The sequence below is a fragment of the Streptomyces sp. NPDC037242 genome, assembly GCF_055604165.1.
This window is the reverse complement of sequence record NZ_JBVJUY010000003.1, coordinates 113,424-169,114: the sequence shown is the minus strand read 5'-3', so window position 1 is coordinate 169,114 and position 55,691 is coordinate 113,424. Positions and strand designations below refer to the sequence as shown.

Here is a 55,691-nt window from a genome sequence, read left to right as displayed (position 1 = left end):
ACCGCAAGCTCGACCTGGACGCCGTGAGCGGCATCCTGGCCCGCGGCGGCACGATCCTGGGCTCCTCCCGGGTCCAGCCCGCGCACCTGCGCGACGGGGTCGAGCGGGCCCGCGGCCACGTCGCCGACCTCGGTCTGGACGCCATCATCCCGATCGGCGGCGAAGGCACCCTGAAGGCCGCCCACCTGCTCTCGCAGGCCGGTCTGCCCATCGTCGGCGTCCCCAAGACCATCGACAACGACATCGCCTCCACCGATGTCACCTTCGGCTTCGACACCGCCGTCGGCGTGGCCACCGAGGCCCTGGACCGGCTGAAGACCACCGCCGAGTCCCACCAGCGCGTGATGGTCGTGGAGGTCATGGGCCGCCACACCGGCTGGATCGCCCTGCACTCGGGTATGGCGGCCGGCGCGCACGCGATCGTCGTCCCGGAGCGCCCCTTCGACATCGAGGAGCTGACGGCGATCGTCGGCGAGCGCTTCTCGGCGGGCAAGCGGTTCGCGATCGTCGTCGTCGCCGAGGGTGCCAAGCCCGCCGAGGGCTCGATGGAGTTGGAGCAGGGCGGCACCGACATGTACGGCCACGAGCGGTTCGCCGGTATCGGCAACCGACTCGCCGTGGAGCTGGAGCAGCGGCTCGGCAAGGAGGCCCGGCCGGTGATCCTGGGCCACGTCCAGCGCGGCGGCACCCCCACCGCGTACGACCGGGTCCTCGCCACGCGCTTCGGCTGGCACGCGGTGGAGGCCGCCCACCGCGGCGAGTTCGGGATGCTGACCGCGCTGCGCGGCACCGACATCGTGATGGTGCCGCTCGCCGAAGCGACCTCGACCCTCAAGACGGTGCCGGCCGAGCGGTACTCCGAGGCGCAGAACGTCCTGTGAAATGACCGCCGCGTGATATTTCCCCCCTTCTGACACCGCCCCCGGACGAATCGCCGTCCCGGGGCGGCATTACTGTGGTGGGGCACCACAGGTCAAGGGAGTGGAAGAGATGAATCACCTCGCGCACGCGGGCATGGACATGGATATGGACCTGCCGCCGTTCACGCTCGGGCGCGGGCTGGAGTTCTCCTTCGACGCCTTCTTCCTGATCGGCTCCCTGGTGGGCCTCGGCCTCTACGCGTGGGGCGTGGTGCGGCTGCGCCGGCGGGGGGACTCCTGGTCACCGGGCCGGACCGTCGCCTTCACGGCCGGTGTGCTGAGCGTGGCCCTGGTGATGTGCACCAAGCTGAACGACTACGGCATGGTCATGTTCAGCGTGCACATGGTCCAGCACATGGTCATCAGCATGCTCTCCCCGATCCTGCTGCTGCTCGGCGCGCCCGTGACGCTGGCGCTGCGCGCGATCCCGCCCGCCGCGCGAGGGGTCAAGGGGCCGCGCGAGCTGCTGCTGATGCTGCTGCACAGCCGCTACATGAAGGTGATCACCCACCCGGTGTTCACCATCCCGCTGTTCATCGCGAGCCTCTACGGCCTGTACTTCACGCCGATCTTCGACTTCCTGATGGAGTCCAAGACCGGGCACATCGCGATGATGGTCCACTTCCTCGCCGTCGGCCTGGTCTTCTTCTGGCCGATCATGGGCGTCGACCCGGGCCCGCACCGCCCCGGCTACGTGATGCGGATGCTGGAGCTGTTCGCGGGGATGCCCTTCCACGCCTTCTTCGGCATCGCGCTGATGATGGCGAGCGAGCCGATGGTCAAGACGTACGCGACTCCCCCGGCCTCCCTCGGCATCGACCCGCTGCTCGACCAGCAGTGGGGCGGCGGCATCGCCTGGGCCTTCAGCGAGGTCCCCTCGGTGCTGGTGCTGATCGCGCTGGTCTACCAGTGGTACCACTCGGAGCAGCGGGCGGCGAAGCGCTCCGACCGGGCCGCGGACCGCGACGGCGACCAGGAGCTGGAGGCGTACAACGCCTATCTCGCCACACTCCAAGCGCGTGGCCAGTAGCGCGGGACCGCCTCCGCGCGCCACCATGGGGCATGACCGGATCCGTTAAGGCGATGGCCGTGATGACCTTCGCCGCCCTGGTGGCCGTGGCCGCCTACTCCGTGGCCCTCGGCAGCAACGGCTGGCTGTGGTTCGGCTGGGTGGTGCTGGGGCTGCTGACCGCGGGAATGGCCGCGTCGCGCAGCAGCTGAGCCCGGAGGCCACCGCCCCCTGCTTCCCCCGCCTGACCGTCCGTAAGATGACGGTGACGGTGACAACGGGGACATCGACAGGAGCGGCCTGGTGTTCTACCACTTGCTCAAGCACGTGTTGCTCGGTCCGCTGCTGCGGCTGCTGTTCCGGCCCCGGATCGAGGGTCTGGAGCACATCCCGCAGGAGGGGGCCGCGATCGTCGCGGGCAATCACCTGTCGTTCTCCGACCACTTCCTGATGCCCGCGATCCTCAAGCGGCGGATCACCTTCCTCGCCAAGGCCGAGTACTTCACCGGCCCCGGGCTCAAGGGCCGGCTCACCGCGGCCTTCTTCCGCAGCGCCGGGCAGATCCCGGTGGACCGCTCCGGCAAGGACGCCGGCCAGGCAGCGCTGCGCGAGGGGCTGGGCGTACTGTCCGGGGGCGATCTGCTGGGGATCTACCCCGAGGGCACGCGCTCGCACGACGGGCGGCTCTACAAGGGCAAGGTGGGCGTCGCCGCGATGGCGCTCGGCGCCGGGGTGCCGGTCGTACCGTGCGCGATGGTCGGCACCTTCGAGATCCAGCCGCCCGGACAGAAGATCCCGAACATCCGGCGCGTGACGATCCGCTTCGGCCGGCCGCTGGACTTCTCCCGGTACGCGGGAATGGAGGGTGAGCGGGCCGTACTGCGGGCCGTCACCGACGAGATCATGTACGAGATCCTGGAGCTCTCCGGCCAGGAGTACGTCGACCGGTACGCCGCCGAGGTCAAGGCCGAGGAGGAGCAGGCGCGGAAGAAGGCCCGGCGCAGGACGCGCTGAGCCTTCTCCCGCGCAGGTACCGCGGGTGGTGCCGGTACTACGGGGTACCGCCCTTTGCTAGCGGACCGCGGGAAGGTCCGCGAGCGCCGGCAGGTCGGAGGCCGGAGCCTCGGCGAGCGACTTCGCGGCGGCCGGGGCCGGCGCGACCGGGGTGGCGTGCGGGGCGCACTTCACGTCCTTGGCGTCCACCTTGCCGGTGAGCAGGTAGGTGTCCACCCGGGTGTTGATGCAGGGGTTCACCAGGCTGGTGACACCGTGCGAGCCGGCGTTCTGCTCGGTGATCAGACGCGAGCCGCCGAGCTTGCGGTGCAGCGAGACCCCGCCGACGTACGGCGTGGCCGCGTCGCGCTCGGACTGGACGATCAGGACCGGCGGCAGACCCTGACGGGCGCCGGCGCCGACCTCGATCGGGGTGCTCTGCTTGGACTTCCAGGTCGCGCAGGGCAGGTTCATCCAGGCGTTGGACCAGGTCAGGAACGGGTACTTCTCGTGCAGCTTGGAGTTGTCCCGGTTCCACTTGGACCAGCTGGTGGGCCACTTGGCGTCGGCGCACTCGACCGCGGTGTAGACGGCGTTGCCGTTCTCCGCCGAGATGTTGCCCTTGGTGTCGGACATGTCCGGGGCGATGGCGTCGATCAGGGCCTGCTCGTCACCGGCCAGGTACGCGCTCCAGGTCTGGGCGACGGGCACCCAGGAGGAGTCGTAGTACGGGGCGCCCTGGAAGAAGCCGATCAGCTCGGCCGGGCCGACCACGCCGCCGAGCGGGTTGGCCTTGGCCTTGGCGCGCAGCTCCTGCCACTTGGCCTCGACCTTGGCGCGGGTGTCGCCGATGTGGAAGACGGAGTCGTTCTTGGCGACCCAGTCCTGCCAGTCGTTCCAGCGCATCTGGAAGGCCACGTCCTGGCCGAGGTTGGCCTCGTACCAGATGTTGTCCTGGTCCGGGTCGACCACGCTGTCGACGATCATGCGGCGCACATGGGTCGGGAACAGGGTCGCGTAGACCCCGCCGATGTAGGTGCCGTAGGAGACGCCGAGGAAGTTCAGCTTCTGCTCGCCGAGGGCGGCACGGATGACGTCCAGGTCACGCGCGGTGTTCGGCGTGGTCATGAACGGCAGCATCTCGCCGCTGCGCTCCTGGCAGCCGTCCGCGTACTCGGCGGCGAGCTTGCGCTGGGCGTTCTTGTCGGCCTCGCTGTCGGGGACCGGGTCGGCCTTGGGGGCCTTGACGAACTCCTGCGGGTCGATGCAGGAGATCGGCGCGGAGTGGCCGACGCCGCGGGGGTCGAAGCCCACGAAGTCGTACGCCTTGGAGGCGTTCACCCACAGCGGGGCCTTGGTGGTGACGCGGCGCGGGAAGCGCATGCCGGAGCCGCCGGGGCCGCCGGGGTTGTAGACGAGCGCGCCCTGACGCTCCTCCTTGGTACCGGTGCTGGCGATCCGGTCGACCGCGAGCTCGATCGTCTTGCCGAACGGCTTCTTGTAGTCGAGCGGGACCTTCACCCAGCCGCACTGGATGGGCTTCTCGAAGCCCCAGTCGGCGGGACAGTCCTTCCAGTCGATCCCGGCGCGGGCCGCGCGGGCGGCGGCGATCTGCGTGCCGATCGCCTCGGCGGCCCCGTTGTCACGGCCGGCCGAGGCCGCCGTCGCGGACGGAGCGAGCAGCAGGCTCGCCGCCAGCGTGCCGGTGATCAAAGTGGCGGCGCTCCCCAGCGCCGCGTTGCGTATCACGTGGTTGTTCCCCCTGCGTCATGTGCCGCCGTGGGCGGCCTGGTTCGTACGGGTCGGTCGTCGGCGTTGCAGGGGGATCCTTTCGCCTGACGTGTCTCCGGCAACAGAGCACGGTCGTGTTCTTTGCCAACCCGATAACCGGAAAGGTGTGTACCGCTGAGCGGTGTCCGGTACGTCCGGGGTTCCCCTGCGCGTCACCAACCGTAGGTACGGCAGGCGGCGTCGAGCAGTTCGCGCAGCCGCAGGGCGTCCGGCGCCATGGCCGTCACCAGGACGGCAGGACCGGCCAGCGGGGTGGCCGCGGCGAACTCGCCGAGCACCGCGGCGGTGGGCGGCGCCTGCTCGAAGTCCGGGTCGACGACCAGGAGTTGGCCGAGCGCGCGGTGCCCCGCGAGCCCCGCCGGGCCGTCCCAGCCGCCGGGCGCGCCGGGGCCGCAGGCCAGCTCCTGGTCCAGGAGCGGGCGACCGCCGCGGGTCACGGTGAGGCGGCTGCGCAGCAGGCCCGGGGCCTCGCGGGTGCGGCCCAGCACCTGCTCCTCCCGCAGCAGCAGCCGGGCGGTGGGGGCGAGTTCCGCCCGGGTGCGCACCCGCAGCCGACTGCCACGGACCGAGACGAGCGGCTCCGGCAGCCACCGCACCCGCGCGTCCTCGGCCAGGGTCAGCCGTACGTCGTACCGCGCGGGCTGGCCGCCCCGGCCGGGCAGGGCGAGGGTGGCCGCGGCCGAGCGCAGGAGCAGCCGGGCGCCCGGGCCCGCCTCGGCCTCGACCGCGAGGTGGTCACCGCCGAGGGGGGCGCTCATGGCGCCGACCAGCATGACGCCCGCTTCCGCCGCGGTCGCCCCGCCCCGGGTGCGGCGCAGGGCGAGCGGCCCCTCCCCCGCCAGCACCGTCAGCGCGGTGCCGCCGCGCCCGTCGGCGGCCGCGCGGATGCGGGCGGTGGCCCGCAGTCCCGCCGCCGGGGCGGGTGCCGTGAGGTCGGCGGCCGGCGCGCCGGTCACCGTACGACCCAGGCGGCCATCCGCTCGCGCACCCAGTCGGCCACCCCGGTCACGCCCTCGGGGCCGCGCAGGGACTGGAAGGCGACCGGCAGTGCACCGCGCTGTTCGGCGGCGTCGCGGGCCATCCGGTCCAGGTCGGAGCCGACGTGGGGGGCCAGGTCGGTCTTGTTGACGACGAGCAGGTCGGCGGTGGTGACGCCGGGGCCGCCCTTGCGCGGGATGTCGTCGCCGCCGGCCACGTCGATGACGAAGATCTGGGCGTCGACCAGGCCCCGGGAGAAGGTGGCGGTGAGGTTGTCGCCACCGGACTCGACGAGGATCAGGTCGAGCGGTCCGCTCTCCAGGAAGGCCTCCTCCAGTTCCTCCACGGCCTCCAGGTTGGCGGAGATGTCGTCGCGGATCGCGGTGTGCGGGCAGGCCCCGGTCTCCACGGCGGCGATCCGCTCGGGCGGCAGGACGGCCTCGCGGAGCAGGAACTCGGCGTCCTCCCGCGTGTAGATGTCGTTGGTGACGACGGCCATGGACAGTTCGGTGCGCAGGGCCCGGCACAGGGCGGCGACGGTGGCCGTCTTGCCGGAGCCGACCGGCCCGCCGAGTCCGATGCGCAGGGCGCGGCGCGTGCCGTCGGGGCGCATCGGCTCGGCGCTGTGGGTGTGCCGGTGGGGGTGGACCACGGCGTGGTCGAGGTGCATGTGAACTCCTTGGGTGGTGGTTCAGGAGGCGAAGAGGCGTACCGGCCAGTCGGCATGGATCTGCGCCGCCACGTCGAGCAGCGGCGACGAGGCCGCGGGCAGCGCCTCCAGACCCTCCGCGCGGGCCCGCAGGGCGGCGGCCGCCGCCTGCTCGGCCACGGCGTCGAGGTCGGGGGTGAGCCGGGCCAGGACCCCGCTCGCCTCGAAGGGGTCCAGGCCCAGGAGCCGTACGGTGGCCGTCGCCGGCCCGCTGACGCTCTCGTACGCCGCCACGTGCGCGGCGGCCTGCGGCCCGAGCCCGGCCGCCCGGGCGGTGACCCCGAGCACGACGGGCTGGTGCGCGCCGCGCGGGAACGCGGCGGCCAGCGCGTCGAGTTCGGCGGCGGGCCAGGTGGCCCGGGCCGCGCGGAGCAGTTGGCGGCCCAGGCGCCGTGCGGCGGTGCGCAGCGCGGGCGCGGGGGTGCGGGCCTCGGCGACGGCGTCGAGATCGGCCGGATCGAGCCCCAGGGCGGCGGCCGCGGCGATCCCGGCGGCGACGAGGCCTGTGGTGTGCAGGCGGCCCCGGCAGAACTCCTCCAGGGTGGCCGCGTCGTGGATCCGGCCCGCCTTGCAGGCGGCCTCGGCCCCGCCGGAGTGGGCGTGGCCCCCGGCGGGGAAGCGTCCGTCGGCGAGGACGAGGAGTGCGGCGAGGCTCATCAGAAGAGGAAGTATCTCTGTGCCATGGGCAGTTCGGCGGCGGGCGCCGGTTCCACGACGTCGCCGTCGATGGTGACGGTGAAGGTGTCGGCGTCGACCTCGACCCTCGGCATGGCGTCGTTGTTGCGCATGTCGGTCTTGCTCACCTTGCGGGTGCTCTCGATGGCTACGAACGGCTTGCCGAGGCCGAGCCGTTCGGGCAGTCCGTCGTCGAGTGCGGCCTGCGCGGTGAAGTTGAGCGAGTTGAGCGCGGGGGCCCGGCCGTGGGCCCCGAACATCGGGCGGGGCAGCACGGGCTGCGGGGTGGGGATGGAGGCGTTGGCGTCGCCCATCTGCGCGTAGGCGATCTGTCCGCCCTTGATGACGACCGCGGGCTTGACCCCGAAGAAGGCGGGGGCCCACAGCACCAGGTCGGCGAGTTTGCCGGTCTCCACGGAGCCGATCTCGCGGGCGAGTCCCTGGGCCACGGCGGGGTTGATCGTGTACTTGGCGACGTAGCGGCGGGCCCGGTGGTTGTCGGCGGGTCCGTCGCCCGGGAGGAAGCCGCGCCGCTTCTTCATCACGTGGGCGGTCTGCCAGGTGCGCAGCACTACCTCGCCGACGCGCCCCATGGCCTGGGAGTCGGAGGAGATGATGGAGATGGCCCCCAGGTCGTGCAGGACGTCCTCGGCGGCGATGGTGGAGGGCCTGATCCGGGACTCGGCGAAGGCGAGGTCCTCGGGGACGGCCGGGTTGAGGTGGTGGCACACCATCAGCATGTCGAGGTGTTCCTCGACGGTGTTGACGGTGTGCGGCCGGGTCGGGTTGGTGGAGCTGGGCAGGATGTTCGGCTCGGAGACCACCGTGATGATGTCGGGTGCGTGGCCGCCGCCCGCTCCCTCGGTGTGGTACGAGTGGATCGTCCGGCCGCCGATGGCGGCGAGGGTGTCGGCGACGAATCCCGCCTCGTTGAGGGTGTCGGTGTGGATGGCGGCCTGGGCGCCGGTCTCGTCGCAGACGGTCAGGCAGGCGTCGATGACGGCGGGGGTCGAGCCCCAGTCCTCGTGGAGCTTGAAGCCGAGGGCGCCGCCGCGCAGTTGGGAGTACATACCCTCGCGGGACATGGTGTTGCCCTTGCCGAGCAGACCGATGTTGACGGGGTACGCCTCCAGCGCGGCGAACATCCGGGCCAGGTGCCAGGGCCCCGGGGTGACGGTGGTGGCCTTGGTGCCCTCGGCGGGGCCGGTCCCGCCGCCGACGAGGGTGGTGATCCCGGAGGCCAGGGCCTCGTCGATGATCGTCGGGGAGATGAAGTGCACGTGGGCGTCGATGGCGCCGGCGGTGAGGATCTTCCCGTTGCCCGCGATGATCTCCGTCTCGGGGCCGATGACGAGCGCGGGGTCCACGCCGTCCATCGTGTCGGGGTTGCCGGCCTTGCCGATGCCGCTGATCCGCCCGTCGCGGATGCCCAGGTCGGCCTTGACGATGCCCCAGTGGTCGAGGATCACGACCCCGGTGATCACGGTGTCGGGGGCGCCCTCGGCGCGGGTGGTGCGGGCCTGCCCCATCGACTCGCGGATGACCTTGCCGCCGCCGAAGACGGCCTCGTCGCCGGCCCGGCCGGGGCCGCCGCTGAGGTCCCGTTCGATCTCCACGAAGAGGTCGGTGTCGGCGAGCCGGATCCGGTCGCCCGCCGTCGGGCCGAAGAGGTCGGCGTAGACCTGGCGCGAGACCTCAGCCATCGAGCGGCCCTCCGGTCTCGCCGCGCAGTCCCGGTACGGTGCGCAGGCCGCCCAGCGGTACGAGTTCCACGGCGACCGGGATGCCCGGCTCGAAGCGGACCGCAGTGCCGGCCGCGACGTTGAGCCGCAGTCCGCGGGCGGCGGGCCGGTCGAATTCGAGGCCGGGGTTGGCCTCGGCGAAGTGGTAGTGGGAGCCGACCTGGACGGGCCGGTCGGCGGCGTTGAGCACGGTGAGGCGGGTGACGGGACGGCCCTCGTTGAGGCGCACCGGGCCGTCCCCGTAGGCGATTTCGCCGGGGATCATGCGGGGACTCCCTCTCAGACGATCGGGTCGTGGACGGTGACGAGCTTGGTGCCGTCCGGGAAGGTCGCCTCGACCTGCACGTCGTGGATCATCTCGGGGATCCCCTCCATGACCTCGCGGCGGGCGAGAACGGCGCGGCCGGAGGCCATGAGCTCGGCCACGGTCCGCCCGTCGCGGGCCCCTTCGAGGATGTGCGAGGTGATCAGGGCGATGGCCTCGGGGTGGTTGAGCAGGACACCGCGGGCCCTTCGCTTCTCGGCCACGTCGGCGGCCACGTGGATGAGCAGTCTCTCCTGCTCGTGTGGTGTCAGTTGCACAAGAATCACCAAGTTTCCGGGACAAGATCAACCGTCGCGCCGGGCCGACCCTAGAGGCCGTCAACACTCTGTTGACCTGTGCTTATCCGAGCCAAGCGTGTCTTGTCCCAACGCGGGGAAAGGCTTTTCATTCCGACCACCGCCGCTTTGCCGGCTCATGGGTGATCATGAAGGTGATCAATGGCGGGGACCGTGGCGCCACGCTAGGGCCCGCTCTTTTCCACTGAGTTAACCCACGTTTCGGGGAAGTACCCGGTTCAACTCCCGGGCCCCGCGTACCCCGTTCCGTATACGGATCCGCCCGCGAGGAGAGACATGTTTCTCAATCCCGTCCACCACATCACTTTCGACGCCCTGGACCCCTACGCGATCGCCGAGTTCTGGTCCGCCGTGACCGGGTTCCCGATCCACCCCGACGACGTGGAGGGCGACGACGAGATCCTGCTGGAGCCGGGGCAGCCCGGCGTGCCCGGACTGCTGTTCATCCGGGTGCCCGACGCGAAGTCCGTCAAGAACCGCGTGCACCTGGACATCCAGCCGCCGACGGGCACCCGCGACGAGACGGTGCAGCGCCTCATCGGGATCGGCGCCAAGCTCGTGGACGACCAGCGCCGCGAGGACGGCACCGGCTGGGTCGTGCTCGCCGACCCGGAGGGCAACGAACTGTGCATCGAGCGCAGCACCCCGGAGCGGGCCGGGGCCTGAACCGGCCCGGGGTTCAGCGGCCGGTGGGCGCCTTCGCCGGGGCCCCGGCGCGCCAGGGCAGGGCGATCCACACGGTCTTGCCGCCGTCCTCGGTGGGACTGACCGAGAGCCGGCCGCCGGCCTCCGCGGTGAGCCAGCGGATGATGACCATCCCCCGGCCGTTGTCCTGCTGGACTGCGGCCGGGAGCCGCTTGGGCCAGCGCGGGTGGCTGTCGGTCACACCGATGCGGAGCCACTCCTCGCGTTCGAGCCGGACGTCGACGGTGAAGGTGGGCGACTGGCCGAAAGTGTGCTGCACGGCATTGGTGGCGAGTTCCGAGACGATCAGCCGGACGCTCTCGGCCGTGTCGGTGCCGGGGCCGTCCTGGGGGAGCCCCCATTCACTCAGCACCTGTGCGACGTAGCGGCGGGCGGTGGCGACCGAAGCGGGATCGCTCGGCAGAGTGACGGATGCTTCCTGGTGATCTGCCATGGCGACGGTCCCTTTCCCACCGGGACGGAACCGCCCCGGATCTGTGCTGGACGCCAGAGTGCCACTCATCGTGCCGCCGTTTCGCCCGTTCTCCCAAGTTATGCATATATCTGTCGCTCGATGCGGTGAACTCTGCTACGGAAGAGCGTATTTGGACGGCAGACTGGTGCGAGCTGTGCCGGTGGAAGGAGGCGGGTGTGCAGCACGGTCCCGCGGTACGCCGGCGCAAGCTCGGCGAGGAGCTGCGTGCACTGCGCGACCGGTCCGGACTCACCAGCGGTGAGGCGGCCCGGCTCGTAGGATGGCACCAGTCGAAAATCAGCCGCATCGAGACAGGGCGCAGTGGCGTCAAAGTGGAGGACATCCGCCTCCTCCTCGATGCCTACGGGCAGCTGGTGAGCCCCGAGCAGCGGGCGCTGCTGGAGGCCCTCTCGGTCTCGGCGGCCGGCCCCGCCCCCGGCGGTGACACCGGGCGCGGCCGCCAGTGGTGGCACGACTACCGGGGCCTGCTGCCGCAGGAGTACCGGGACTTCATCAGCCTGGAGGCCGGTGCCCGGTCGGCCCGCACGGTGGAACTGTCCGTGGTGCCGGGGCTGTTGCAGACCCCCGAGTACGCGCGCGCCGTGACCCGGGCCGCGCTGGGCGGGCTGCCGGAGCCGAAGGTGGACGCGCTGGTCGAGGTACGGCTGGCCCGGCAGTCGGTGCTGCGGGCGAGTCCGCCGCTGGAGCTGAGCGCCGTACTGGACGAGGCGGTGCTCCGGCGGAAGATCGGCGGGCCGGGGGTGATGGCGGAGCAGCTGCGCTACCTGGTGGAGGTGGCGCGGCTGCCGCAAGTGCGGCTGCAGGTGCTGCCGTTCAGCGTGGGGGGACATCTCGGCCTGACCGGACCGTTCGTAATTTTCTCATTTCCGAACATCGCCGATCTGGATGTGGTGGTACTCGACCACTTGACGAGTAGCCTCTATCTGGAGCGGAAGGAAGACCTAGAGGCGTACAGCGCAGCGTTCCGCACCATCCAGGCGCACGCCCTCCCGCCCCGTGACTCGTCGGATCTCATCAGCTCACTCGCTGACGACGCGTAAGGAGGCACCCCCCGTGTCCGCAACCCCCTTATCCACCAGCGGACTTCTGATCAGCGCGCGGTGGCGGCGGAGCAGCCGCAGCACCGGTATGAACAACTGCGTGGAAACCGCCGTCCTCGGTGACGGCCTGCTGGCCGTCCGCGACTCCAAGCGGACGGACGGCCCGGCCGTGCTCTTCACCGGGCCGGCCTGGGACGGCTTCATCGTCTCCGTACGGGCGGACGCGACGCTCGCGTAGCTCCGCTCAGTGGTCCGTGGCTCCGGCCGGAGCGGTCCGCAGGATCGTTTCGACGGCCCGGGTGATCTCGTCCCCCGTGAGATCGGCCCGGGCTGTCAGCCGCAGCCGGGAAATGCCGTCCGGTACCGACGGCGGCCGGAAGCACCCCACGGACAGACCTGCCTCGCGGCAGTCGGCGGCCCAGCGCAGTGCCGCCGAAGCCGAAGGGGCCCGTACCGACACCACGGCCGCGTCCGGCCGGGCCGCGGTCAGGCCGGACGCGGTGAGCCGCCCGTACAGCTCGGCGGACACCTCACGGGCCCGGCCGGCCCGTTCCGGTTCCCGCCGGAGCAGGCGCAGGCTCGCCAGCGCGGCGCCCGCGGCGGCCGGCGCCAGCCCGGTGTCGAAGATGAAGGTCCGGGCGGTGTTGATCAGGTGCCTGATCACCTTGGCCGGGCCGAGCACGGCCCCGCCCTGGCTGCCCAGCGACTTCGAGAGGGTCAGCGTGGCGACCACTCCGGGCGCGCCCGCGAGCCCGGCGGCGTGCAGCGCGCCGCGGCCGCCCTCACCCAGTACGCCCAGCCCGTGCGCGTCGTCCACGACCAGGGCCGCGCCCTCGGCACGGCAGGCGGCGGCGTAGTCGGCGAGCGGTGCGGCGTCCCCGTCCACGGAGAACACCGAGTCGCTGACGAGCAGCGCCCGGCCCCCGTGCGCGGCGAGCGTCTTGCGCGCGGTCTCCGGGTCGGAGTGCGGGACGACGGCGGTCTCCGCGCGCGAGAGCCGGCAGCCGTCCACGATCGAGGCGTGGTTCCCGGCGTCCGAGACGACCAGCGTGCCGCGGTCGCTGAGCGCGGTGACGGCGGCGAGGTTGGCGGCGTACCCGGACGAGAGGACGAGCGCGGCCTCGAAACCGCAGAAGTCCGCGAGCTCGCGCTCGAGCTCGGCATGAAGCTCGGTCGTACCCGTCACGAGGCGGGATCCAGTCGCTCCGGCCCCCCAGCGCTCGGCCGCCTCGCGGGCGCCCCGTACCGTCTCGGGGTGCCTGGACAGCCCGAGATAGTCGTTGCTCGCGAGATCGAGGAGCGGCGAGGAGGCCTCGCGCGGGCGCAGGGTACGGACGAGTCCGGCCTGCTCGCGGGCCTGCTCCGCGTCGTCGATCCAGGCGAAGACGTCCACGGGTTCGGGGTTGTGCTGGGGCATCGGCGGTCCTCGCGTTTTGTCGGCAGTCCACAGACCTGCCCGACCCTAGCCGCCGTCACTAGAGCGCCAGGTGTGGCGATACACACACTCCGTTCCGGCCATGTTGTTGGATCTCTCCTTGGCCGGGAGTGGTCGTGTGGTCCAGGATCGGCGTCATGGACCTGCTGAACACCCTGGTGGACAAGGGGCTGCGGCGCGAGCTGCCGACCCGCGAAGAGGCACTCGCCGTGCTGGCGACCTCTGACGACGAACTGCTCGACGTGGTGGCCGCGGCCGGCAAGGTGCGCCGCCAGTGGTTCGGGCGTCGGGTCAAGCTGAACTACCTGGTCAACCTGAAATCGGGCCTCTGCCCCGAGGACTGCTCCTACTGCTCGCAGCGGCTGGGCTCGAAGGCCGAGATCCTCAAGTACACCTGGCTGAAGCCCGATGAGGCCTCCCAGGCCGCGGCCGCCGGTGTCGCGGGCGGGGCCAAGCGGGTGTGCCTGGTGGCGAGCGGCCGCGGCCCCACGGACCGCGACGTGGACCGGGTCGGCAAGACCATCGAGGCCATCAAGGAGCAGAACGAGGGCATCGAGGTCTGTGCCTGCCTCGGCCTCCTCTCGGAGGGCCAGGCGGAGCGTCTGAAGGACGCGGGTGCCGATGCCTACAACCACAACCTCAACACCTCCGAGGCGACGTACGGCCAGATCACCAAGACCCACACGTACGCGGACCGCGTCGACACCGTGCAGAAGGCGCACGCGGCGGGCCTGTCGGCCTGCTCGGGCCTGATCGCGGGCATGGGCGAGAGCGACGAGGACCTGGTCGACGTCGTCTACTCGCTGCGCGAGCTGGACTCGGACTCGGTGCCGGTCAACTTCCTCATCCCGTTCGAGGGCACCCCGCTCGCCAAGGAGTGGAACCTCACCCCGCAGCGCTGCCTGCGGATCCTGGCGATGGTCCGGTTCGTCTGCCCCGACGTGGAGGTCCGGATCGCCGGCGGCCGCGAGGTGCACCTGCGCTCGATGCAGCCGCTCGCGCTGAACATCGCCAACTCGATCTTCCTCGGCGACTACCTCACCAGTGAGGGCCAGGCCGGCCAGGCCGACCTCGACATGATCGCCGACGCCGGCTTCGAGGTGGAGGGCGCCGGTACGACCACCCTCCCCGCGCACCGCTCCGACGCCGCGGCCGCCGCGGCCACGGCCGGGGGCTGCGGCTCGCACGGCGGCGGCGCCTCGGTGTGCGGCTCCGGTTCCGCCCCGGGTGCCGCGGGCTCCGCCGACGGGGCCGGCTGCGGCTCGGCCTGCGGCGGCTGCTCCGGGCACGCGCAGCCCGCGGCCGCACCGGCGCAGGCCGACGCCGGCGAGGTGCGCTCGGACCTGGTTGCGGTCCGCCGCCGCGGCGCGGGAACGGATCTCGCGCCCAATGCCTGACCAGCACCCCGTGCACGACCCGCTCGACGCGCTGCCGGACGCCGCCGAACTGCTCGGCCTGGACCGGCAGCACGTCTGGCACCCGTACGGTCCGATGCCCGGGCGGGAGGGGCCGCTGCTGGTCTCCTCCGCCTCGGGCGTCCGGCTGCGCCTCGGCGCACCGGCCCAGGGTCGGGACGAGCTGGTGGACGGCATGTCCTCCTGGTGGTCGGCGATCCACGGCTACAACCACCCGGCGCTGAACGAGGCCGCGACCGACCAGCTCGGCCGTATGTCGCACGTCATGTTCGGCGGGCTCACCCACGAGCCCGCCGTCCGGCTGGCCGCGCGGCTGGTCGAGATCACCCCGGCCGGGCTGGACCACGTCTTCCTCTCCGACTCGGGTTCGGTGGCCGTCGAGGTCGCCGTGAAGATGTGCCTCCAGTACTGGCGCTCGGTGGGGCGGACCGGCAAGACCCGGCTCATGACCTGGCGCGGCGGCTACCACGGCGACACCTGGCAGCCGATGGCCGTGTGCGACCCCGAGGGCGGGATGCACGAGCTGTGGTCGGGCCACCTGCCCAAGCAGGTGTTCGCGGACGCGCCGCCCGGCGACTTCGACACCCCGGTCGACCCCGCGTACGCCGACCACCTGCGCTCCCTGATCGCCGCGCACGCCGACGAGCTGGCCGCCGTGATCGTGGAGCCGGTGGTGCAGGGCGCCGGGGGCATGCGCTTCCACAACCCGGGCTACCTGCGGGTGCTGCGCGAGCTGTGCGACGAGTACGGGGTCCTCCTGGTCCTGGACGAGATCGCGACCGGGTTCGGCCGCACGGGCGCGCTGTTCGCGGCCGACCACGCCGGGATCACCCCGGACGTGATCTGCGTGGGCAAGGCGCTGACCGGCGGCTACCTCTCGCTCGCGGCGACGCTCTGCACGGAGCGGGTGGCCGTCGGCATCTCGCAGGGCGAGGTGCCGGTGCTGGCGCACGGGCCCACCTTCATGGGCAACCCGCTCGCGACGGCGGTGGCGCTGGCCTCGATCGACCTGCTCCTGAACCAGGACTGGGCGCGCGAGGTCAAGCGCATCGAGGCGGGCCTGCGCGAAGGCCTCGCCCCGGCCGCCGCGCTTCCCGGGGTGAAGGAGGTCCGTGTCCTCGGTGCCATCGGCGTGGTCCAGCTCGACCGCCCCGTCGACATGGCGCGCGCGACCCGGGCGGCCGTCGCCGAAGGCGTCTGGCTGCGCCCGTTCCGGGACCTGATCTACACCATGCCCCCGTTCGTCACGGGCGACGCCGACGTGGCGCGCATCTGCCGCGCGGTCACCGCCGCGGCACGGGAGGGCTGACATGACCGTGTTGATGGTCTCCGGGACCGGTACGGAAATCGGCAAGACGGTGGTCACCTCGGCCGTCGCGGCGGCCGCGTTGGCCGCCGGCCGCTCGGTGGCGGTCCTCAAGCCCGCCCAGACGGGCGTGGCCCCGGACGAGCCGGGTGACGCGGCGGAAGCCGTCCGGCTGGCCGGACCGGCCGTGACGGCAGTGGAACTGGCCCGCTACCCCGAGCCGTTGGCCCCGGACACGGCGGCCCGCCGCGCGGGTCTGGCCACGGTGTCCCCGGCCGAGATCGCGCATGCGGTCGAGCGGCTGTCCGCCGACCACGACCTGGTGCTGGTGGAGGGCGCGGGCGGGCTCCTCGTGCGCTTCGACGCCGCCGGGAACACCCTGGCCGACGCGGCCCGGCTGCTCGGCGCGCCGACGCTGGTCGTCGCGCCGGCCGGCCTGGGCACGCTCAACTCGACGGCACTCACCGCCGAGGCCCTGCGCGCGCGGGGCCTGAACGGCCTCGGCGTGGTCATCGGCAGTTGGCCGGAGCAGCCCGACCTGGCCGCCCGCTGCAACCTGGCCGACCTCCCCGCGGTCTCGGGACTCCCCCTCCTGGGCGCGGTCCCGCAGGGCTCGGGCGGCCTGGACCCGCAGGACTTCCGCCGCGCCTGCCCCGGCTGGCTGGCCCCGGCGCTCTCGGGCACCTGGTCGCCGGAGTCGTTCCTGGCGGACTGGCCGGCGTAGCGACGGGGGATGGGGTCCGCGATCCGGGGGAGACTGACGTTACGCGTCCGTCCGCCCCGGAGGTACGTCATGCCGAAGCAGAGCAAACCCGCATCCGGCCCGCCGTCCGCTGACCCCGTCCACCATCCGCTCTTCGCCCGCTTCTACGCCCGTGCCAGCGTCCAGGCCGACACCCGGGGCGGCATCGCCGTGCTGCGCCGGGAGCTCCTCCAGGGAGTGAGCGGCCGCGTCATCGAGATCGGCGCCGGCAACGGCCTCAACTTCGCGCACTACCCGCGCGCCGTCTCCGAGGTCGTCGCCGTGGAGCCCGAGCGCACCCTGCGCCGGCTCGCGGTCGATGCGGCCCTGCGCGCGGAGGTCCCCGTGGACGTCGTGCCCGGCGCCGCCGAGGCCCTGCCGGTCAAGAGCGAGGCCTTCGACGCCGCCGTCGCCTGCCTCGTGCTGTGCACCGTACGGGACCTGCGGCGCTCCCTCGCGGAGCTGCACCGCGTGCTCCGTCCCGACGCCGAGCTGCGGTTCTTCGAGCACGGGGCGGCGCCCGGCCGCGGTATGGCCGCCGTCCAGCGGGGGTTGGACCGTACCGTCTGGCCCCACCTCTTCGGCGGGTGCCACACGTCCCGCGACGCGGTCGCCGCGATCGAGGCCGCCGGATTCCGCATCGTCTCCCTGCGCCGGTTCCGGCTGCCGGCGCGCGGGCCGGCGCTGCCGACCTCGTACTGCGTCATCGGATCGGCCCGCCGCTCCGACGCGTAGCCCATTCCGAAGCCGTGGTTCCAGGCCTACTCTCGCCCCCGACAAGGCAATTGCCCGACCCGGGGGAGAGCAAGTGGCCCGTACCCAGCCCAAGGAGACCGAGGCGCCGGAGCCGGCTCCGACCGCGGCCCGCGCCCGGGCCCTGACCAAGGCGTACGGCAGCGGTGAGACCTGCGTACTGGCCCTGGACGCGGTCGACGTGGACATCGCCCGCGGCCGGTTCACGGCGGTGATGGGACCCTCCGGTTCCGGCAAGTCCACGCTGATGCACTGTCTGGCCGGGCTGGACACCGTGTCCGCCGGACAGGTCTGGCTCGGGGACACCGAGATCACCGGCCTGCCCGACCGCCGGCTGACCCGGCTGCGGCGCGACCGGGTCGGCTTCGTGTTCCAGTCGTTCAACCTCCTGCCGACCCTGACCGCCGCCGAGAACATCACGCTGCCGATGGACATAGCCGGGCGGCGCCCCGACCAGGCGTGGCTGGACCGCGTCATCGACACCCTGGGCCTGCGCGACCGCCTCCACCACCGCCCGAGCCAGCTCTCGGGCGGCCAGCAGCAGCGCGTGGCCTGCGCCCGGGCCCTCGCCTCCCGGCCCGAGCTGATCTTCGCGGACGAGCCCACCGGCAACCTGGACTCCCGTTCCGGGGCCGAAGTGCTCGCCTTCCTGCGCACGGCGGTGGACTCGCTCGGCCAGACCGTCGTGATGGTGACCCACGACCCCGGCGCCGCCGGCCATGCGGACCTGGCGCTCTTCCTCGCCGACGGCCGGATCGTCGACCGGATGCCGGACCCCACGGCGGAGGCGGTGCTGGAACGGATGCGCCGCTTCTCCTCCCCCGGCGCCGGTCTCCCCGCGACCGGTCTGCCCGCAGCCCACACGCCCGCCGCCGACACCGCCGAGGGCTGAGGCCGTGCTCCGTGCCAGCCTGCGCAGCTTCCTCGCCCACAAGGGCCGCCTGCTGCTGTCCGCGCTCGCGGTCCTGCTGTCGGTGGCGTTCGTGTCCGGCAGCCTGATCTTCTCGGACACGGTCACCCGGACCTTCGACCGCCTCTTCGCCTCCACCTCCGCCGATGTGACGGTCGGTCCGGCGGAGGACTTCGCCGAGACCCTCCCCTCGGGCGTCGTGCCCACCGTCCCCGCCGACCTCGCGGACCGGGTCGGGGCCGTCCCCGGCGTCGCGGGGGTCCACGTCGACGCCACCGTCGAGAACGTCACGGTCGTGGACTCCGCGAACGAGCCGGTGGGCCCGACCACCGGCGGGCCGACGATCGCCGCCAACTGGTACGTCACCCCGCGCACCCCCGTGAAGCTGACCAGCGGCCGCGAGCCGGCCGGTCCGGGCGAGGCCCTGCTCGACCGGGACACGGCCGACAAGCGCAAGGTGCGTATCGGGGACACCCTCACCGTCCTCGCCCCGCCCGGTTCCTTCAGGGTCAAGGTCACCGGTATCGCGACCTTCACCACCACCAACCCGGGCGCGGCCCTCGTCTTCCTCGAGACCTCCGCCGCCCAGCGGCAGCTGCTCGGCGGGGCCGACCGCGCCTCGGCCATCGCGGTGGACGCGGCCCCCGGGGTCTCGGACGCGGAGCTGAAGGCACGGATCGCGGCCGCCCTCGGCCCCGGCTACGAGCTGCGGACGGCGGCCGAGCAGGCGAAGAGCTCCGCCGCGCAGCTCGGCGGGTTCCTGTCCGTCGTCAAGTACGTGATGCTCGGCTTCGCCGGTGTGGCGGTGCTGGTCGGGATCTTCCTCATCGTCAACACCTTCTCGATGCTGATCGCCCAGCGCACCCGGGAGCTCGGGCTGCTGCGCGCGCTCGGCGCCGACCGCAGGCAGGTCCGCCGTTCGGTGCTGACGGAGGCGCTGCTGCTGGGGCTGACCGGCTCCACGCTGGGTCTGGGCGCCGGGATCGGGCTGGCGGCGGCCCTGATGGAACTGATGGGCCTGGCCGGGATGAACCTGAGCGCGGCCGAGATGGCCGTCGGCTGGGGAACTCCGGTGGCGGCCTACGCGGTCGGTCTGGGCGTCACCCTCGTCGCCGCGTACCTCCCGGCCCGGCGCGCGGCCGCGGTGTCCCCGATGGCGGCGCTGGCGGACGCCGAGGTGTCGGGCCAGGGGAAGCCGCTGACCGTACGGGGCACCGTGGGCGGCCTGCTGGGCGCAGCGGGGATCGCCGCCCTGGCGGGGTGCGCGGCCGGCACCCGTACGGCGAGCGCTTCGGCGCTGCTCGGGCTGGGCGTCGTACTGACGCTGGTGGCGATGGTGGTGGCGGGGCCGCTGCTCGTACGGCCCGTGGTCCGGGTGCTGGGGGGTGCCTTCCCACGGGTGTTCGGCGCGGTCGGGCGGCTCAGCCGGCGCAACGCGCTGCGCAACCCGCGCCGGACGGGGGCCACCGCGTCGGCGCTGATGGTGGGGCTTGCGCTGGTGAGCGGGCTGTCGGTGGCGAGTTCCTCGATGGCGGCCTCCTTCGACGCGCAGATCGACAGGACGCTGGGCGCGGACTACGTCGTCCAGAACGCGAACTTCATGCCGTTCCCCGCCGAGGTGACGCAGGCCGTACGCCGCTCCGCGCAGGGCGGCCTGGTGGTGCGCCAGCGGTTCGCCCCGCTACGGGTCTCGCTGCCGGACGGGGCCCGGATCGAGACCTCGGCGGCCGGCTACGACCCGGAGCTCGACGAGGTGGCGCACGTGACGTACGCCGAGGGCGCGACCCCGGCCGCGCTCGGCGCGGACCGGATCGGGATGGACCGGGACTTCGCGGTGTCACACGGCATCCGGGTCGGGACGGTGCTTCCGGTGCTGTTCGCTGGCGGCCGACAGGCTTCGCTGACGGTGGGGGCGCTGACCGACATGGACGCGCCGCAAGCACCCGGGGCCAAGGGCGGGCTGTTCATGGGCCTGGGCACACTGGAGTCGTACCTGCCGGGCGGCCAGGACGCGGCCGCGTACGTGAACGGCGCGCGGGGCGGTGACGTGGCGGCGCTGCGCGGGCGGCTGGAGACGGCCCTGGCGGGCTATCCCCAGGTGCAGGTGCGCAACCAGGCCGATTACAAGGAGCTGATCCGGGGCCAGATCTCGGTGATGCTGATGCTGGTGTACGGACTGCTGGCCCTGGCGATCATCATCGCGGTGCTGGGGGTGGTGAACACCCTGGCCCTGTCGGTGGTGGAGCGGACCCGCGAGATCGGGTTGCTGCGGGCGGTCGGCCTGTCGCGGGCGCAGCTGCGCCGGATGATCCACTTGGAGTCGGTGGTGATCGCGGTGTTCGGCGCCGTGCTCGGGCTCGGGCTCGGGCTGGTCTGGGGGCTGGCGATGCAGCAGGTGCTGGAGTTGCAGGGGATGGCCGCGCTGGAGATCCCGTGGCCGGTGATGGGCGCCGTGGTGGCCGGCTCGGTGGTGGTCGGGCTGGCGGCGGCCGTGCTGCCGGCGCTGCGGGCCGCGCGGATGAACGTACTGGCGGCCATCGCGCACGAGTGACCGCCCGGCGACGCCCGACCCGGCCGCCGCCGGGCGGGATCACCCGTTCAGCGGCTTCACCCAGCGCGTCCACTGGTCCTCGGGGTGGTAGCCGGCCGCGCTCCATGCCCCGTGCGCGTTTTCGTTGCGGACGAGCACCATGGCGTCCGCGCGCCGCCCGCCGAGCGCCACGAACCGCTCCTCGGCGGCAGCCAGCAGCGCCGATCCGATGCCCTGCCTGCGGTGCTGCGGGTGCACGGCGAGCCGGTACAGGTGGCAGCGCCAGCCGTCGAAGCCGGCGATGACCGTGCCGACGAGTTCGCCGTCGCGGCGCGCGAGCAGCAGGGCCTGCGGGTCGCGGGCGTACAGGCGCCCTACGCCGTCGAGGTCGTCACTGATGCTCGTGCCCTCGGCCGCGGCCTTCCAGAAGTCCAACACGGCGGCGAGGTCGGATTCCCCTGCGGGTCCGATGTGAAGATCGGTCATGCCGGGGATCCCATCACGGCCCGGGATGTTGGGCCAAAAGAATTATCCGATCCCTTTGCCCTTCCTTTACCATGTGGGCAATGGTTCCCACGAACACCACTCGAACGAAAGGTGTGAGCGTCCGCCCATGGGCGAGCCTCCCAGTCCACGACATCGCGCGACACCTCTCCTCCTGGCCGATCATGGGACGGAGGTGATCGACCGATGACCGAAGTGCTCCTCCTGGTCGTGGCACTGCTGCTCTGCCTTGCCTGCGGGGCTTTCGTCGCGGCCGAGTTCTCGCTGACCACCATCGAGCGCAGCGAGCTGGAGCGGGCCGTCGAGCGCGGCGAGCGCGGGGCCGACAGTGCCCTGGCCGCCGTCCGGAGCCTGACCTTCCAGCTCTCCGGCGCCCAGCTCGGCATCACCGTGACCGGCCTGGTCATCGGCATGATCTCCAAGCCCTCGATCGCCGCCCTGCTCTCGGGCCCCTTCGAGGACATGGGCCTGTCCTCCGGCGCCGCCTCCTCCACCGCCCTTGTCCTGGGCACCGGCCTGTCGACCGTCGTCCTGATGGTCGTCGGCGAGCTGGTGCCCAAGAACTGGGCGATCTCCTCGCCGCTGGCCGTCGCCAAGCGCGTCGCCACCATGCAGCGGGTCTTCAGCCGGGCCTTCCGCCCGCTGATCGGCCACCTGAACACCACCGCCAACCACATGGTGCGGCGGTTCGGCATGGAGCCCGCCGAGGAGCTGGCCTCCGCGCGCACCCCGCAGGAGCTGGTGGCACTGGCCCGGCACTCCGCGAAGGCCGGTGCGCTGGAGAAGGACACCGCCGAGCTGTTCGTGCGGACCCTGAACCTCGCCGACCTCACCGCCGAGAACGTCATGACCCCGCGCGTCCAGGTCACCGCCCTCGAAGTGCAGACCACCGCCGAGGACGTGGCGAACGCGACGCTGGCCACCGGCCTGTCGCGCTTCCCCGTCTACCGGGGCAACCTCGACACCGTCGTCGGCACCGTGCACATCAAGGACGTCCTGGCGCTGCCCGCCGAGGAGCGGCACCAGCGCCCGGTGTCCTCGCTGCTGCGCGAGCCGCTCCTCGTACCGGAGTCGCTGACCGTGGACCGGCTGCTGGACCGGCTGTCCGGCAAGCAGACGATGGCCGTGGTCATCGACGAGTACGGCGGCACGGCCGGCGTGGCCACGCTGGAGGACATCGTCGAGGAGGTCGTCGGCGAGGTCCGCGACGAGCACGACCCGCACGAGACCTCCGACCTGGCCCCGGCCGGCCAGGACGAGGCGGGGCGCATGCTCTACTCCGCCGACGGCGCGGCGCGCACCGACCAGCTCCAGCGGATCGGGCTGCGCGCGCCGGAAGGCCCGTACGAGACGCTGGCCGGTCTGATAGCGACCGAGCTGGGCCGGATCCCGGTCGTCGGCGACAGCCTGGAGCTGGACGGCTGGCGTCTGGACGTGGTGGACGCGAGCGGCCGGCGGGCCGCGCGGGTGCTGTTGCACGTGCCCGTGGCCGACGAGGGTACGGAGGGGGTCCGATGACCGCGATCCAGTTGCTGATCGGCCTGGCGACCCTGGTCGTCAACGCCTTCTTCGTCGGCGCGGAGTTCGCGCTGATCTCGGTCCGGCGCAGCCAGATCGAGCCGTACGCCGAGCAGGGCGACCGGCGCGCCCGCGCCGTCCTGTGGGCGCTGGAGCACGTGTCCGCGCTGATGGCCGCGGCGCAGTTGGGCATCACGCTGTGCACCCTGGTGCTCGGTGTGGTGGCGGAGCCCGCCATCGCGCACCTGCTGACCCCGCTGTTCGACCTGGTCGGGGTGCCGGCCGGCGTGACCCACGCGATCTCCTTCGTGGTGGCGCTGGCGCTGGCGACGTACCTGCACATGCTCTTCGGCGAGATGCTGCCGAAGAACGTGGCGCTGGCCGAGCCGGTGCGCACCGCGCTGCTGCTCGGGCCGCCGCTGGTGACCCTCACCCGGGCGCTGCGGCCGGTGATCTTCGCGATCAACGCCTTCGCCAACGCGCTGCTGCGCTTGCTGCGGGTGGATGTGAAGGACGAGGTCGCGGCGACCTTCACGGACGACGAGCTGGCGCGGATCGTGAAGGACTCCAGTGACGCGGGGCTCATCGACGACAGGGCGAGCGAGCGGCTGCACGACGCCCTGGAGCTGGGGCGCAGGCCGGTCACCGATGTGGTGCTGCCCGCGAACCGGGTGGTCTCGGCCCGGCAGGGGATCACGCCCGCCGGTCTGGAGCTGCTGTCGGCCGAGTCCGGGTACTCCCGCTTCCCCGTCATCGACGCGCAGCACGGGATCCTCGGCTACCTGCACGTCAAGGACGTCCTGGACGTGACGGAGCGGGACCAGCCCTTCCCGGTCTCGGCGCTGCGGCCCATCGCCCAGGTGCGGGCCGAGACCCCGCTGGACGACGTGCTGACCGCGATGCGGCGCAGCCGTACGCATCTGGCCGCGGTCCTCGGGGCCGACGGGGCCATGACCGGCCTGGTCACGATGGAGGACGTGCTGCGCGAGCTGTTCGGCAAGCCGGCCTCCGCGCAGTGATCTGCCGCGACGTGTGGTCCCCGGCCCTGCGGGGCCGGGGTACCGCGCGGTAGCATCGCTCCGCCATGGAGATGAATGCGTCCTACACCAGTTTCGTCGCGGTCGGCGACTCCTTCACCGAGGGCATGTCCGACCTGCTCCCGGACGGCTCCTACCGGGGCTGGGCCGATCTGCTGGCCGCCCGCCTCGCGGCGCGCGAGCCGGCCTTCCGCTACGCGAACCTCGCCGTGCGCGGAAAGCTGATCGGCCAGATCGCCGCGGACCAGGCCCCTGTGGCCGCCGCGATGGGCGCCGACGTGGTGACCCTGGTCGGCGGGCTGAACGACGCGCTGCGCCCCAAGGTCGACATGGGCCGGGTGCGCGGGCACCTGGAGGAGGCGGTGGGACTGCTCGCCCCCTCGTGCAAGACGCTGGTCCTGATGCGCTCCCCGGGGCGCAACGGGCCGGTGATGGAACGCTTCCGCCCGCGCATGGAGGAGCTCTTCGCCGTCATCGAGGAGCTCGCCGCCCGGCACGGCGCCCTCGTGGTGGACCTGTACGGGCCCGCCGTCCTCGGGGACCCCCGGATGTGGGACGTGGACCGGCTACACCTGACCGCCGAGGGCCACCGCCGGGTCGCGGAGGCCGTCTGGCAGACGCTGGGCCTGCCGCCGGAGGAGGACTGGCGCGTGGAACTCCCGCCCGCGGTCCCCCCGGGCTGGGCCGCCCGCCGCGGCCAGGACCTCAGCTTCGCGCGACAGCACCTGCTCCCCTGGGTCGGCCGCCGCCTCACGGGCCGCTCCTCCGGGGACGGCCGCCCGGCCAAGCGCCCGGAGCTGCTGCCGTACGAGGCTCCGGCGGGCGACCGGCTCTCGTAGCAAGGCACAATCCGGGGCGGGGTCCCTACCTGCGTAAACACACAGCGGGAGCCCAAGTAGAATCCCTACACGTGACAGCCAAGCCCCGCATCCCCAATGTCCTGGCCGGCCGCTACGCCTCTGCGGAGCTCGCCGTCCTGTGGTCCCCCGAGTACAAGGTGACGCTGGAGCGGCGGCTGTGGCTCGCCGTCCTGCGCGCCCAGAAGGACCTCGGTATCGAGGTCCCCGACGAGGCTCTCGCCGACTACGAGCGCGTCCTCGAGACCGTCGACCTCGCCTCCATCGCCGAGCGCGAGAAGGTCACCCGGCACGACGTGAAGGCCCGTATCGAGGAGTTCAACGACCTCGCCGGGCACGAGCACGTCCACAAGGGCATGACCTCCCGCGACCTGACCGAGAACGTCGAGCAGCTCCAGATCCGGCTGTCGCTGGAACTGGTCCGGGACCGTACGGTCGCCGTCCTCGCCCGCCTCGGCAAGCTGGCCGGCGAGCACGCCGAGCTGGTCATGGCCGGCCGCTCCCACAACGTCGCCGCGCAGGCGACCACCCTGGGCAAGCGCTTCGCCACTGCGGCCGATGAGCTGCTGGTCGCGTACGGCCGCCTGGAGGACCTGCTGGGCCGCTACCCGCTGCGCGGGATCAAGGGCCCGGTCGGCACCGCCCAGGACATGCTCGACCTGCTCGGCGGCGACTCCGCCAAGCTCGCCGACCTGGAGCAGCGCATCGCCGCCCACCTCGGCTTCGCCGAGGCCTTCACCTCGGTCGGCCAGGTCTACCCGCGCTCGCTCGACTACGACGTGGTCACCGCCCTGGTGCAGCTGGCCGCCGCGCCGTCCTCGATCGCCAAGACGATCCGCCTGATGGCCGGCCACGAGCTGGTCACCGAGGGCTTCAAGCCCGGCCAGGTCGGCTCCTCCGCGATGCCGCACAAGATGAACACCCGCTCCTGCGAGCGCGTGAACGGCCTCATGGTCATCCTGCGCGGCTACGCCTCGATGACCGGCGAGCTGGCCGGCGACCAGTGGAACGAGGGCGACGTCTCCTGCTCCGTGGTCCGCCGGGTGGCCCTGCCCGACGCGTTCTTCGCCCTCGACGGCCTGCTGGAGACCTTCCTGACGGTCCTCGACGAGTTCGGCGCCTTCCCGGCCGTCGTGGCCCGCGAGCTGGACCGCTACCTCCCCTTCCTGGCCACCACCAAGGTCCTGATGGGCGCGGTGCGCGCCGGAGTGGGCCGCGAGACCGCCCACGAGGTCATCAAGGAGCACGCGGTGGCCTCCGCGCTCGCCATGCGCGAGCAGGGCGCCGAGCGCAACGAGCTGCTGGACAAGCTGGCCGCCGACGAGCGGATGCCGCTGGACCGGGCCCAGCTCGACGCGCTGATGGCCGACAAGCTGTCCTTCACCGGCGCCGCGAGCGACCAGGTGGCGGCGGTGGTCTCCCGCATCGAGGCGATCGCCAAGCAGCACCCGGAGGCTGCCGGGTACACGCCGGGGTCGATCCTCTGACCCCCGACGAGCTGAACGCCGCCCGTGACCGCGTCCTCCCGGACGTGGTCGCGGGCGGTCTGCGTGTGCTCTTCTGCGGAATCAACCCCGGGCTCCTCTCCGCCGCGACGGGCCACCATTTCGCCCGCCCCGGCAATCGCTTCTGGCCCGTCCTGCACCTGTCCGGCTTCACGCCGCGCCGGCTGGCCCCCTCCGAGCAGGACGAGCTGCTGACCTACCGCCTCGGCATCACCAACGTCGTCGCCCGCGCCACGGCCCGCGCCGACGAGCTCAGTGCCGAGGAGTTCCGCGAGGGCGGCCGCATCCTGACGGCCAAGGTGGAGCAGTTGGAGCCCCAGTGGCTGGCCGTGGTCGGAGTGACCGCCTACCGGACCGCGTTCGGCGAGCGCAAGGCCCGGATCGGCCCCCAGGACCGGACCATCGGCTCCACCCGCATCTGGGCCCTGCCCAACCCCAGCGGACTCAACGCCCATTGGACCGCCGAGTCCATGGCCCAGGAGTACGCCCGCCTGCGCGCGGCCGCGGACCCCGCGGCCGAACAGCCCTCTCCCAGAACTCCCTAGGGCGGGTCGATCACGGTGACCGCGGCCATCAGCTGCGGCGAGTGGTCGGCCCCCCAGCGGGACTCGTAGAGCGCGACCCACCGGTCCCCGGCCCGCCAGAGGCTCAGGTATTCGGTGGTGTCGCCGATCTCCCGCCACGGCTGCGCCACCTCCTCCCCGTCCCCCCGCAGCCTCAAGCTCGCCAGGGTGAACACATCGGGCTCGCCCCAGCGCTCCGCCAGCCGCTGTGCCACGGCCTCGAACTCGGCGGCGACCTGCTCCTCCTGAGCCACTCGGCCGGCCGCGTCCTCGTCCCCGTACCAGCGGCTCCCGCCCAGTTCCGCGAGGTGGTATCCCGGGCCGCTGGTACCCACTTCTGACCTGCCCGGGACGTCGGGGAAAGCTCGTGTCCGCAGCCGGTCGATCGTGTCGAGATGCTCTGCCGTGGTCATACCGTCAGTATCACGGGGCCCACTGACAACTGGCTCGGCGTCACGCGTCCCGCCGGCGCATCGAAAGCCAGCCGCCGACCAGCGCGACCGCCGCCCACAGCGCCAGCACGCCCAAGCCGCTCCAGGGACCGAGGACGCCCTCGGACTCCGCCCGCATCGCCATCTGCCCGGCACGGTCCGGCAGGTACTCGGCCACACCCTCGACGGCCGCACCGATGACGAACGGGACCACCAGCACCAAGGGTATGAGCATGCACAGGACGGCCGACGTATTGCGCACAACCGCCGTCAGACCCGCTGCGAGCAGAGCCATCAGCATCATGTAGACCCCGCTGCCGAAGATCGCGCGGAGGCTGCCCGGGTCGCCGAGTCCGAGGGCGTACTGGCCCATGAACGCCTGGCCCGCCACGAAGGTGACGAACCCGGTGGCCTGGCCGACCAGGAAGGCAAGTCCGCCCACCATCGCGATCTTCGACAGGTAGAGGCGGGTGCGGTTCGGCACCGCGACCAGCGAGGTGCGCAGGCCGCCGTCGTGGAACTCGGAGGCGAGAGCACTCGCTCCGAAGGCGAAGGCAGCGATCTGCCCGAAGACGGCTCCGTAGAAGGCCGCGAGGAGCGGATCGTCACCCATGCTGCCGGCCTCGGCCGTGCCTATCGCCGCGGCTGTCAGCACCTGGATCCCGACGGTGGCGGCGAAGAGGGCTATCAGCGCCCCGTAGGTTCCGCGGAGGGACCGTATCTTGATCCATTCCGAGTGCAGGACGGGGACGGTGGGCAGAGCGGCGCTCATGGTGAAGCCTCCTTGCAGGTGGGACTGAGGTCAGTGGGTGCCGGCGAACTGGGCGTGGTCGGCGGTGAGGTCGAGGTAGGCCTGCTCCAGCGAGGCGCGCTCGTCGGCCAGTTCCATCATCGGAACGCCTTCCCGGGCGGCGATGGCACCGAGCTGCTCGGCCTGCATGCCGTCCACGGTCCAGCGCCCGTCGCCGGTGTCGGCCAGGTCGAAGCCGTCCCGGGCCAGTGCCGCCCGCAGCCGGACCGGATCCGAGGTGCGCAGCCGCACCCGCGGGGTGCTGCGGGCGTCGATGAACTCCTCCATCGAGGTGTCGGCCAACAGCCGGCCCCGCCCGAGTACGACGAGGTGGTCGGCGAGCGTGGCGGTCTCCGACATGAGGTGGCTGGAGACGAGGACCGTGCGTCCTTCGGCGGCGAGGTCGCGCATCAGCTCGCGGATCCAGATGATGCCCTCGGGGTCGAGGCCGTTGGTCGGCTCGTCCAGCAGCAGCACCCCGGGGTCGCCCAGCAGGGCGGCCGCTATGCCCAGGCGCTGGCGCATGCCGAGTGAGAAGGTCTTGACCCGTCGCTTGGCGGCCGACGCGAGCCCGGCCTGCTCCAGTACTTCCTCCACCCGGCTCATCGGAATGCGATTGCCGGCGGCGAGGAAGCGGAGGTGGTCCCGGGCGGTTCGCCCGCCGTGGGCCGCCTGGGCGTCCAGCAGTGCGCCGACGCGGCGCAGCGGGTCCGGGAAGTCGGTGAACCGCCGGCCCCCGATGGTGGCCGTCCCGGAGGTGATCCGGTCCAGCCCCAGCAGGAGGCGCATCGTGGTGGACTTCCCTGCTCCGTTGGGCCCCAGGAAACCTGTGACCCGCCCGGGCAGAACGTCGAAGGTGAGGTGGTCCACGGCCCGGGTGCTGCCGTATTCCTTGGTCAGTTCTCGGATCTCGATGCTGTTCATGTCTCAAGATTCGCCTCCGACCCCACCCCCCTTCCTCCCCCATGCGAGGGTCTCGTCTCCCCCACGTGGGGGAGACGCCCGTGAGCTGCGGACTGTCACGATGGGTACATGTACCGACTGCTCCGCGCTCCGCTTCAACCAGTCACCTACTCACGCTGGTTGCACCTGTGCGTGCCCATCCTTCTGCTGGCCATATGGATGTTCATAGAGCCCGAAGCCCCTTGGATGCCGTTGCTGATCGTCGTACCGTTCGGGCTGCTGCCCTGGGTACGGCAGGCGGAGGGGCTCCAGGCCCAGTTCCTCCTCACTCCGTACGAACGCGGCTCGGCCGCCGGCAGCATCAGCACGGTCCCGTCCTCGGGTTGGCGCGACCGCTGGCGGACGCTGCTGTGGCTGGAGATACGGATGGTCATCGCGATGGTCGCCATGCTCGCGACCGTGTGGCCGCCGGTGCTGACCGTCGAGCTGGTCCAGAGCGCCATGGGGCAGCCGCTGGGCGCGGACGCACTGCTGCCCTTCACTCCGCCGTTCTGGGCCGCGGTGGTGCTCACACCGGTGCCGTTGATCCTGCTCGTGGTCAGCGTGGTCCTGCTCGGCGAGCTCATCACCGCGATCGCCTGCAAGCTGCTCGGGCCTTCCGCGGCCGAGCGGCTCAGCGCCCTGGAAGTGCGCACCGAGCAGTTGTTGGAACGGACCCGGATCGCGCGGGAACTGCACGACTCCATCGGGCACGCGCTGACCGTGGCGGTCGTCCAGGCGGGGGCGGCCCGGGCGACGGGCGATCCCGAGTTCACGGACCGGGCGCTGAGCGCGATCGAGGAGACGGGCCGCGCCGCGCTGGAGGATCTGGAGCGGGTGCTTCTGGTGTTGCGGGAGTCGACGACGTCGCCGTCGCAGCGGCCGACGCTCGTAGAAGCGGACCGGCTGTTCGAGTCGGCCCGCGCCTCGGGGGCGACGGTGGACGCGGAACTGACCGGTCCGCTGGAGACGTTGCCGGGGCCCGTCACCCGGGAGGGGTACCGGATCCTGCAGGAGGCGCTCACCAATGTGCTGCGGCACTGCGGTCCCGTATCGGTCCGGGTTCGGATCGGGGTGGCCTCCGACCGCCTCGACCTGGAGGTGACGAATCCGCTACCGGAGCGGCCGACCGTCATGGCCGGCAGTGGAAGCGGACTGCGCGGAATGCGGGAGCGGGCCGCGCTGCTGGGCGGCCAGGCCGAGACCGGCCCGCACAAGGGCAGTTGGAGGGTGCGCGCGCGGCTCCCGCTGGAGCACATACGCTGACCGGATGCCGGTTACCGTACTGCTCGTCGACGACGAACCCCTGGTGCGCGCGGGTCTGCGCGCCGTCTTGGACTCCCAGCCCGATATCGAGGTGGTGGGGGAAGCCGCCGACGGCGCCGCCGTGGTTCCGCTCGTGCGGCAACTACGGCCGGACGTCGTGGCCATGGACGTACGGATGCCGCTGCTCGACGGGATCGAGGCGACCCGGGCCGTCCTGCGGTCCGTGGACTCCCCACCGAAGATCCTCGTGGTCACCACCTTCGAGAACGACGAGTACGTCTATCAGGCGTTGCGGGCCGGGGCCGACGGGTTCCTGCTGAAGCGGGCCCGGCCGTCGGAGATCGTGCACGCGGTACGGCTGGTGGCGGAGGGGGAGACCCTGCTGTTCCCCGCCGCGGTGCGGTCCCTGGCGGCGGAGTACGGGAACCGGCAGGCGCGGACGGTGCTGGAGCGGGCGGCGCTGACCGAGCGGGAGGAAGCGGTGCTGCGGCTGATGTCGCGGGGGCTGACCAATGTGGAGATCGCCCGTGAGCTGATCGTCGGCACGGAGACCGTGAAGTCGCATGTGAGCGCGATCCTGGGGAAGCTGGGGGCGCGGGACCGGACCCAGGCGGTGATCACCGCGTACGAGTCGGGTTTCGTGGCCCCGGCCTGAGCGGGCACAGCTTCGGCCCTTGTCGGCCGTCCGCCGCACCGAGGCCGGTCGCCCAGTTGCGGAGGACCGAGCGGAAGGGCCCGTTCCGGCCAATGGGGGGCTAGTTCTCGCCGCCGGACCAGGTCCGCAGTACGATCCGGCTGACAGGCTCGCTAGCTGGGAGGACACACGTTGGGGCAGCTGACCGGCGGGGACCCCTCCCTGCTCCGGCGGATCAATTCGGCCGTGGTGCTCCGGGCACTGCGCGGAGCCCGATCGCCGACCCTCACCGACCTCACCCGGCTCACCGGGCTCTCCCGCCCGACCGTCGAGGGAGTCGTGGAGGGGCTGATGGGGACCGGTCTCGTCGTCGAGGCCGAAGCCGAGGAGGGTGCACGGCGGCAAGGGCGTCCGGCGCGACGGTTCCGGTTCCGCACCGAGGCGGGGCACCTGCTCGGCGTGGAGATCGGCTCCCACCGCATCGCCGTACTGCTGTCCGGGCTGGACGGACGGGTGATCGGCGCCGGCACCAAGGAAGTGGCCGAGACGGCCTCCGCCGACGAGCGGCTGGAGCGCGTCCGGACGGCCGTCGCCGACCTGCTGCGCCGGGCGGGGGTGCCGCGGGACTCGCTGCGTGCCGTCGGCGTGGGCAGCCCCGGGATCGTCGAGGCGGACGGAACGGTACGGCTCGGCACGGCCCTGCCCGGCTGGACCGGGCTGCCCCTCGGGGAACGGCTTCGGCGCTCCTTCCGCTGCCCGGTGCAGGTGGAGAACGACGCCAACGCGGCAGCGGTCGCCGAGCACTGGAAGGGGGCCGCGCAGGACTCCGACGACATGGTGTTCGTCATGGCCGGGCTGAGCCCCGGCGCGGGCTCCCTGATCGGCGGCCGGCTGCACCGCGGCTTCGGCGGAGCGGCCGGTGAGATCGGCGCGCTTCACCTGCTGGGGCGCGAAGTGACGCCCGAGAAGTTGCTGTCGACCACCGGCGAGCCGTTGCACCCGCTGGACGAGCAGGCCGTCGCCGAGGTTTTCGCGATGGCGAAGCGGGGCGACGAGCGCGCGGTGGCCGCGATGCAGCGGTTCGTCCAGCGGCTGGTGCACGACGTGGCGGCGCTGGTACTGGCCATGGATCCGGAACTCGTGGTGGTCGGCGGCTGGGCGGCCGGCCTGGACGGCGTACTGGAGCCCCTCCGGCGGGAGCTGGAGCGCTACTGCCTGCGCCCGCCGCGGGTGGCCCTGTCCCTGCTCGGCGAGGCCGCGGTGGCGACGGGAGCGCTACGGCTCGCGCTGGACCACGTGGAGGAAGAACTGTTCGCGGTGGAAAAAACGGTCACGACCCGCCGCCGCTAGTCCGCCTCGATCTTGTCGGCCCCAGCCCGCACCACCGCGCGTGCCCGGGCGACCCGACAACGCGGGCGGAAAGGCGGAAAGGGAGCAGCCGCCCGGGAAAGTGCGGGCGGCTGCGGTCCGACGCGGGGGTCGGGGCGCGGGGGCAACGGCCCCCGCGGTGCGGCTGGGTCAAGAGGCCACGCGGTCGTCGTGGGTTATCTGGACGTCGCCGGAGTCTCCGAAGGTCAGGCGGCAGGTGTCCGCGCGGTACGTGGCCACCGAGACGGCGGCGGTACCCGCGGCCGTGAAGTAGCGGGTGGTGACGAGGAGGACCGGGGCGCCGGGCAGCCGGTCCAGCTCCTTCGCGTCATCGGCGCGGGCCGAGCCGAGCTCCACCGAGCGGTCCTGCCCGTCGAGGGCGAGCCGCTGGAGCTCCCGCAGGACGGCGCGGGCGCGCGCGGGTCCCGCCGGGGCGTCGATGGCGGAGAGCCCCGGCACGGAGGCGGCCGGCACGTACAGCAGCTCGGCGGCGACGGGCTGGCCCTGCGTCACGCGGGTCCGGCGGACGATGTGCACGGGCTGGTCGGCAGCGGTGCCGAGGAGCCCCCGGGCGGCGGCGGCCGGCACGGCCTCGGACGCGTCCACGGGCTCCCAGCCGTCGGTGCCCTCGCCGGGCCAGCTGTGCTGCGCGCTGCCGACGTCCACGCCCACCCGCGGCGGGGCGACGGTGGTACCCACGCCGCGCCGGCGCTGCAGTCGGCCTTCGAGCTCCAGCTGCTCCAGCGCCTGGCGCAGGGTCGCGCGGGCGACACCGAAGCGCGCGGCGAGCTCACGCTCGTTCGGCAGCACCTCGCCCACGGCGAAATCCTGGTCGAGCGCCTCGCTGAGGACGGTCTTCAGGTGCCAGTACTTCGGTTCCGGCACCGTTTCGAGCTGCGTGGTCCCCACCCTGACTCCTCCTGCAATCGCTGCAATCGCCGTGTTCCAGCGGCAGTTCCGCGCCTTTGTTTATTAAAGGTTCCTGCACTATCCCTGGTGACGATAGGACTACGCACCCCCTTGGTCAAGACCAATGCTCATCCCTTTGCCGGGCAGATCGGGCATATGTATCAAGCCGTTCACGGGATGTTCGCGATCTCCCGGCAGTCGGCCCCGAAAGGCCGACAGCCGTCCACCACAAACCTTCCCGAAGGGTTGTAGTGGACGGCTACCGAGCGGTAGGCATGGCGTCAGAGCTACTGACACCCTGTCTCGCAAGCGCCACCGACGAGGAGCAGCATGACCGCCACGGTCTCCTTCACGATCGATTCGCCGCTCGGCCCCCGCACCGCCACCGCCGCCTACGAGCGCAAGGGCGCGGGCGAACCGCTCCTGCTGCTGCACGGCATAGGCCACCACCTCCAGGCCTGGCACCCGGTGGCCGACATCCTGGCCGCCGAGCACGACGTGATCGCCGTCGACCTGCCCGGCTTCGGCCTCTCGGAGCCGCTGCCGCACGGTGTCCCGTACGGTCTCGACACCGTCGCCCCCGCCCTCGGCGCGCTCTGCACGGCCCTCGGCATCGAGCGCCCGCACGTCGCGGGCAACTCCCTCGGCGGGCTCCTGGCGCTGGAAATGGGCCGGAGCAACCTCGTCCGCTCGGTCACCGCACTCTCCCCCGCCGGGTTCTGGACCGAGGGCGAGCGCCGCTACGCCTTCACCGCCCTGCGCGCGATGCGCGCCGGGTCCCGGGCGCTGCCCCGGCCCGCCCTGGAACGGCTCTCGCGCAGCGCCGCCGGCCGGGCCGCGCTCACCGGCACCATCTACGCCCGCCCGGCCCGCCGCTCCCCCGAGGCCGTGGTCGCCGAGACGCTCGCCCTGCGCGACGCCACCGGCTTCGAGGACACCCTGGCCGCGGGCGGCTCCGTACGGTTCACCGCCGACCTGCCCGGGCTGCCGGTGACCATCGCCTGGGGCTCCCGCGACCGGCTGCTCCTGCGCCGCCAGGGCGTCCGGGCCAAGCACGTGATTCCCGGCGCGCGGCTGGTGCGGCTCCCGGGGTGCGGCCACGTGCCGATGAACGACGACCCGGCCCTGGTCTCCCGAGTGATCCTGGACACGGCCCGTCGGGACGACTCCCCGGGGGCGAACACGCTCTGACACCGGCTCAGGCCCCGTCCTCGTCCGCGTCCGCTCGCGTTCATCCGAGGTTCGCGTGGCCGACGCGGGCGGGCCGGGGTGCGGCGGCACACTGGTCCGGCCCACCCCCGCCGGCCCCTGGAGACGCACCGATGGCACCGACGCCGCACACCCGACGCTCCATGCTCGGCGGTTCCCTCGCCGTTCCGCTTGGCCTCGCCCTGACCAGCGCCTTCACCGTACCGGCACGGGCCGCCACCGGCCCGGCCGGCGCCGCCCCGGCCTTCACCCGCTCCGGCCGCCCCGGCGCGCCGTGGGGCGTCCAGTCCGGTGAGATCACCGCCCACTCCGCCACCATCTGGACCCGCTCGGACCGGCCCGCGCGGATGTACGTGGAGACCTCCCCCAGCGAATCGTTTCGCTACGGCGTCCGCCACCACCGCGGCCCGTTGCTCGGCCCCGGCACCGACTTCACGGGCACCACCACGCTGCGCGAGCTCCCGCCCGGCCGCCAGATCCACTACCGGGTCGTCCTCGCCGACCCCGGCGACCCGCGGCGCACGGGCGAGCCGGTGTGCGGAACCTTCCGCACCACCCCCGTCTCCCGCAACCGTGACGTGCGCTTCCTGTGGTCCGGGGACCTGGCAGGCCAGGGGTGGGGCATCAACCCCGGCCTCGGCGGCTACCGCGTCTTCGACGAAATGCGGCTGCGCGACCCCGACTTCTTCCTCTTCAGCGGGGACACCATCTACGCCGACGGGCCGATCCAGGCCTCCGTGCCCCTGCGCGACGGCAGCACCTGGCACAACGTCACCACCGAGGAGAAGTCGAAGGTCGCCGAGACCCTCGCCGAGTTCCGCGGGAACTTCCGCTACAACCTGCTCGATCACAACCTGCGCGGTTTCAACGCCCAGGTGCCCGTCCTCGCCCAGTGGGACGACCACGAGGTCCGCAACAACTGGTATCCGGGGCAGGTGATCGACGACCCCCGCTACACCGTCAAGGACGTGGACACCCTGGCCGCCCGGGCCCGCCAGGCCTTCGGCGAGTACTTCCCCGTCACCGACCTGCGCGGCGGCCGCGCCGAGGGCCGTATGCACCGGGTGATGCGGTACGGGCCGCTGCTCGACGTGTTCGTGCTCGACATGCGCACCTACCGCGACGCCAACTCCCCCGGCCGCCAGACCGAGGACCCCATCGGCATCCTCGGCCCCGAGCAGCTGGCCTGGATCAAGCGCGAGCTGTCGCGCTCCCGCGCCACCTGGAAGGTCATCGCCGCCGACATGCCGCTGGGCATCGTCGTCGCCGACGGCGCCACGAACTTCGAGGCCGTCGCCCAGGGCGACCCGGGCGCCCCGCTGGGCCGCGAGCTCCAGATCGCCGAACTGCTGCGCCACATCAAGCACCAGCGCATCACCGGCACCCTGTGGCTCACCGCCGACGTCCACTACACGGCCGCCAACCACTACGCCCCCGAGCGGGCCGCGTTCAGCGACTTCGCACCCTTCTGGGAGTTCGTCTCGGGCCCCATCGGCGCGGGCGGCTTCCCGGCCGGGAAGCTCGACGCCACCTTCGGCCCGCAGACCGCGTACGTCCAGTCCGCCCCGCTCACCAACATGTCGCCCTCGGAGAACCCTCCGTACTACGGCGAGGTCGAGATCGACGGCGGCAGCGGCGAACTCACCGTCCGGTTGCGGCGCCAGGGCGGCGGCGTACTGTTCTCCCAGGCACTCCAGCCGGGCCGGGTGGGCCAGTAGACGACGGGCGTCGGTGCGACTGTCCCACTGCACCGGAGGCCCCCCACCATCTGCATTTCGGAAATCAGCCCGAAAACAGGGTGAAATCGGCCAGATGGATACTTAACCCATCGGTCACAGATCGTTCGTGATCACGCAACACCCCTGCGTCACTGTGGTCTGCATGACTGACCGCATGCATGCCTCCGCCCAGCGTCCCCACCGCCACCACTGGCGCCGCGACGTCGTCGAACTGGCCGCCCTGTTCTGCGCCGTCGCGGTCGCCGACGCCATCGCCAATCTCGTCGTACACGGTCCCAAGGGCCCGGTGCTGCTCGTCGCCTCGGCCGTCGCGCTGCTCGTCACGGCGGCGTTCCACACCTGGTGGGCGCGCCGCCACAGCCATGCGCCGCCGCCGCTGAGCACAGCCCCCTCCGATACGGGCACGGGGGGGGGGGGGGGGGCGGGGGGGGGGGGGGGCGGGGGGGGGGGGGCGCCCCCCCACAGCCCGGGTCCACTGGCGCGCCCCTGCCTTGCGCCCGAAGGAGATCCACCATGTCCGCACNNTGCCGACGGTGCGCGTGCGGCGGCGGGCCGACCTGTGGGCGGCGCCCCTCCCCCCCCCCCCCCCCCCCCACCCCCACCCCCCCCCCCCCCCCCCCCCCCCCCGAGTCCCCGTCAGCGGCCGCGGCCACCAGCACCCTGTGGCGGATGCGCACGACCGTACGGGACGAGCCCGGCAGCCTCGCCGCGATCTGCACGGCCCTCGCCCGCAGCGGCGTCGACATCCTGACCCTCCAGACGCACCCGCTCCCCGAGGGCGGCACGGTGGACGAGTTCTTGCTGCGCGCCCCGCAGCAGCTGCCCTCCGCCGACCTCACCCGAGCCATCGCCGGGGCCGGCGGCAGCAGCACCTGGATCGAGCGGGCCGACGCCCACGACCTGGTGGACACCCCGACCCGCGTCCTCGGTCTGGCCACCCGCACCGCGCTCGACGCCGCCGAGCTCCCCCTCGCGCTGCGCCAGCTCCTCGGTCGCTGCACCATCCACTCGATCCCCGCGACCACCCTCTCCGGCCGCCCCAACTCCGGCGCCGACGCCCCCGTCGAGGGCGTCCTGGAGGCCACCGTGATGCGGCTGCGCGACCCCTCGGGCGGCGCCATCACCGTCGAGCGGCCCTACCTGCCCTTCACCCCGACCGAGTTCGCCCGCGCCCGCGCGCTCGTGGAGCTCGACGCCCGCCTCGGTCCCCGTGTGCCGCGCAGCCAGGACGTGCTGCTCCTGCCCGAGGGCAACGAGATCACCGTCCGCCGCGCCGACGGCTCCGACCTGGCGGCGGCCCGCGCGATGCACGACCGCTGCTCCGACCGGACGCTGTCGCTGCGCTACCACGGCCCGGTCTCCGACGCCGACCGCTACCTCGGCCACCTGCTGAGCCCCCGCTTCGGCCGCACGCTGGCCGCCACCACGGCTTCCGGCAAGCTCGTCGCCCTCGGACACCTGCTGTGGGACGGCGACGAGACCGAGGTCGCGCTGCTGATCGAGGACGACTGGCAGCGCCGGGGCATCGGCACCGAGTTGCTCGGCCGCCTGGTCTCCATGGCCGTCGAGGCCGGGTGCGACAGCGTGTACGCCGTCACCCAGGCCTCCAACACGGGCATGGTCGCCGCCATGCGCGGCCTCGGGCTCCCCCTCGACTACCAGGTCGAGGAGGGCACCCTGGTGATCACGGCCCGGCTGGACGCGACCCCGGTCAGCTCCCGGCTGCCGTACGAACTTCCGCGTGAGCAGCCGCGCAACCACCAGCGCTGAGCGCCCGGTCCAGATCGGCCCACAGGTCGTCCACGTCCTCCAGCCCGACCGACATCCGCAGCAGCCGGTCGCTCACGCCCGAGGCGTGGCGGTCTCCCTCGGCCACGATCCGGTGGCTGATGGAGGCCGGGTGCTGGATGAGGGTGTCCACGCTGCCCAGGCTGACCGCCGGGGTGATCAGCCGGACCGCGGCGATCACCTCGTGCGGGTCCCCGGAGGTCTCGAAGGCGACCATCGCCCCGCCGATGCTCGGGTAGTGCACCCGAAGCACCCGCGGGTCGGCCGCGAGGCGCCGGGCCAGTTCGGCGGCGCTCGCGGAGGCCGCCCGTACCCGGACCGGGAGCGTCGAGAGGCCTCGTAGCAGCAGGTACGCGGCGAGCGGGTGCAGCACACCGCCGGTGGCGAACCGGATCTGGCGCAGCTTGCGCGCGAAGTCCTCGTCGCAGGCCACGATCCCGCCGAGCACGTCGCCGTGGCCGCCCAGGTACTTGGTGGCGCTGTGCAGCACCAGCCGGGCACCGCTCTCGGCCGGCCGCTGCAGGACGGGCGTCGCGAAGGTGTTGTCGACCAGGAGCGGCACCTCCCCGCAGGCGTGCGCGGCGGCTCTGAGGTCGATCTCCGCGAGGGTCGGGTTGGCGGGCGACTCGATCATGACCAGGCCGGTGTCCGGCCGGATGGCGTCCGCGATGCCCGCGGGGTCCACCCAGGTCACCTCGGTGCCCAGCAGCCCGCTGCCCAGCAGGTGGTCGCTGCACCCGTAGAGGGGACGTACGGCGACCACGTGCCGCAGCCCCATCGAGCCCCGCACCAGCAGGGTGGCGGTCAGTGCGGCCATCCCGCTCGCGAAGGCGACGGCGCTCTCGGTGCCCTCCAGGCGGGCCAGGGCCGTCTCGAACCGGGCGGTGGTGGGATTGTCCAGCCGGGAGTAGACCGGCGGGCCCTGCGGACGGGCTCCCGTGGTGGCGAACTCGTCGATACGAGCGGCCTCCGCCCGGCTGTCGTACGACGGGTACGTCGTCGACAGGTCGAGCGGAGGCGCGTGCAGCCCGAGCCGTGCGAGATCCTCGCGTCCGGCGTGCACTGCTTCGGTGGCCAGCGACCGTCGTGCGGTCTGGGCGTTCGTCTCCATGGCCGGAACTTTGCGGTCTCGTCCGGTTGTGGCGACAAACCTCCGTGCTACGTTCGGCCAATGCCCGAATCCGCCCATCTGGATCCGGTCGATCTGCAGATTCTGCGGCTTCTGCAGAACGACGCACGGAGCACGTACCGCGATCTGGCCGCCGAGGTCGGGATCGCCGCGTCCACCTGCCTGGACCGTGTCGCGCGGATGCGCCGCTGCGGGATCATCCTGGGCAACCGCCTCCGGCTGGATCCGGCCAAACTCGGCCGGGGCCTGGAGGCGCTGCTCCTCATACAGGTCCGCCCGCATCGCCGGGAGCTGATCGGCCCCTTCGTGGACCGGGTCCGCTCGCTCTCCGCCTCCCGGGCCGTCTTCCACCTCACCGGGCCCGACGACTACCTCGTGCACGTCGCCGTCGCCGATCCCGCCGAACTCCAGCGGCTGGTTCTCGACGAGTTCACCTCGCGGCGCGAAGTCGCCCGTGTGGAGACCAGATTGATCTTCCAGGAGTGGGACTGCGGGCCCCTGCTCCCGCCCCGTAAGCCGGATGAAGCCAAACGCTGATGACGCGGACCCGTCCCACATAAGAAGATGTCCGCATGTCAGAGACCCACAGCAGCAGCAACAGCGCCGGCGCCACGCGCCTGCCCCGCCAGGTGGCCGACGCCTATGTCGACGACCTCATCGCCCTCGACCCGATCACGGGCACCTACCTCGGTGTCGCCGCGAGCTCGGGCAAGCTCCCGGACTACTCCCCGGCCGGCCGCGCCGCGATCGCCGAGCTGAACCGGGCCACCCTCGCCCGCCTCGACGCCGCCGAGCAGTTGCCGGGCGCCGACAGCGACGCCGAGCGCCGCTGCGGCCGCCTGCTCCGTGAGCGCCTGAACGCCGAACTCGCGGTCATCGAGGCCGACGAGGACCTGCGCGCGGTCAGCAACATCCACTCCCCCGTGCACTCGGTCCGCGAGGTCTTCACCCTGACCCCGGCCGACACGGACGAGGACTGGGCCGCCATCGCCGAGCGGCTGCGCGCCGTGCCGGACGCGATCGCCGGGTACCGCGAGAGCCTGGAGCTGGGTCTGGAGCGCGGCCTGCACGGCGGCCCGCGCCCCACCGCCACCATGATCGACCAGCTCACCGCCTGGACCGCCCAGGACGGCGACGAGCCCGCCTTCTTCGAGGACTTCGCCTCCCGCGGCCCCGACTCACTGCGCGCCGAGCTGGACACCGCCGCCGCGGGCGCCACCGCAGCCGTGGCCGCGCTGCGCGACTGGATGACCGAGGTCTACGCGCCGGCCGTCCAGAGCGGGCCCGACACGGTGGGCCGCGAGCGCTACGCCCGCTGGTCCCGCTACTTCAACGGCACGGACCTGGACCTGGACGAGGCGTACGCCTACGGCTGGTCGGAATACCACCGGCTGCTCGCCGAGATGAAGACCGAGGCGGCCAAGATCCTGCCGGGCGCCGGTCCCTGGGAGGCACTCAAGCACCTGGACGAGCACGGCACCCACATCGAGGGCGTCGACGAGGTCCAGGCCTGGCTGCAGGGCATCATGGACGAGGCCATCGAGAACCTCGACGGCACGCACTTCGAACTCGCCGAGCGGGTGAAGAAGGTGGAGTCTCGCATCGCCCCGCCGGGCGGCGCAGCGGCCCCGTACTACACCAACCCCTCCGAGGACTTCTCCCGGCCGGGTCGCACCTGGCTGCCGACCATGGGCCAGACCCGCTTCCCGGTCTACGACCTGGTCTCCACCTGGTACCACGAGGGCGTTCCGGGCCACCACCTCCAGCTCGCGCAGTGGACGCACGTCGCGGACCAGCTCTCCCGCTACCAGGCCAGCGTCGGTCTCGTCAGCGCCAACGCCGAGGGCTGGGCCCTGTACGCGGAGCGGCTGATGGACGAGCTGGGCTACCTCAAGGACGCCGAGCAGCGCCTGGGCTACCTGGACTGCCAGATGATGCGCGCCGCGCGCGTCATCGTGGACATCGGCATGCACCTGGAGCTGGAGATCCCGGCGGACTCGCCCTTCCACCCGGGCGAGACCTGGACGGTGGAGCTGGCGCAGGAGTTCTTCGGCCTGCACAGCGGCCGGCCCGCGGACTTCGTCGAGAGCGAGCTGACCCGCTACCTGTCGATGCCGGGGCAGGCGATCGGTTACAAGCTGGGCGAGCGCGCCTGGCTGCTGGGCCGTGACAACGCGCGTGCGGCGCACGGCGATTCCTTCGACCTGAAGGCGTGGCACATGGCGGCGCTGTCGCAGGGCTCGCTGGGTCTGGACGACCTGGTGGACGAGCTGTCGAAGCTCTGACCCGTAGCTCCGACCCGTATGCGCGGCGACGGGCCGCCCGTTCCCCGGGGGGAGCGGGCGGCCCGTTCGTCGTCCGCGTACGGGCCGCGGCGTCAGCAGCCGCAGTCGTCGGAGTCCGTCGGCGCGGTCAGCGGGTCGGCCTCGGTGCGCTGCTGGCTGCCCTGCCAGGTCTCGACCTCGAAGCCCTCGCGGATCCAGTACTCGATGCCGCCGAGCATCTCCTTGACCTGGAAGCCGAGCTGGGCCAGGGCGAGGGCGGAGCGGGTGCCGCCGTTGCAGCCGGGGCCCCAGCAGTACGTCACCACGGGGACGTTCTTGTCGAGGAGCCGCTCGGCCTGCTCGGCGATGAGGGCGGTGGGCAGGTGGATCGCGCCGGGCACGTGCGCCTGGTCCCAGGACGGGGTGGAGCGGGAGTCGATGAGCTGGAAGCCGAGCTCGGCGCCCTGCTCGCGGTGGGCCTTGAAGGCGGCGGCGACATCCGACACGTCCGCGTGGAAGGCGAGGCTGGCCGCGAAGTAGGCGGCTGCCGCGGCCGGGGCCGCCGGCGGGACCCGGAGCACGGGGTTGGTGGTGGCGGGTGCGGCGGAGGTGTTCTGCGTCGTCGTCATGGCTGAAAATCTACAAACTGTTGACGATCTCCGGAAGCGGTTTTCCTCGGCCTTTCCCTTGATCCTCCGGGGAATCCCCTGCTACACCTGCCCCATGACCGGTTATTCCCCTGACGCCACCGACTGGCGGATCCTGGCCGTCCTCCAAGAGGACGGCCGCGCCAGTTTCACCGAGCTCGCGCGCGCCGTGTCCATGTCCGCGAGCGCCGTCACCGAGCGGGTCCGTCGGCTGGAGGAGCTCGGCATCATCACCGGCTACACGGCCGTGGTCGACGGGGAGAAGCTGGGCAAGACCATCCTCGCGCTGGTGCGGCTGCGCTATCCGCACGGCAACTACAAGCCGTTCCACGACTTCCTGGACGTCACCCCCGAGATCCTGGAAGCCCATCACGTGACGGGCGACGACTGCTTCGTCCTGAAGGTCACCGCCCGCTCGATGGCGCACCTGGAGGAGATCACGGGCCGGATCGCCGGCCTCGGACCCGTGACCACCAGCATCGTGTACTCGTCCCCGCTGCCGCGGCGGCCCCTCAGTCCGTGACCCCCGCCGTGCGGTGGCGCACCACCGAGCCGCCGCGCTGCTTGACGATCTCCAACTGGGCCTGGACACGGGTCCGCAGGTCCGCGACGTGGCTGACGATGCCGACGCTGCGGTCGCGTTCGCGCAGCGAGTCCAGTACGTCGAGCACCTCGTCGAGCGCCTGGTCGTCGAGGCTGCCGAAGCCCTCGTCGATGAACAGGGTGTCCAGCCGCATGCCGCCCGCCTCATCGGTGACGACGTCGGCCAGGCCGAGGGCGAGCGCGAGGGAGGCGAAGAAGGTCTCGCCGCCCGACAGGGTCGCGGTGTCCCGCTCGCTGCCGGTCCAGGCGTCCACCACGTGCAGGCCCAGGCCGGAGCGGCCGCGCCCGCTGGCCTTGGCGTCGGAGTGGACGAGGGTGTAGCGGCCGCCGGACATGCGCAGCAGCCTGACGGTCGCGGCGGCCGCGACCTGCTCCAGCCGGGCCGCCAGGACGTACGCCTCCAGCCGCATCTTGCGTTCGTTGTCCGCGGAGGTTCCCGCGGTGAGTCCGGCCAGCCGGGCCACCCGCTCGTACGCCTCGCGCAGCGGGCCCAGGGCGCGCAGCTCCTGCTCGGCCTGGCGGGAGAGCCGGTCCAGCTCCGAGCAGCGCACCCGGGCGGCGTCGACAGCGGATCCCGCGGTACGGAGCTTCGCCGCGGCCCGTTGCGCGTACGCCTCGGCGGCGTCCGGCGCGGCCGGCGCCAGGGCGGCCGCGGCGGCGGTATCGCTCTCGGCGAGACGCTCGGCCAGCATGGCCTCCTCGGCCTGCCAGGCGTCCAGCCGGTGCTGGAGCGCGGTGCGTTCGTACTCCGGGAGCACCGCGTCGGCCGCGGCGTCGGTGGTGTCGAAACCGGCCCGGAACGCGGCGTCGGCCAACTGGTCGTCGGCCTCCTTGAGCCGCGCGGCGGTCGTCTCGGCCCGGCGCAGCGCGGCGGCTGCCGAGGTGACCATCCGGACCCGGTCCTCCAGGGTCCGGGCACGGGCCGCGACGCTGGGCTCGTCCCCGCGCACGAGGACCAGCTCCGCCTCCAGCGAGGCCTGTTCCCGGTCCAGGGCCTCGCGCTGGGAGACCCTGGCGGCGGCCCGGAGCTCGGCGCCCTGCCAGTCGGAGCTGCGCGCCGCGTGCTCCCGCTCGGCGTGGGCCAACTGCTCGCGGGCGGCGTGCAGTCCGGCGGCCGCGGCGTGTGCGGCGGCGTGCCGGGAGCTCAGGTCCGAGGTCAGGGTGAGCAGTTCCCCGGTGGTGGCGTCCCCCGCGGCGGCCGCGGCATCCGTGCGGGCCTGGCGCACGGCGGCCAGCTCTCGTTCGACCGCGGCCCGTCGCTCCTCGGCCTGCTCGTAGCGTGCGTGCGCCGCGTCCTCGGCGGCCCGGTCCACGTGGCCGGGGGCCGGCCGGGCCGGAGCCGGATGTTCCGCGGCTCCGCAGACCGTGCAGGGCTCCCCCGCCACCAGCGCTTCGGCCAGTTCGGCGGCGATCCCGCGCAGCCGGGCCTCTTTCAGCTCCAGCCAGCGCTCCCGGGCGGCGGTCGACTCCTCGCGTACGGAGAGCAGTTCGCCCGAAGCCCGTTCCGCGGCGGCGTCCAGCTCGTCGCGCCGTCGGGCGGAGTTCAGGCGCAGCCGGGCGGGCTCCAGCTTGCCGGCGAGCTGCTCGGCCAGGGTCGCGGCCTGCTGGGCGGCGTCCGCGCGCTCCGCGAGTGCGGCCCGGGTGGACTCCCATCGCCCGAGCCACTCGGCGGACTCCTGGTGCTGCTCCTCGGCGGCGCGGCTCTCCCGCTCCAGCGTGGCGCGCTCGCGGCCGATCTCGGCGCTGCGCTGCTCGGCCCGGTGGGCGGCGCCGAGGGCTCCGAGGTCCTCCCGCAGCCGCTGTTCCACGGCGGCCAGGTGCTCGGTGCCCGCTTCGGCGAGCGGCGGCGGGAGTTCCGCCCGGGCGAGCATCTCCGCGTGCGCGGCGGCCATGTGCCCGGCGGCCGCGGCTCCGCGCAGCTCCAGGGCGGGGGCCACCAGGGCGCCGCGCCGGGCCCGGTCGAGCAGGCCGCGCACCCGTTCCCGCTCGGGGCCCGCCTCGGCGAGCAGCGCCGAGCGGCGGGCCGTCTCCGCGTGCCGGTGCTGCAACCGGTCCAGCTCCCGCTCCTCCTCGGCAGCGCGCCGGGCGGCGGCGTACCGTCCCTCGACGGCGGCCAGCGCGTACTCCGCGACGGCCAGCCGCTCCCGGGCGGCGCACCGGGCGACGGCCGCCCAGGCCCGGACAGCTTCGGCCAGCCCGGGGTCGCCCGGCTGGTGGCCGGGCAGCGGCCAGGCCCGCAGATCGGGGCTGTCCCCGGCGGCCTGGGCGAGCCGCTGGGCGGTGGAGAGGACCTTCTCGTCGCCGGCGCGCACCTTGGCCTCGGCGGCGCGGCGGCGCTCGCCGAGCAGGGTCTCGACGGCGGCGAAGCGCCGGGTGTCGAACAGCCGGCCCAGCAGTCGGCCGCGCGCCACCTCATCGGCCCGCAGGAAACGCGCGAACTCCCCCTGGGGCAACAGCACGACCTGGCAGAACTGCTCGCGGCTCATGCCGAGCAGCTGCTCGATCTCCTCACCGATCTCCTGGTGGGAACGGCTGAGGGCGAGCCAGCGTTCCCCGTCGTACTCCCGCAGCCAGCTCTGCGCCTTGTCCTTGGTCGTCCCGGTGCCGCGCTTCTTGGGCCGGTCCTGCTCGGGCCGCCGGGAGATCTCCAGGCGCCGCCCGCCCGCGGTGAGTTCGAGGGTGACCTCGGTCGGGGTGTCGGCGGCGGCGTGGTCGCTGCGCAGGCTGGTGCCGGGGGCCTGGCGGGAGCCGGGCACCGATCCGTAGAGGGCGTAGCAGACCGCGTCGAGGATCGAGGTCTTGCCCGCTCCGGTGGGCCCGTGCAGCAGGAAGATCCCGGCGCCGGACAGCGCGTCGAAGTCGACCTCCTGGGGCTCGGCGAAGGGCCCGAAGGCGGTGACGGCCAGCCGGTGCAGCCTCATCGGTGGGTCTCCTGCCGGCTGTCGTCGGCCCGTACCTCTTCGAAGGCGCCCTGCAGTACGGCCCGTTCGGCCTCGTCGGCGAAGCTCCCGCCGCGCACGTGGGTGACGAAGTCCTCGGCGATCTCCTGGTCGCTGCGCCCCTTGAGGCGCTGGGCGTAGCTGACTCCGCCGTCCTCCTCGCGGCCCTCGGGGTCGAAGGAGAGCGCCAGGGTGTGCGGGAAGCGGGCGGCGAGCCGCGCCATCGGGTCCTCGGGCCGGACGGGGTCGGTGAGGGTGGCCTCGACCCAGCACTCCTCGTACGGGGTGTGGGCCGGGTCCTCCAGCAGTGCGTCGAGCCGCCCGCGCAGCCGGGCGAGCCGGCGGGGCACGGGGGTGTCGATGCGCTCGGCGCGCACGGGTGCGCCGGCGGCGCCGAGTTCGATCAGCCACATGGTCTTGCGGTGGTCGGCCTCGGAGAAGGAGTAGGCGAGCGGGGAACCGGAGTAGCGCACCCGTTCGTTGATCGTCTGGCAGCCGTGGAGGTGGCCGAGGGCCGCGTAGTCGACGCCGTCGAAGACGGCGGCGGGCACGGCCTCGACCGCGCCGACGGCGATGTCGCGCTCGCTGTCGCTGGCCTGGCCGCCGGTGACGAAGGCGTGTGCGAGGACGACGGAGCGGGTGCCGGGCGCGCGGCCGGCCAGGTCGGCCCGGATCCGCTCCATGGCCGCGCCCAGTACGGCTTCGTGGCTGACCTTCTGCGCGCCGAACTCGTCCTTGACCAGGGCCGGCTCCAGGTACGGCAGCCCGTACAGCGCCACCTCACCGTGTACGTCGGCCAGTACGACGGGGTCGGCGCAGCCGGCCGGGTCGGTCCTGAGGTGGATCCCGGCGCGCCCGATGAGCCCGGCCCCGACGCCGAGGCGGCGGGCGGAGTCGTGGTTCCCGGAGATCATCACGGTGGGCACGCCGAGGTCGGCGAGCCGGTGCAGGGCCTGGTCGTAGAGCTCTACGGCGGGCAGCGGGGGCACGGCCCGGTCGTAGACGTCACCGGCGACGAGCACGGCGTCGACCTCGTGCTCGCGGGCGGCTTCGACGAGGTGGTCGATGAAGGCGGCCTGGGCGGCGAGCAGGTTCACGCGGTGGAAGGAGCGGCCGAGGTGCCAGTCGGAGGTGTGCAGAAACTTCACTCGACCCGCTCCGACCTTCTGACCTGCACGTTTACCGCTCCTCCACCTCCGAAACCAGCGCGGGACCAGCATGGGCGCCGCGGACGGTACCCACCACGCTAACGCCAGTCGGCGCCTGATCCGTCGCAGACCTCAGTCTGCCACCGGCGTCCGGGGCCAGGTGACCAAAGATCTTGGTACGGCTCACCGGGTACGGCTCACCCGCTGGAGGCCAGCCTGGACACCGCCGCGGCGTTGTCCTCCCTGGCCTGGTCCCGGCTGTCCGGCGGGACGCACACCTTGTCCCAGGGTGCGGCCTCGCGCCAGACGTAACCCGCCTTGCAGGTGTCCCGGCCGTAGGCGCCGCCGCCGGGCTGCTTGCGGGACGGACCGAGCCGGTTCTCACGGGCCGACTGGTCCCGGATGTCCGGGGTCACGCACACCAGGTCGCCGGTGTACGCCTCGCGCCACACATAGCCCTGTTTGCAGGTGAACGGCCCGTACGGGTCGCCCACCGAGCCCACCGAGCTCGCGGAGCCCGCTATACCCGCGGAGCCCGACGTGCTCGCGGAGCCCGCCGGGGCCACGGCGCCGAGCAGGCCGCCCGCCAGCACCAGGGTGACGGCCGACCTGCCGAGCAACCGGCGCATGTGCGTGTTCATGTGAACCTCCTTCGCCACGGTGGCCCTTGGCCGGCCGCCTGAAGGCACGGAGGGGTGAAATACGCCTCCTTAACCCACTTTAGGGCTAATGATGGTGATGTGGCTTGTCCTCAGACCGTGAAGGGCTTCTGGTCGAGGAAACTCGCCGCCGGATCCCCGGTCAGGTAGAGGTTGGGGCTCTGGATGGCCGGCATGCGGCGCTGGATCGCACGGTGGAAGGTGCGGTACCCGCCCTGGAACTGCCCGTCGTCCCAGACCTTGAGCAGGTGCGCGGTGAACAGGCCGTTGACGTCTCCGTCCGAGGCGACCTGATTGTCCTGACAGGCCGCGATGAGGAGGGCGTCGGGCTCGCGCGCCCCGTCCTGTCCGTTCTTCAGCTCGCGCTGCAACCCGGCGTAGAACTCCCGGTCACGGGCGAGGACCTCCTGCTGCTTGAGCATCGGCATCAGCCGGGAGGCGGCCTCCACCTTGGCCGGGTCCTTGGTCCGGAACTGCGATTCGAGCGCCTCCGGGGTGAGCATCTCCTGCACGGACTCGATGCCGCTGCCGCTGTGGCAGCAGTCGAGCAGGGCGACGATGCGCACCCCCTCGGGCATCCGGCGGAACTCGGCGTAGAGCTCGTCGTCGAGGAACATGCGGTCGTAGAACACCAGGGTCTCGTCGAACAGATCCGGTTCGTCCCCGGTGGTGTCGTCCACCTGGCCACCGTGGCCCGAGTACGTGAAGAGCAGGATGCCCCCCGCCGTCAGCCGGCCGGCCGCGTCGCGCAAGGCGGCGGTGATGTTGTCGACGGTTCCGTCGCGGGTCAGGATCAGCGTCTCGCTGAAGCCGTTGGCGCGGGCGATGGCCGCCATGTCGCGCGCGTCGTTCTCGCAGGCGTTCAGCTGGCCGTCCCAGCCTTCGTACTTGGCTGGGTCGACCGAGTTGAGTCCGATGTGGATGGACAGGCCAGTGGGCACGGAGGGCCTCCTTCGGCGCAGGGCACCGGGTCACGGGTGTCACGGGGAGTCAACCCATGTGTTCCGTGGCCGGACCCCGGCTGAACCAGGAGTGCGCCTGCGCCCCCCGATCGGGCCCCCTCCGTCGGCCCCGAGGGGCTCCTCCGAGCGGGGCCCCTGTTCGAGTGACTTGGCGGCGGGCACCGTGAGTGATCGTCGTAGCGCGGTACTTCCATCATATGAACACTTCATCTGGGACCGCGGTCTCGCGCGGCCCGCTGGACGATCGCACCGGCTACGACGAGGCCTTCCTGGGCGAGGTCGTGCCCCTGCCGATGCCCGGTGACGGCGTCCCCACGATCGTTCTGCCGTACACCCACTTCACGGTGGTCCACCGCCCCGACCGCCGGCTCGCGGCCTCCACCGCCGTTTGCATCGACGGCTCGATGCTGATGGAGGACGTGGACCGCGAGGACAAGTGGAACCTCGACCCGCGCATCCCGGCGAACCAGCAGGCCGGCCAGGCGATCTACGCCGACAACGACCTGGACCGGGGACACCTGGTACGCCGACTGGACCCCGTGTGGGGCACGGTCACCGAGGCCAACAAGGCCAACACCGACACGTTCCACTTCACCAACGCGGCCCCGCAGCAGAACACCTTCAACCAGGGCAAGAAGCTGTGGCTGGGGCTGGAGAGCTTCCTCCTCGACCACGCGGCCAAGTTCGACCGGAAGCTGAGCGTCTTCACCGGCCCGGTGCTGCACGACTCCGACCCGCCCTACCGCGGCATCCAGGTACCGCTGCGGTTCTGGAAGGTGGCGGCCTTCATCCAGGACGGCAACCTCGCCTCCACGGCGTACATCCTCGATCAGAGCCCCGACCTCAGCCGGGCCCGCGAGCAGGCCATGGCGGGCGCCAAGGCCGGCCCGCCACCGCTGGGCCCCTTCCGCACCTTCCAGGTGCCGGTGGCGGACGTCGCCGAGGTGACCGGCCTCGAACTCGGCCGGCTGCCCGACGTGGACCTGATGCCCAAGGTCCGCGACCCCGCGGAGCGCTGGCGCCGCCTGGAGAACTACGACGACATCCTGATGCGGGACTGACGGTGGGGCCCACGGTCGTCTACATCCACGGCAACGGGAACAAGGTCCGCGAGGAACTGCTCAAGTCCCAGTGGGACCGGGCGCTGTTCGGCACCGACATGGGGAGCGCCTCCCGCATGGCGTACTGGGCCCCGATCCGGTACGCCGAACCACTGCCGGACCCGAAGGACGACCCGGCGGAGGGCGGGCCGGGCGGCATCGAGGAGCGGCCCGGCCCCGGGCCGAAGGGCTCGCCCGAGGCCCCGCCGGAGGAGTTCGTGGCCCAGGTCCTCGCCGAGGCCCGGCGGGAGGCGGCCGCCCGGACCGGCACCGGGGAGCGCGCCGCCCCCGACCCGGCGGCGGAGGAACGGCTCGCGGGCTGGCTGCAGGACATGACCTGGTTCGCGGACACCCTCGTCGGCGACGATCGGCCGGCCGGCTCCGGCGCGAGCGACGGCCTGGGGGTCCTTCCGCTGCCCGGCTTCGCCCGCAAGCAGGCGTTCCGGCTGCTGGTGAGGCAGACGTACAAGGACGTCCACGCGTACTTCTTCGGCGGGGCGGGCCCGGCCATGCGCGAGGTGGTGCGGGCCGCACTGCCCCCGCCCGGCAGCGGGCCGCTGGCCGTGGTCGGCCACAGCCTGGGCAGCGTCCTGGCGTACGAGGTGCTGCGCGAGGAGCAGCGCCCGGTCGACCTGCTGATCACGGTCGGCTGCCCGCTGGCGATCAGCGAGGTGCAGGACGTGCTCGCGCTGCCGCCCGCGGTACCGGTCGGGACCTCCGTGTGGCACAACGCCTCGGACCTACGGGACGTGGTGGCCCTCGACCACACCCTGCGGCCCGAGTACGCGCCCGTGGACCTGGTGACCGATCACCTGGTCACCAACGACAGCCAGAACCACCACGGCATCCGCGAGTACCTGGCCGCCGGTCCGGTACGGGAACCGGTCCGGGCCCTGTTCGGCCGCCTTGCGACGGAACGGACCGGGTGAAACCATGACATGTGTCAGCCGGTCCTCTCCCCGCCCTCAACGGGCGGCCGGGCAGGTGCGGAATGCCGCTCACCGATCCACAGTGGAACATCGTCACCGAGTGGGTGGGGACGTATCTCCTCGACAGCATCGACCCCCACTCCCGCCTCCGAGCCATCGGATTTGATGAACCATTCATCAAATCCCTCTCGCTCACCGGGAAAGCCGGCGAGAACGCCGTCGAGGTCGTCCGGGCGGCCAAGCGGAAGATGCGCCACCAGTACCTGCTGGTCGACGGCCTGATCCGCCAGACCGAGGTGGCCGTGCGGGCCGACACCGCACCCCTGGCCACGGAGTACCGGGACGTCCTGCAGAAGGACCAGCAACTGCACCTGGCCGAGGGAGACCCCTACCACAGCACCGTCTTCGGAGGGGGCGCCGAGGTCTTCATCGACCGCACGGAACTCCGCCGGAGCATGCGGCAACTCGTCGACGACCCGGGAAAAATGGTGCTGCTGGTCGACGGCGCACCGGACAGCGGACGCTCGTACACCTTCTCCTACATCCGCCACCTCGCACAGCACTGCGCATTCACCCCGGTGCGGGTGGTGCTCTCGCGTACCTCCACGGCCGCCGAAGTGCTCCAGCAGCTGGCCACCTGGGTCGCCCCCGACACGATCGGCCAAAACACCGGGCCCAATCCGTTGAACACATCACAGTTGAACGATCCACAAGCCCGCCTGCTGAACGACGCGAACAGCGTGGTGCGCTGGGCGACCGCCTCGGAAGACCGGTTCTGGCTGGTGTTCGACGAATGCGACAAGCTCGATGTGAACTCCGACGTCTGGGACTGCATCGGAAAGCTCGCTCAGGCCATCTACGGCAACGCCCGCCCGGAGTCCGCTCCCCGGTTGGTACTGCTCGGCTATTCCCCGTCGATGCCCCACCTCCCCGACGAGGTACGCAAGTACCAGAGCTGGGACACCGCGCGGGTGGTGGAGGAGGAGGATCTGCGCGGCTTCTTCCGCGAGCTGTTCACCGGGTCGTCGGAGCCGCCCGTCCCGTCCCCGGACTTCGAGGGGCTGGCCCCACTCGTGGACACGGCCGTGTCCGAGATCCTGCGGGCCGCCCAGGACTCGGGCGAGGGCAGCTACATGCGCAGGATCTGCACGGCGGCGGAGACGGCCGTACGGATCTACGAGTCCCTGGACGCCGCCGAGGAGTTCGCGGCCCGCCTGCGCACGGAGCTGCAGACGGCGCAGGAACAGCGGCCCGCAGTCGTGCCGGAGCTGCGCCAGGCGTACCGCGAGGCGGCCTGTCTGCTGACCCACTTCGACCCCGGACTGCTGCGACTGCCGGACGAGACCGAACCCAGCGGGAAGGCCAAGCTGGAACTGGTCGACGACTGCCGGACGGTCGGCGCGGGAGAGCATCCCCTCTGGGAGCTCAAGCCCAAGGTGCGCGAGGCGACGCTGCGCGGGCTCTCCGCCCCCGCCGCTGCCCGGGCGCTGGCCGCGAACCTCTCCCCGGACGCACCCGGGCCGGGCAGCCGTGACACCGAGGCCCGGGCGCTGGCCTACCTCACGGGCAGTCCGCCGCCCCTGGAGGCCCAGAACACCACCGAGCTCAACGACACCCTGCAGGCCGTGCTGTGGCTCTCGCAGGTGCCCGGCACGACCGGCCTCCCCGACCCCGACGCCGTGCAGCAGCTGATGGAGCGGGCCCGGCTGCTCCAGCCCCTGGAACGGCTCCTGCGCGACCCCGTCCACGGGCGGACCGCGGAGCTGAACGAGCTGCGCGCCTACGTCGGCCTGCCCGCCGAGGAGCCGCGCCGCGGGCCGGTGGATCCGGGCCATGGACCGGAGGAACCGGACGGACCGGTAGGGGCGGCCGGGAGCCCTACGGGGCCCAAGGGGCCCGGCGGTCCGCAGGATTTCGTCCGGGCCCGCACCCGGGACCCCGAGCCCCCGCTGCTGATCCACGGTCTCGCCGGAGTCGGCAAGAGCACCCTGCTCGCGACGTTCCTGCTGAACAGCCTGCGCGACTACCGGCCCGGCTTCCCCTTCGCCTACGTCGACTTCGACCGCCCCACCATCTCCATCAACGAGCCGGCCACCCTGATCGCGGAGATCTCCCGGCAGTTCGGCATCCAGTTCCCGCACCACCGGGACGCCTTCGACGCGCTCGCCCGGGAGTGCGAGGAGACGGTCGGCGCCCTGCGCGATGAGCGGGAGAAGGTCGAGGAGCTGTACGGGCTGTCCGCCACCCGCTCGTCCCTCGCGCGGAACTCGTCCGCCGAGTTCCAGGCACAGTCGAGTGCCCGGGAGACGGAACTCGTACAGCGGGTCGCCGCCCTGGTCGCCGACTCGGTGGCCGTCCCGGCGGGCGAACCCGGCCCGCCCCTGGTGATCGTGGTGGACTCCTTCGAGGAGGCCCAGTACCGCGGTTCCCCGATGATCGGCCGCATGTGGGCCGTCTGGGCCGCGCTGCAGGAGGTGTACCCGCGGCTGCGGTTCATCGTCTCCGGGAGCGCGCCGGTCCCGCACCCGGGCCGCCTGGCCGAGCTGCGGACCATCGAGCTGGGCGAGCTGGAGCCCGATGCCGCCGTGAAGCTCCTCATGTCCAACGGGGTCGAGGACGAGGGCGTGGCCCGGGCCCTCGCGGAGCGGGTGGGCGGCCATCCGCTCAGCCTGAAGCTGGCCGCACGAGCGGCCGTCCTCACGGGCAACGAGGCCGGGTCGATGGCGCAGCTGATCGAGGACCTCCCGGCCCGGCGCCGCGGCCTCTACCGAACGGTCGACCAGTTGCTGGTCCAGGGGATCCTGTACGACCGCATCCTCCGCCACGTGGTCAACGACGAGGTCCGCCTGCTGGCCGAGGCCGCGCTGGCCCTGCGGACCATCACCCCGGAGCTGATCCAGGACGTGCTCGCCGAGGCCTGCGGGATCGAGGTCGCGGGACCGGAGCACGCCCGCCAACTCTTCGGCCTGCTGTCCCGCCTCGACCTCGTGGAGCCGGCCGGGCCCGAGGCCGTCCGCCACCGTGCGGACCTGCGCGGCATCATGCTGCGCCTCGCCGACCGGAACGGGATCCAGCTGATGAGGACGGTGGACCAGCGTGCGGTGGCGTACTACCAGCAGCGCCCAGGGCTGGAGGCCCGCGCCGAGGAGATCTACCACCGGCTGCGGCTCAACGAGAGCCCGCGGGAGGTCGAACAGCGCTGGCTGCCCGGAGTCGAACGCTTCCTGACCGGGGCGAGCCAGGACATGGCGCCCAGGGCGGCCGTCTTCCTCACCGCTCGCCTGGGCGGGCACATCCCCGAGACGGATCTGGCCCAGGCCGATCAGGAGGACTGGGAGCAGCTCATGGCCCGCGAGGTCGAGGACCTGCTGGCCCAGGGCTTCGTGGACGAGGCTGCGGCCCGCCTGGCCGAGCGCCGCCCGTGGACACCCGGCAGCAGGCTGCACCCGCTGCTGGTGGAGACCCTGGCCCGGCAGGGACGCCGTACGGAGGCCCGGGCCGAGGCTGAGGCAGCCGTGGACCGGGCGGAGGACGGGGGGCAGCCCGAGCTGCAGTTGGAGCTGCTGCTGCTGTCCGCGCGCCTGGCCGAGGAGGACGGGGACATCGGCGAGGCCGATCGCGCGCTCACGGAGGCGGAGGACGTGGCTACCCGGACCGGCCGTGATTTCGAGGCGATGGGCGCGCTGCTGGCCCGTACCAAGCTCACCGCCGCATCGCCCGAGGAGAGCCCGGAGGCCGGCACCAGGCTGGCCCGGCAGCTGCGTTCCATGCCCGCCGAACAGCTGAACCGGTACTCCGCACTGGCGCGCCTGGCCGCCGCCCAGGTGTCCCAGCAGGACCCGAAGGCGCTGGAGCACACCCTGGAGGTGGTGGGTCTGCCCGCGTCCGAGGACGCCGTACCGGACGCCCTCGCCGAGGCCATCCGGCGAGCCGTCGCCGACCAGCCGCAGCTGCGCCAGGCATTGCTGACGATCCTGGCGGGTGCGGCCGGTCCGCCCGAGCCCCGGGATGCCGGTGCCGCGCCGGCGGCGGACGCACGGCCCACGGGGACGGCCGGAATCCTGCGCGAGGCCCAGCAGCTCGGCACCCTCGACGAGCTGGCCCGACGGCTGCTGCAGATCAAGGACCCGAGCGGGGAGCTGCTGTCCGGGGTGGCGGCCGCCATGGCCGCCGGTACCCCCATGGCCGGGCCGGACCCCGGGCCGACTGCTCCAACACCTCTCGAAGGGAACGGCCCGCAAGCGGCCTGAGCACCCATGAGCGCGACACCGTATCTGCCGACCGAAGAGATCTATGCGATCGCGGATGCCGCCATGGAGGCCGATCTGGCCGGCCAGCGCCAACTGCTGTTCATCGGCATCTCGCCGCAGTACAAGAACTTCCTGCCCGACGACATCGGCGGCCCCTACCAGCAGGTGCTCTCCGACCTGAACGCGATGAACCAGGTGGAACGGCTCGTCGACTCCAGCGTCCCCCTCCAGCAGTGGCTGGAGAACGCCCTCAGGCTGACCCCGGTGGCGACCGCGGTCGCCGTCTTCGACCGCGCCCTGGACGCGGTGGTCCGCAAGTCGACGGGCGAGCCCGACGTGGCCCCCGTGGTGTTCACCGGGGAGACCAAGGAGGAGGTCATCTTCCGGGACGACACGGTTCCGTTCCTCTTCCTGCAGGGCGGCGACGTGGCCGGCCGCGCCGTGGCCCGGATCAAGGTCTCCCCGTACCAGGCAGGCGCCCCGCAGCCCAACGCCTTTCCGCACGCGGGAACCGGCTGGCTGATCGCCCCGAACCTGCTCGTCACCAACCACCACGTGGTGAGCGCGCGGAACCGCACCGGGCCGGAGCGGGTCGTGGTGGACCCCGCCGACCTGCAACTACAGGCACAGAACTCCACGTGCCGCTTCGACTACCTGGACGACGTCTCGCAGACCGAGGAGGTGCCCGGCGGCGCCCTGCTCGCCTCGGACGAGGCCCTCGACTACGCGGTCCTGCGGCTGGCGGACGGCCGGACCGCCCAGCAGACCGTCCTGCGGGTGGCCACCGAACCGCTGAAGGTGACCGGGGACCAGCCGGTGGCGGTCAACGTCATCCAGCACCCGGGCGGCCAGCCCAAACGGATCGCCCTGCGCAACAACCTCGTCTACGAAGCGGACGAGCGGGACCTGCGCTACTTCACCGACACCCGCGCCGGCTCCTCGGGATCGCCCGTCCTCACCGACGACTGGACCGTGGTCGCGCTGCACCGCGGCGCCCGCCGGGTCGAGGACGTCAACTTCCAGGGCAAGAGCACGGCGTTCGTGAACGTCGGCACCCAGATGAGCAGCGTCCTGCGCCATCTGCAGGAGAACAGCCCCGAGGTGTACGCCGAGATCACGGCGGCACAGGCAGCGCTCGCCGGACCGATGGAACCGGAGGTGTGAAATGGCCAGGCGTTCACCCGTGGCGACCGACCCGGCGCAGGTCTTCGACGACCTGGCGGCCGTCGCCGCACGCATCCGCGACCGCCTG

The 55,691-nt window shown here is 72.5% G+C and carries 52 protein-coding genes and 1 pseudogene (2 of these 53 cut by a window edge); 32 read left to right on the top strand and 21 right to left on the bottom strand.

Going from position 1 to position 55,691, the window contains the following annotated elements:
* The 4 genes from ACZ7GJ_RS06180 to ACZ7GJ_RS06165 all read left to right on the top strand — a co-directional run.
* Positions 1-881, top strand: the 3' portion of a protein-coding gene (locus ACZ7GJ_RS06180; protein ID WP_470749950.1) for a 6-phosphofructokinase. Its footprint begins 145 nt before the window's first position; 881 of the gene's 1,026 nt are visible here — the last part of the coding sequence; its start codon lies off the left edge, out of view; the stop codon is at positions 879-881.
* Positions 882-990: 109 nt separating this feature from the next.
* Positions 991-1,950 (top strand): cytochrome c oxidase assembly protein, encoded by a 960-nt coding sequence (locus ACZ7GJ_RS06175; RefSeq protein ID WP_470749948.1) that lies wholly within the window; start codon positions 991-993, stop codon positions 1,948-1,950.
* A gap of 32 nt (positions 1,951-1,982) precedes the next feature.
* Complete coding sequence (locus ACZ7GJ_RS06170) at positions 1,983-2,141, top strand: hypothetical protein (RefSeq protein WP_385229563.1); 159 nt, start codon at positions 1,983-1,985, stop codon at positions 2,139-2,141.
* 91 nt (positions 2,142-2,232) lie between these two features.
* Positions 2,233-2,943 (top strand): lysophospholipid acyltransferase family protein, encoded by a 711-nt coding sequence (locus tag ACZ7GJ_RS06165; RefSeq protein ID WP_470749946.1) that lies wholly within the window; start codon positions 2,233-2,235, stop codon positions 2,941-2,943.
* 57 nt (positions 2,944-3,000) lie between these two features.
* On the opposite strand, the gene ACZ7GJ_RS06160 is transcribed toward ACZ7GJ_RS06165, so the two are convergent.
* The 7 genes from ACZ7GJ_RS06160 to ACZ7GJ_RS06130 form a co-directional block, all read right to left on the bottom strand.
* Positions 3,001-4,671, bottom strand: a complete 1,671-nt coding sequence (locus ACZ7GJ_RS06160; RefSeq protein ID WP_470749944.1) for an alpha/beta hydrolase — start codon at positions 4,669-4,671, stop codon at positions 3,001-3,003.
* Positions 4,672-4,865: 194 nt separating this feature from the next.
* Positions 4,866-5,669, bottom strand: coding sequence for an urease accessory protein UreD (locus ACZ7GJ_RS06155; RefSeq protein ID WP_470749942.1), 804 nt, complete (start codon positions 5,667-5,669; stop codon positions 4,866-4,868).
* Entirely contained in the window at positions 5,666-6,361 is a 696-nt protein-coding gene (gene ureG, locus ACZ7GJ_RS06150) for an urease accessory protein UreG (RefSeq protein ID WP_470749940.1), read from the bottom strand. Before ureG ends, ACZ7GJ_RS06155 begins: the two co-directional genes overlap by 4 nt.
* A 21-nt stretch (positions 6,362-6,382) precedes the next feature.
* On the bottom strand, positions 6,383-7,057 hold the full coding sequence (locus tag ACZ7GJ_RS06145; RefSeq protein WP_470749938.1) for an urease accessory protein UreF: 675 nt from the start codon (positions 7,055-7,057) through the stop codon (positions 6,383-6,385).
* Positions 7,057-8,778: an urease subunit alpha gene (locus ACZ7GJ_RS06140; RefSeq protein WP_470749936.1), complete on the bottom strand. Its 1,722-nt coding sequence runs from the start codon at positions 8,776-8,778 to the stop codon at positions 7,057-7,059. Before ACZ7GJ_RS06140 ends, ACZ7GJ_RS06145 begins: the two co-directional genes overlap by 1 nt.
* Entirely contained in the window at positions 8,771-9,082 is a 312-nt protein-coding gene (locus tag ACZ7GJ_RS06135) for an urease subunit beta (RefSeq protein WP_470749934.1), read from the bottom strand. Before ACZ7GJ_RS06135 ends, ACZ7GJ_RS06140 begins: the two co-directional genes overlap by 8 nt.
* A 14-nt stretch (positions 9,083-9,096) precedes the next feature.
* Positions 9,097-9,399, bottom strand: coding sequence for an urease subunit gamma (locus tag ACZ7GJ_RS06130; RefSeq protein WP_470749932.1), 303 nt, complete (start codon positions 9,397-9,399; stop codon positions 9,097-9,099).
* A 315-nt stretch (positions 9,400-9,714) separates the two neighbouring features.
* Here ACZ7GJ_RS06130 and ACZ7GJ_RS06125 point away from each other — a divergent pair, with 315 nt between their 5' ends.
* On the top strand, positions 9,715-10,104 hold the full coding sequence (locus ACZ7GJ_RS06125) for a VOC family protein (protein ID WP_470749930.1): 390 nt from the start codon (positions 9,715-9,717) through the stop codon (positions 10,102-10,104).
* Between the two features lie 13 nt (positions 10,105-10,117).
* Here ACZ7GJ_RS06125 and ACZ7GJ_RS06120 read toward each other — a convergent pair whose 3' ends face one another.
* Positions 10,118-10,576 (bottom strand): ATP-binding protein, encoded by a 459-nt coding sequence (locus tag ACZ7GJ_RS06120; RefSeq protein ID WP_470749928.1) that lies wholly within the window; start codon positions 10,574-10,576, stop codon positions 10,118-10,120.
* 197 nt (positions 10,577-10,773) lie between these two features.
* On the opposite strand from ACZ7GJ_RS06120, the gene ACZ7GJ_RS06115 reads away from it, so the two are divergent.
* Positions 10,774-11,658 carry a helix-turn-helix domain-containing protein gene (locus ACZ7GJ_RS06115; protein WP_470749926.1) on the top strand — a complete coding sequence of 295 codons (885 nt, stop codon included), beginning with the start codon at positions 10,774-10,776 and terminating at the stop codon, positions 11,656-11,658.
* 13 nt (positions 11,659-11,671) lie between these two features.
* Positions 11,672-11,896 carry a DUF397 domain-containing protein gene (locus ACZ7GJ_RS06110; RefSeq protein ID WP_470749924.1) on the top strand — a complete coding sequence of 75 codons (225 nt, stop codon included), beginning with the start codon at positions 11,672-11,674 and terminating at the stop codon, positions 11,894-11,896.
* Positions 11,897-11,902: 6 nt separating this feature from the next.
* On the opposite strand, the gene ACZ7GJ_RS06105 is transcribed toward ACZ7GJ_RS06110, so the two are convergent.
* Complete coding sequence (locus ACZ7GJ_RS06105) at positions 11,903-13,075, bottom strand: 8-amino-7-oxononanoate synthase (RefSeq protein WP_470749923.1); 1,173 nt, start codon at positions 13,073-13,075, stop codon at positions 11,903-11,905.
* A 155-nt stretch (positions 13,076-13,230) separates the two neighbouring features.
* Between ACZ7GJ_RS06105 and bioB the strand changes: the two genes are divergently transcribed.
* From bioB to ACZ7GJ_RS06075, 6 genes are all read left to right on the top strand, one after another.
* The gene (gene bioB / locus ACZ7GJ_RS06100) at positions 13,231-14,490 is read left to right on the top strand and encodes a biotin synthase BioB (protein WP_470749921.1); all 1,260 of its coding nucleotides are present in this window, start codon (positions 13,231-13,233) and stop codon (positions 14,488-14,490) included.
* Positions 14,483-15,817 carry an adenosylmethionine--8-amino-7-oxononanoate transaminase gene (locus tag ACZ7GJ_RS06095; protein WP_470749919.1) on the top strand — a complete coding sequence of 445 codons (1,335 nt, stop codon included), beginning with the start codon at positions 14,483-14,485 and terminating at the stop codon, positions 15,815-15,817. The genes bioB and ACZ7GJ_RS06095 overlap by 8 nt, the downstream gene beginning before the upstream one ends.
* 1 nt (position 15,818) lies before the next feature.
* Positions 15,819-16,538, top strand: a complete 720-nt coding sequence (gene bioD, locus ACZ7GJ_RS06090; RefSeq protein ID WP_470749917.1) for a dethiobiotin synthase — start codon at positions 15,819-15,821, stop codon at positions 16,536-16,538.
* Positions 16,539-16,607: 69 nt separating this feature from the next.
* Entirely contained in the window at positions 16,608-17,291 is a 684-nt protein-coding gene (locus ACZ7GJ_RS06085) for a class I SAM-dependent methyltransferase (protein WP_470749915.1), read from the top strand.
* A gap of 73 nt (positions 17,292-17,364) precedes the next feature.
* Positions 17,365-18,201 carry an ABC transporter ATP-binding protein gene (locus ACZ7GJ_RS06080; protein ID WP_470749913.1) on the top strand — a complete coding sequence of 279 codons (837 nt, stop codon included), beginning with the start codon at positions 17,365-17,367 and terminating at the stop codon, positions 18,199-18,201.
* A gap of 4 nt (positions 18,202-18,205) precedes the next feature.
* Positions 18,206-20,770, top strand: coding sequence for an FtsX-like permease family protein (locus tag ACZ7GJ_RS06075; RefSeq protein WP_470749911.1), 2,565 nt, complete (start codon positions 18,206-18,208; stop codon positions 20,768-20,770).
* A 39-nt stretch (positions 20,771-20,809) separates the two neighbouring features.
* Here the strand turns inward: ACZ7GJ_RS06075 and ACZ7GJ_RS06070 are convergent, their stop codons facing one another.
* Positions 20,810-21,235, bottom strand: coding sequence for a GNAT family N-acetyltransferase (locus ACZ7GJ_RS06070; RefSeq protein ID WP_470749909.1), 426 nt, complete (start codon positions 21,233-21,235; stop codon positions 20,810-20,812).
* 204 nt (positions 21,236-21,439) lie between these two features.
* Here ACZ7GJ_RS06070 and ACZ7GJ_RS06065 point away from each other — a divergent pair, with 204 nt between their 5' ends.
* The 5 genes from ACZ7GJ_RS06065 to mug all read left to right on the top strand — a co-directional run bounded on the left by ACZ7GJ_RS06065 (position 21,440) and on the right by mug (position 26,715).
* Positions 21,440-22,771 (top strand): hemolysin family protein, encoded by a 1,332-nt coding sequence (locus tag ACZ7GJ_RS06065; protein WP_470749907.1) that lies wholly within the window; start codon positions 21,440-21,442, stop codon positions 22,769-22,771.
* Positions 22,768-23,790 (top strand): hemolysin family protein, encoded by a 1,023-nt coding sequence (locus ACZ7GJ_RS06060; protein WP_470749905.1) that lies wholly within the window; start codon positions 22,768-22,770, stop codon positions 23,788-23,790. The genes ACZ7GJ_RS06065 and ACZ7GJ_RS06060 overlap by 4 nt, the downstream gene beginning before the upstream one ends.
* Positions 23,791-23,855: 65 nt before the next feature.
* Positions 23,856-24,647: an SGNH/GDSL hydrolase family protein gene (locus ACZ7GJ_RS06055; protein ID WP_470749903.1), complete on the top strand. Its 792-nt coding sequence runs from the start codon at positions 23,856-23,858 to the stop codon at positions 24,645-24,647.
* Positions 24,648-24,718: 71 nt separating this feature from the next.
* Positions 24,719-26,152, top strand: coding sequence for an adenylosuccinate lyase (gene purB, locus ACZ7GJ_RS06050; RefSeq protein WP_365924209.1), 1,434 nt, complete (start codon positions 24,719-24,721; stop codon positions 26,150-26,152).
* Complete coding sequence (mug, locus tag ACZ7GJ_RS06045; RefSeq protein ID WP_470750085.1) at positions 26,149-26,715, top strand: G/U mismatch-specific DNA glycosylase; 567 nt, start codon at positions 26,149-26,151, stop codon at positions 26,713-26,715. The genes purB and mug overlap by 4 nt, the downstream gene beginning before the upstream one ends.
* On the opposite strand, the gene ACZ7GJ_RS06040 is transcribed toward mug, so the two are convergent.
* The 3 genes from ACZ7GJ_RS06040 to ACZ7GJ_RS06030 are packed head-to-tail and all read right to left on the bottom strand — an operon-like array spanning position 26,712 to position 28,878.
* The gene (locus tag ACZ7GJ_RS06040; protein WP_470749901.1) at positions 26,712-27,146 is read right to left on the bottom strand and encodes a hypothetical protein; all 435 of its coding nucleotides are present in this window, start codon (positions 27,144-27,146) and stop codon (positions 26,712-26,714) included. The genes mug and ACZ7GJ_RS06040 overlap by 4 nt on opposite strands.
* A 40-nt stretch (positions 27,147-27,186) precedes the next feature.
* Positions 27,187-27,936 carry an ABC transporter permease gene (locus ACZ7GJ_RS06035; RefSeq protein ID WP_470749899.1) on the bottom strand — a complete coding sequence of 250 codons (750 nt, stop codon included), beginning with the start codon at positions 27,934-27,936 and terminating at the stop codon, positions 27,187-27,189.
* A 30-nt stretch (positions 27,937-27,966) separates the two neighbouring features.
* Entirely contained in the window at positions 27,967-28,878 is a 912-nt protein-coding gene (locus ACZ7GJ_RS06030; RefSeq protein WP_470749897.1) for an ABC transporter ATP-binding protein, read from the bottom strand.
* 108 nt (positions 28,879-28,986) lie between these two features.
* Between ACZ7GJ_RS06030 and ACZ7GJ_RS06025 the strand changes: the two genes are divergently transcribed.
* From ACZ7GJ_RS06025 to ACZ7GJ_RS06015, 3 genes are all read left to right on the top strand, one after another.
* On the top strand, positions 28,987-30,162 hold the full coding sequence (locus ACZ7GJ_RS06025; RefSeq protein WP_470749895.1) for a sensor histidine kinase: 1,176 nt from the start codon (positions 28,987-28,989) through the stop codon (positions 30,160-30,162).
* A gap of 4 nt (positions 30,163-30,166) precedes the next feature.
* Positions 30,167-30,817, top strand: coding sequence for a response regulator transcription factor (locus ACZ7GJ_RS06020; RefSeq protein ID WP_470749893.1), 651 nt, complete (start codon positions 30,167-30,169; stop codon positions 30,815-30,817).
* Positions 30,818-30,988: 171 nt separating this feature from the next.
* Positions 30,989-32,146, top strand: a complete 1,158-nt coding sequence (locus tag ACZ7GJ_RS06015) for an ROK family transcriptional regulator (RefSeq protein ID WP_470749891.1) — start codon at positions 30,989-30,991, stop codon at positions 32,144-32,146.
* Positions 32,147-32,314: 168 nt separating this feature from the next.
* On the opposite strand, the gene ACZ7GJ_RS06010 is transcribed toward ACZ7GJ_RS06015, so the two are convergent.
* On the bottom strand, positions 32,315-33,073 hold the full coding sequence (locus ACZ7GJ_RS06010) for a GntR family transcriptional regulator (RefSeq protein WP_470749890.1): 759 nt from the start codon (positions 33,071-33,073) through the stop codon (positions 32,315-32,317).
* A 330-nt stretch (positions 33,074-33,403) separates the two neighbouring features.
* Here ACZ7GJ_RS06010 and ACZ7GJ_RS06005 point away from each other — a divergent pair, with 330 nt between their 5' ends.
* Both ACZ7GJ_RS06005 and ACZ7GJ_RS06000 read left to right on the top strand, forming a co-directional pair.
* Complete coding sequence (locus tag ACZ7GJ_RS06005; RefSeq protein ID WP_470749889.1) at positions 33,404-34,264, top strand: alpha/beta fold hydrolase; 861 nt, start codon at positions 33,404-33,406, stop codon at positions 34,262-34,264.
* A 131-nt stretch (positions 34,265-34,395) separates the two neighbouring features.
* Positions 34,396-36,000, top strand: coding sequence for an alkaline phosphatase D family protein (locus tag ACZ7GJ_RS06000; RefSeq protein WP_470749887.1), 1,605 nt, complete (start codon positions 34,396-34,398; stop codon positions 35,998-36,000).
* 64 nt (positions 36,001-36,064) lie between these two features.
* Here the strand turns inward: ACZ7GJ_RS06000 and ACZ7GJ_RS05995 are convergent, their stop codons facing one another.
* Entirely contained in the window at positions 36,065-36,292 is a 228-nt protein-coding gene (locus tag ACZ7GJ_RS05995; protein WP_470749885.1) for a hypothetical protein, read from the bottom strand.
* Here ACZ7GJ_RS05995 and ACZ7GJ_RS05990 point away from each other — a divergent pair.
* Positions 36,211-37,791 (top strand): annotated as a pseudogene (locus ACZ7GJ_RS05990) (GNAT family N-acetyltransferase); the annotation flags it as partial. The gene ACZ7GJ_RS05995 and the pseudogene ACZ7GJ_RS05990 sit on opposite strands and share 82 nt — an antisense overlap.
* Here the strand turns inward: ACZ7GJ_RS05990 and ACZ7GJ_RS05985 are convergent.
* Complete coding sequence (locus ACZ7GJ_RS05985; RefSeq protein ID WP_470749883.1) at positions 37,733-38,920, bottom strand: trans-sulfuration enzyme family protein; 1,188 nt, start codon at positions 38,918-38,920, stop codon at positions 37,733-37,735. The pseudogene ACZ7GJ_RS05990 and the gene ACZ7GJ_RS05985 sit on opposite strands and share 59 nt — an antisense overlap.
* Positions 38,921-38,980: 60 nt before the next feature.
* Here ACZ7GJ_RS05985 and ACZ7GJ_RS05980 point away from each other — a divergent pair, with 60 nt between their 5' ends.
* Together ACZ7GJ_RS05980 and ACZ7GJ_RS05975 are read left to right on the top strand one after the other, a co-directional pair.
* Positions 38,981-39,475, top strand: a complete 495-nt coding sequence (locus ACZ7GJ_RS05980; protein WP_470749881.1) for an Lrp/AsnC family transcriptional regulator — start codon at positions 38,981-38,983, stop codon at positions 39,473-39,475.
* Between the two features lie 35 nt (positions 39,476-39,510).
* The gene (locus tag ACZ7GJ_RS05975; RefSeq protein WP_470749879.1) at positions 39,511-41,223 is read left to right on the top strand and encodes a DUF885 domain-containing protein; all 1,713 of its coding nucleotides are present in this window, start codon (positions 39,511-39,513) and stop codon (positions 41,221-41,223) included.
* A gap of 92 nt (positions 41,224-41,315) precedes the next feature.
* Here the strand turns inward: ACZ7GJ_RS05975 and ACZ7GJ_RS05970 are convergent, their stop codons facing one another.
* Positions 41,316-41,831 (bottom strand): rhodanese-like domain-containing protein, encoded by a 516-nt coding sequence (locus ACZ7GJ_RS05970; RefSeq protein WP_470749877.1) that lies wholly within the window; start codon positions 41,829-41,831, stop codon positions 41,316-41,318.
* 94 nt (positions 41,832-41,925) lie between these two features.
* On the opposite strand from ACZ7GJ_RS05970, the gene ACZ7GJ_RS05965 reads away from it, so the two are divergent.
* On the top strand, positions 41,926-42,372 hold the full coding sequence (locus ACZ7GJ_RS05965) for an Lrp/AsnC family transcriptional regulator (protein WP_470749875.1): 447 nt from the start codon (positions 41,926-41,928) through the stop codon (positions 42,370-42,372).
* On the opposite strand, the gene ACZ7GJ_RS05960 is transcribed toward ACZ7GJ_RS05965, so the two are convergent.
* From ACZ7GJ_RS05960 to ACZ7GJ_RS05945, 4 genes are all read right to left on the bottom strand, one after another.
* Complete coding sequence (locus ACZ7GJ_RS05960) at positions 42,362-45,373, bottom strand: AAA family ATPase (RefSeq protein WP_470749873.1); 3,012 nt, start codon at positions 45,371-45,373, stop codon at positions 42,362-42,364. The two genes, ACZ7GJ_RS05965 and ACZ7GJ_RS05960, sit on opposite strands and share 11 nt — an antisense overlap.
* Positions 45,370-46,539: an exonuclease SbcCD subunit D gene (locus ACZ7GJ_RS05955; protein ID WP_470749871.1), complete on the bottom strand. Its 1,170-nt coding sequence runs from the start codon at positions 46,537-46,539 to the stop codon at positions 45,370-45,372. Before ACZ7GJ_RS05955 ends, ACZ7GJ_RS05960 begins: the two co-directional genes overlap by 4 nt.
* Before the next feature lie 197 nt (positions 46,540-46,736).
* On the bottom strand, positions 46,737-47,180 hold the full coding sequence (locus tag ACZ7GJ_RS05950; RefSeq protein WP_470749869.1) for a hypothetical protein: 444 nt from the start codon (positions 47,178-47,180) through the stop codon (positions 46,737-46,739).
* A gap of 110 nt (positions 47,181-47,290) precedes the next feature.
* The gene (locus ACZ7GJ_RS05945) at positions 47,291-48,139 is read right to left on the bottom strand and encodes a caspase family protein (RefSeq protein WP_470749867.1); all 849 of its coding nucleotides are present in this window, start codon (positions 48,137-48,139) and stop codon (positions 47,291-47,293) included.
* A gap of 218 nt (positions 48,140-48,357) precedes the next feature.
* On the opposite strand from ACZ7GJ_RS05945, the gene ACZ7GJ_RS05940 reads away from it, so the two are divergent.
* The 5 genes from ACZ7GJ_RS05940 to ACZ7GJ_RS05920 all read left to right on the top strand — a co-directional run.
* A complete protein-coding gene (locus tag ACZ7GJ_RS05940) occupies positions 48,358-49,221 on the top strand; it encodes a DNA/RNA non-specific endonuclease (RefSeq protein WP_470749865.1) in 864 nt (287 codons plus the stop codon).
* Between the two features lie 2 nt (positions 49,222-49,223).
* On the top strand, positions 49,224-50,189 hold the full coding sequence (locus tag ACZ7GJ_RS05935; RefSeq protein WP_470749863.1) for a hypothetical protein: 966 nt from the start codon (positions 49,224-49,226) through the stop codon (positions 50,187-50,189).
* Between the two features lie 62 nt (positions 50,190-50,251).
* Positions 50,252-54,439, top strand: a complete 4,188-nt coding sequence (locus ACZ7GJ_RS05930) for an AAA family ATPase (protein ID WP_470749861.1) — start codon at positions 50,252-50,254, stop codon at positions 54,437-54,439.
* Between the two features lie 6 nt (positions 54,440-54,445).
* Complete coding sequence (locus tag ACZ7GJ_RS05925) at positions 54,446-55,603, top strand: trypsin-like peptidase domain-containing protein (RefSeq protein ID WP_470749859.1); 1,158 nt, start codon at positions 54,446-54,448, stop codon at positions 55,601-55,603.
* 1 nt (position 55,604) lies between these two features.
* Positions 55,605-55,691: the beginning of a trypsin-like serine peptidase gene (locus ACZ7GJ_RS05920; RefSeq protein WP_470749857.1), read on the top strand. 993 nt of this gene lie beyond the right edge of the window; 87 of the gene's 1,080 nt are visible here — the first part of the coding sequence; its start codon is at positions 55,605-55,607; the stop codon falls past the right edge of the window.

Excerpts from the sequence above, each read along its gene's own strand:
- ACZ7GJ_RS05940 (WP_470749865.1), top strand. The coding sequence starts at position 48,358 with ATGAACACTTCATCTGGGACCGCGGTCTCGCGCGGCCCGCTGGACGAT.
- ACZ7GJ_RS06095 (WP_470749919.1), top strand. The coding sequence starts at position 14,483 with ATGCCTGACCAGCACCCCGTGCACGACCCGCTCGACGCGCTGCCGGAC.
- ACZ7GJ_RS05975 (WP_470749879.1), top strand. The coding sequence starts at position 39,511 with ATGTCAGAGACCCACAGCAGCAGCAACAGCGCCGGCGCCACGCGCCTG.
- ACZ7GJ_RS06020 (WP_470749893.1), top strand. The coding sequence starts at position 30,167 with ATGCCGGTTACCGTACTGCTCGTCGACGACGAACCCCTGGTGCGCGCG.
- ACZ7GJ_RS06055 (WP_470749903.1), top strand. The coding sequence starts at position 23,856 with ATGGAGATGAATGCGTCCTACACCAGTTTCGTCGCGGTCGGCGACTCC.
- ACZ7GJ_RS05985 (WP_470749883.1), bottom strand. The coding sequence starts at position 38,920 with ATGGAGACGAACGCCCAGACCGCACGACGGTCGCTGGCCACCGAAGCA.
- ACZ7GJ_RS05980 (WP_470749881.1), top strand. The coding sequence starts at position 38,981 with ATGCCCGAATCCGCCCATCTGGATCCGGTCGATCTGCAGATTCTGCGG.
- ACZ7GJ_RS06030 (WP_470749897.1), bottom strand. The coding sequence starts at position 28,878 with ATGAACAGCATCGAGATCCGAGAACTGACCAAGGAATACGGCAGCACC.
- ACZ7GJ_RS06105 (WP_470749923.1), bottom strand. The coding sequence starts at position 13,075 with ATGCCCCAGCACAACCCCGAACCCGTGGACGTCTTCGCCTGGATCGAC.
- ACZ7GJ_RS06145 (WP_470749938.1), bottom strand. The coding sequence starts at position 7,057 with ATGAGCCTCGCCGCACTCCTCGTCCTCGCCGACGGACGCTTCCCCGCC.
- bioB (WP_470749921.1), top strand. The coding sequence starts at position 13,231 with ATGGACCTGCTGAACACCCTGGTGGACAAGGGGCTGCGGCGCGAGCTG.
- ACZ7GJ_RS05925 (WP_470749859.1), top strand. The coding sequence starts at position 54,446 with ATGAGCGCGACACCGTATCTGCCGACCGAAGAGATCTATGCGATCGCG.
- ACZ7GJ_RS06065 (WP_470749907.1), top strand. The coding sequence starts at position 21,440 with ATGACCGAAGTGCTCCTCCTGGTCGTGGCACTGCTGCTCTGCCTTGCC.
- ACZ7GJ_RS05960 (WP_470749873.1), bottom strand. The coding sequence starts at position 45,373 with ATGAGGCTGCACCGGCTGGCCGTCACCGCCTTCGGGCCCTTCGCCGAG.
- ACZ7GJ_RS06070 (WP_470749909.1), bottom strand. The coding sequence starts at position 21,235 with ATGACCGATCTTCACATCGGACCCGCAGGGGAATCCGACCTCGCCGCC.
- ACZ7GJ_RS05965 (WP_470749875.1), top strand. The coding sequence starts at position 41,926 with ATGACCGGTTATTCCCCTGACGCCACCGACTGGCGGATCCTGGCCGTC.
- ACZ7GJ_RS06040 (WP_470749901.1), bottom strand. The coding sequence starts at position 27,146 with ATGACCACGGCAGAGCATCTCGACACGATCGACCGGCTGCGGACACGA.
- ACZ7GJ_RS06175 (WP_470749948.1), top strand. The coding sequence starts at position 991 with ATGAATCACCTCGCGCACGCGGGCATGGACATGGATATGGACCTGCCG.
- ureG (WP_470749940.1), bottom strand. The coding sequence starts at position 6,361 with ATGCACCTCGACCACGCCGTGGTCCACCCCCACCGGCACACCCACAGC.
- ACZ7GJ_RS06135 (WP_470749934.1), bottom strand. The coding sequence starts at position 9,082 with ATGATCCCCGGCGAAATCGCCTACGGGGACGGCCCGGTGCGCCTCAAC.
- ACZ7GJ_RS06120 (WP_470749928.1), bottom strand. The coding sequence starts at position 10,576 with ATGGCAGATCACCAGGAAGCATCCGTCACTCTGCCGAGCGATCCCGCT.
- bioD (WP_470749917.1), top strand. The coding sequence starts at position 15,819 with ATGACCGTGTTGATGGTCTCCGGGACCGGTACGGAAATCGGCAAGACG.
- ACZ7GJ_RS05950 (WP_470749869.1), bottom strand. The coding sequence starts at position 47,180 with ATGAACACGCACATGCGCCGGTTGCTCGGCAGGTCGGCCGTCACCCTG.
- ACZ7GJ_RS06005 (WP_470749889.1), top strand. The coding sequence starts at position 33,404 with ATGACCGCCACGGTCTCCTTCACGATCGATTCGCCGCTCGGCCCCCGC.
- ACZ7GJ_RS06085 (WP_470749915.1), top strand. The coding sequence starts at position 16,608 with ATGCCGAAGCAGAGCAAACCCGCATCCGGCCCGCCGTCCGCTGACCCC.
- ACZ7GJ_RS05930 (WP_470749861.1), top strand. The coding sequence starts at position 50,252 with ATGCCGCTCACCGATCCACAGTGGAACATCGTCACCGAGTGGGTGGGG.
- ACZ7GJ_RS06060 (WP_470749905.1), top strand. The coding sequence starts at position 22,768 with ATGACCGCGATCCAGTTGCTGATCGGCCTGGCGACCCTGGTCGTCAAC.
- ACZ7GJ_RS06125 (WP_470749930.1), top strand. The coding sequence starts at position 9,715 with ATGTTTCTCAATCCCGTCCACCACATCACTTTCGACGCCCTGGACCCC.
- ACZ7GJ_RS05970 (WP_470749877.1), bottom strand. The coding sequence starts at position 41,831 with ATGACGACGACGCAGAACACCTCCGCCGCACCCGCCACCACCAACCCC.
- ACZ7GJ_RS06035 (WP_470749899.1), bottom strand. The coding sequence starts at position 27,936 with ATGAGCGCCGCTCTGCCCACCGTCCCCGTCCTGCACTCGGAATGGATC.
- ACZ7GJ_RS06025 (WP_470749895.1), top strand. The coding sequence starts at position 28,987 with ATGTACCGACTGCTCCGCGCTCCGCTTCAACCAGTCACCTACTCACGC.
- ACZ7GJ_RS06170 (WP_385229563.1), top strand. The coding sequence starts at position 1,983 with ATGACCGGATCCGTTAAGGCGATGGCCGTGATGACCTTCGCCGCCCTG.
- ACZ7GJ_RS06140 (WP_470749936.1), bottom strand. The coding sequence starts at position 8,778 with ATGGCTGAGGTCTCGCGCCAGGTCTACGCCGACCTCTTCGGCCCGACG.
- ACZ7GJ_RS06000 (WP_470749887.1), top strand. The coding sequence starts at position 34,396 with ATGGCACCGACGCCGCACACCCGACGCTCCATGCTCGGCGGTTCCCTC.